Source organism: Kitasatospora sp. NPDC058170, assembly GCF_042883905.1.
Lineage (GTDB): Bacteria > Actinomycetota > Actinomycetes > Streptomycetales > Streptomycetaceae > Kitasatospora.
This window is the reverse complement of sequence record NZ_JBHVUV010000019.1, coordinates 110,837-165,419: the sequence shown is the minus strand read 5'-3', so window position 1 is coordinate 165,419 and position 54,583 is coordinate 110,837. Positions and strand designations below refer to the sequence as shown.

Genomic DNA, 54,583 nt, shown 5'->3' with positions numbered 1-54,583 from the left:
CCGGCGGACCACCCCGGGGAGCGGATCCCCCCCCCCGCCGCGGCCCGGCACGGCTGCGGCCTGCCGCACCGGGAGTCCCCGGACCGGCCGGCCGTTTCGCTGCGGGCCCCCGGTCCGGGGGGTCGGGGGTCCGCAGCGCGCAAGGGGGCCCCTCGACGGTTCCGCGGTCCTGGGCGGACCTGCTGGGGCGCCGTCGATCCGGGGCAAGTGACGCGGCCGACATGAATCGGCCAAATCAGCGGGTGGTGGGGATCGGCGGAAAATCGGACCGATCAGCAGAAAGCCCGTGCGGACCCGAGCGCACCCTCCGGGCCGGGCCGGCGGGCCGGCACGGGCCGGGCCGGTGCGAAGCGCCCGGCCGGGCCGGCCGCGAGCGCCCGGTCGAGCAGGGCGTGCGCCCGCCGTTCGGCCGCGGCCCGGTCGGGGGCCCGGACGTACAGGACCAGGCCCACCCCCTCGGGCATCGCGCGGGCGCGCACGTGCTCCAGGCCGTCGCCCGGGCCCGCGCACCCCCGCAGGGCGTCCTGGACGGCGGTGGCGTTCGCCTCACCCGGCGGCCGTGCGGAGACGTCCAGAAGGGTCAGCTGAACGGGGAACACCGGGTGGTCAGTCCCAGCCGATGCCAGGGACGCCGGCGGGCGTGATGTCCCAGCCGATGGCGCCGCCGTCCTCCGTGGCGTCGCCGGTGGCAGTGGCGACCGTGCTGACGGCGGCGGAGGCCGCGGAGCTCGGCTGTGCGGCGAAGGCGGGCCCGGCGGTCGCGGCGAGGGTGAGCGCGACAGCGGCGGCGGCGAGCAGCCGGACGGTCTTGGGCACGGCGGGTCCTGTTCTGTTCAGGGCGGTCGAGTCAGGGCGATCGAGCCGGGGCGGTGAGGCCGGACGGAGGGGCCGGGCCGGTCGAGCCGGTGCGGGATGGCTCGGGCACGGTGCATTCTCCCGGCGCCCGGCCGGCGCGGGGAGGTACCGCCCAGGGCAGCATCCGGACAGGCAGCTTGCTGCAACAGCCGGGGAGCCGGCGCCGGAGACGCCCCGGTTCGAGCGCGTGACCGGATCGCGCCTTGCCGCCGCCTCGGCGCCGCTGACAAGATCGCCGGACGGGGGCGGACTGGCTGAAATCAATTCCATGATGATCGGGGGTTGTTGAAGTGCTGGAGCTGCTGGGCCTGGACATCACCGCCGAGGCCGTCTACCGGGAGATGCTGACCGACCCCGAGGGCGGGGTCATCGAGTTGTGTGCGCGACTGCGGCTGCCCGAGGTCGCCGTCCGCGAGGCCCTGGACCGGTTGGCCGACCTGACCCTGCTGCGCGCCTCGCGCGAGCGGCCCGGCGCCCTGTGGCCGGTCAGCCCGGAGCGCGGCCTGGAGCTGCTGCTGCGCCGCCAGGAGGAGGAACTCGCCCGCCGCCAGCAGGAGTTGGTGGTCTCCAAGGCCGCCGTGGCGTGTGCCGTCGCGGAGTACGCGGCGCTGCGCTCCAGCACCCCGGTGGACGGCGGCGAGCGGCTGGTGGGCCTGGACGCGATCCAGTCCAAGCTGGAGGTGCTCACCGCCCGGCTGACCGGCGAGTGCCTGGCGGTGATGCCCGGCGGCGCGCAGTCCGCCGCGAGTCTGGCGGCCTCCCGGCCGCTGGACGAGGACGCCCTGCTGCGCGGGGTCGCCCTGCGGACGATCTACCAGGACAGCATCCGCAACGACCCGGAGAGCCTCGGCTACGCCCGGTGGATGACCGGTCTGGGCGGCAAGGTGCGCACCGCGCCGGTGCTGCCGCCCCGGATGCTGGTCTTCGACCGGCGCACGGCCGTGGTCCCGATCGATCCGGAGAACACCCGGCTCGGCGCCCTGTGCACCGAGGAGCCGGGCATCGTCGCCTCGCTGGTCGCGCTGTTCGAGCAGACCTGGGAGACGGCCGCGCCGCTCGGCGCCGACCGGACCGAGGACACCGGGACGGGCCTGAGCGCGGGGGAGCGCGAGCTGCTGCGGCTGCTCTCCACCGGGCTCACCGACGACGCGGCGGCCAAACGGCTCGGCGTCTCGGTGCGGACGGTCCGGCGGCAGATGGCGGTGCTGATGGAGCGTCTGGCGGCGGCGAGCCGTTTCGAGGCGGGTCTGAAGGCGGCTCAGCGCGGCTGGCTGTAGCGCGCGTCACAGCTTCGGGCCCCACCTGTCCGGCGGTACCAATTGTTAACCGCCGGGGTCTTGTCGCGTCATTTTCTACGCGCGTATCTTGTCCGCTGCGGGGGGCGTTTCCCGACTCCCGCGCCTGCCTTCTACGCGGGTAGTGCGCGGTGTGCGCCTGCCTGATCCACCCTCACGGTCCGGCGGCCCCACGCTGCCGGGCGATCGTGCCACCCCCGTTGCCGTGCCGCCGCGTGCCACGGCAGACCAAGGAGTCCCGCCCCGGTGACCACGCCCTCTGCTCCCCGCTCGCGTCGTGCGCTGCTCCGCGCGACCCTCCTCCCGGCCGGCCTGGCCGCCTCGCTGGTGCTCGTCCCGCTGCCGGCCGCCGTGGCCGCGCCCTCGGCCGACGCGGTGATCGCCGAGGTGTACGGCGGTGGCGGAAACTCCGGTGCCACGCTGAAGAACGACTTCATCGAGCTGGCCAACAAGGGTGGCGCGGCCTTCGGCCTGACCGGCTGGAGCGTCCAGTACATATCCGCGGCCCCCGGCCCGAACTCCCAGTGGGGCGTCACCCCGCTGACCGGCTCGATCGCCCCGGGCGGGCGCTTCCTGGTGGCCGAGGCCGCCGGTGCGGGCGGCACCGTCGAGCTGCCGACCGCGGACGCCGCCGGGTCGCTGGCGCTGTCCGGCACGGCCGGCACCGTCGCGCTGGTCCAGGGCACCGACCCGCTGACCTGCAAGACCGCCGCGGACTGCGCGGCCGACGCCCGGGTGCGCGACCTGGTGGGCTTCGGCACCGCCGTGGTCCACGAGGGCTCCGCCGCCGTCCCCGGCGCCTCCAACACCGCCTCGGTGGCCCGCCGCGCCACCCTGGCCGACAGCGACGACAACGCCGCCGACCTGGTCGCCGGCGCCCCGAGCCCGACCAACAGCAAGGGCGAGGTCGCCGAGGGCTCCACCCCGACCGGCCCGACCGAGCCGGGCAGCGTCCGGATCCACGACATCCAGGGCACCACCCGCCTGTCGGCCCGGACCGGCAAGACCATCGCGGGCGTGCCCGGCATCGTCACCGGCGTGCGCGGCTACGGCTCCAAGGGCTTCTGGATCCAGGACCCGAACCCGGACGCCGACCCGGCCACCAGCGAGGGCGTCTTCGTCTACACCGGCAGCGCCACCCCGACCGTCAAGGTCGGCGACTCGGTGCTGGTCACCGGCAAGGTGACGGAGTACTACCCGAACTACAACGGCGGCTCGCAGTCGCTCACCCAGCTCACCAACCCGGCCGTCACCGTGCTCTCCTCCGGCAACCCGCTGCCGGCCGCGGTCGTGGTCGACACCCGCAACATCCCCGGCACCTACACCCCGCAGGCCCCGGCCGGCGGCACCATCGAGGGCCTGGCGCTGAACCCGGAGAAGTACACCCTGGACTTCTACGAGTCCCTGGAGGGCATGCTCGTCGAGGTCCGGGACGTCCGGGTGATCCAGGCGACCGACAAGTACAACGAGCTCTGGGTCGCGGCCGACCGGCAGGACCAGAAGAGCCAGCGCGGCGGCGTGCTGTACGAGTCCTACGCCGAGCCGAACGTCGGCCGGCTGATGGTGCAGCAGCAGGCCCCCGTCGCGCAGAAGCCGTTCCCGGTGGCCAACGTCGGCGACGTGCTGACCGGCGCCACCTCCGGCCCGCTGGACTACAACTCCTTCGGCGGCTACACCCTGGTGGCCGGCCCGCTCGGCGCGCTGCAGGACAACCACCTCCAGCGCGAGGTCACCGCGCAGCCGGCCGACCGCGAGCTCACCATCGCGACCTACAACGTGGAGAACCTGGCGCCCGGCAACCCGGACTCCAAGTTCGCCGAGCTGGCCCAGGCCGTGGTCACCAACCTGCGCTCGCCCGACGTCGTCACCCTGGAGGAGATCCAGGACAACAACGGCGCCGTCAACGACGGCACGGTGGACGCGACGGCGACCGTCACCAAGTTCATCGCCGCGATCAAGGCGGCCGGCGGCCCGGCCTACGACTGGCGCTCGATCGACCCGCAGAACGGCACGGACGGCGGCGAGCCCGGCGGCAACATCCGCCAGGTGTTCCTGTTCAACCCGCAGCGGGTGTCCTTCACCGACATCCCCGGCGGCGCCGCCACCTCCGCGGTGGACGTGGCCGGCACCGGCGCGGCCACCGCGCTGACCGCCTCGCCCGGCCGGATCGACCCGACCAACGAGGCCTGGGCGAACAGCCGCAAGCCGCTGGTCGGCCAGTTCTCCTTCCGTGGCAAGAAGGTCTTCGTGATCGCCAACCACTTCAACAGCAAGGGTGGCGACCAGGGCATCGACAGCCGGTTCCAGGCCCCGACCCGCAGCTCCGAGGTGCAGCGGACCAAGCAGGCCCAGGTGGAGCAGGCCTTCGTGGCCAAGCTGCTGGCCGCCGACAAGGAGGCGAAGGTCGTCTCGCTCGGCGACTTCAACGACTACCAGTTCTCGCCCGCGCTGACCGCGCTCACCAAGGACGGCGTGCTGCGCGACCTGGTGAACGAGCTGCCGGAGAAGGAGCAGTACTCGTACGTCTACCAGGGCAACTCGCAGGTGCTGGACCACATCCTGGTCAGCCCCGAGGTCGGGTACGCCAAGTACGACGTGGTGCACATCAACAGCGAGTTCGCCGTCCAGGCGAGCGACCACGACCCGCAGGTGGTCCGCATCAAGCCGTGATGCCCGCGGCACGACCGAGGGGGCGGTGACCGGGTACCCGGTCACCGCCCCCTCGGGGTTGTGCGGTTACTTCAGTGCGGTTACTTCGGTGCGGCTACTTCGCTGCGGTTACCTCAGCGCGGCGAGCACCGCGTCCGCCATCACCCTCTCGCCGGTGGCGTTCGGGTGGAACGGGACGGCCGGGGAGCCGGGCAGCGCGCCCTCGATCCAGCGGTCGTCCGAGCAGACGTCGTGGCCGGCGGTCGGGGTGGCGGTGTCCACGTAGGTGGCGCCGCCCGCGGCGGCGGTGGACTTCAGCATGGCGTTCAGCTGGTCGAGCACGCCGTGCATGTACTCGACGTCGCCCGCGGTGACCGGCTGGCGCAGGAAGCAGTCCGAGCCCCTGGCGGGCAGCACGGACGGGTAGCCCACCAGCAGCACCCGGGCGTTCGGGGCCTTGGCGCGGATGCGCTTGAGCACGTCGGCGATCTGCGGCCGGGCGGCGGCGATCCGGTCGGCGAGGTCGTCGTTGCCGTACTGCCAGGACCAGCTGGACCAGTCCCAGTAGCCGTGGTGGAAGACGTCCTTGCAGGGGGTGCCGAGCGGGTTGACCACCGCGCCGGCGATACAGGTGCCGACCAGCTCGCCGAGCCCGAGGTCGGTGGCGCCGAGGTCGTTGCCGCCGATCCCGAGGGTCACCAGGTCGGTGTCGGCGGTGACGGCGTCCAGCTGCGGGTCGTTGACCCGGATGAAGGCGTCGTACTGGGCCTGCGTCATCGCCTTCACCTTGGCGGCGGCGCAGGTGACGTCGGTGTAGGCGCCGGCCTTGAGGGCGGCGGCCACCAGGTGGCCGTAGTTGCGGTCGGAGCGCAGGCACAGGCCGGCCGACTGGCCGGGGACGCCCGCGCCGGCGGCGTAGGAGTCGCCGAGCGCCACGTAGTGCCGGGGCGCGGGCGTGGCCGCCTGGGCGCTGGTGGAGGTCAGGGCGAGTGCGGCGCCCAGCGCGACGGCGCCGAGCAGGGCGGACCTCCCGGCGGTGCGGGGCTTCCGGGTGGTACGGAGTTTCCGGGCAGGGCGGAGCACGGTTCCTCCTGGGGGAGAGAAACGACGGTGGGTGGGGGTCGTGCGAGCCGGGCCACAGCTACTGCTACTCCCAGGTAAGTTACTTGCAGGTTTCGTTCACGTCCATGGACTCCGCCGAATTCGCCGAAATTCCGTCAGATCTATTTCGAATTACGCTCCACCGCGTATCGAAGGTATTTCCGAAACGCTGCGGAGCGGAATTGCCGCCACAGCTTGTTACCGGCCGGTTGACGGGCCCCGCCGCAGACCGCAGTATCGGGCGCACGCGACACTGCCGGAGCACCGTGGAGGACCCGCATGGCCCTGGACGCCGACGCCATCGTCATCGGAGCCGGACTCGCGGGCCTCGCCGCGACCGCCGAACTCGCCGACGCCGGACGGAAGGTGATCCTGCTCGACCAGGAGCCCGCGGCCTCGCTGGGCGGCCAGGCGCACTGGTCCTTCGGCGGGCTCTTCCTGGTCGACTCGCCCGAGCAGCGCCGCATGCGGATCCGCGACTCGCACGAGCTGGCCCGGCAGGACTGGCTCGGCACGGCGGGCTTCGACCGCCCCGAGGACGCCTGGCCGCGCAAGTGGGCCGAGGCGTACGTCGACTTCGCGGCCGGCGAGAAGCGGGCCTGGCTGCGGGCCCAGGGCGTGCGGTTCTTCCCGGTGGTCGGCTGGGCCGAGCGCGGCGGGCTGCTCGCCGACGGGCCCGGCAACTCCGTCCCCCGCTTCCACATCACCTGGGGCACCGGGCCCGGGCTGCTCGAACCCTTCGTCCGCCGGGTCCGCGAGGCCGCCGGGCGCGGGCTGGTCGACTACCGGCCGCGCCACCGGGTCACCGGGCTGTCCGCGCACGCCGGCGTGACCGACACCGTCAGCGGCGAGGTGCTGGTGCCCAGCGGCGCGGCGCGCGGCGAGGCCAGCTCGCGCGAGGTCGCCGGCTCCTTCGAACTGCGGGCGCAGGCCGTGATCGTCACCTCCGGCGGCATCGGCGGCAACCACGAACTCGTCCGCAAGGCCTGGCCCGCCCGGCTCGGCACCCCGCCCGCCCGACTGCTGTCCGGCGTCCCCGCACACGTCGACGGGCTGATGCTGGGGATCACCGGCGCGGCCGGCGCCAACCTGATCAACGGCGACCGGATGTGGCACTACACCGAGGGCATCGAGAACTGGGACCCGATCTGGGCCCGGCACGGCATCCGGATCCTGCCCGGCCCGTCCTCGCTCTGGCTGGACGCGCGCGGCCGCCGGCTGCCCGTCCCGCTCTTCCCCGGCTTCGACACCCTCGGCACGCTCGACCACATCATGTCCACCGGGTACGACCACACCTGGTTCGTGCTCACCCAGAAGATCATCGAGAAGGAGTTCGCGCTCTCCGGCTCCGAGCAGAACCCCGACCTCACCGGACGCTCCCTGCGCGGCGTGCTCGGCCGGGCGCTGCCCGGTGCACCCGGGCCGGTCGAGGCGTTCAAGCGCCACGGCGCCGACTTCGTGGTGGCGGGCAACCTGGCCGACCTGGCCCGCGGCATGAACGCCAAGACCCACGAGGCGCTGATTGACCCGGACGAGCTGCGCCGCGTGGTCGAGGCCCGCGACCGCCAGCTCGCCAACCCCTTCGCCAAGGACCTCCAGGTCACCGCGATCCACGGCGCCCGCCGCTACCTCGGCGACAAGCTGATCCGCACCGCCGCGCCGCACCGCATCCTGGACCCGGCGGCCGCGCCGCTGATCGCCGTCCGGCTGAACATCCTGACCCGCAAGTCGCTCGGCGGCCTGGAGACGGACCTCGCCGGCCGGGTGCTGCGCCCCGACGGAGAGGTGCTGGAGGGCGTGTACGCGGCGGGCGAGGCGGCCGGCTTCGGTGGCGGAGGGGTGCACGGCTACCGCTCGCTGGAGGGGACCTTCCTCGGCGGCTGCCTCTTCTCCGGCCGCACGGCGGGCCGGGCGGCGGCCGCCGCGACGGCCTGACAGGGGCCCGGGGCCCGGTCCGGCCGTTCGGACCAGGCCCGCGGTGATCCGACGCGGCGTCAGAAGTAGAGCTTTGTTCTAGAGAACTTCTCCAGTTCTGTTCTATGCTGGCCGAGTTGGCGGCCGAGACCGAGACCGAGACCGAGACCTAGGCCGGGGCCGGGAAGCGGGGGCGGACTGTCGGGCGGAGGTACAGGGGTCCTCCGGGCGACAGCGGGGCGGGGGTCGGGGCAGGGAATCGCGAGAGGGCGGGCATGACTGGTCGGGGGGCCGTACTCGGGGGGCGCTACACGCTGACCGAGTGGATCGGCGGCGGGGGCATGGGCGCCGTCTGGCGTGCCGACGACCGGGTGCTGGGGCGGCAGGTCGCGGTGAAGGTCCTGCACGCGGGGCTGCTGGAGGAGGGGACGTTCGCCCGGCGGTTCCGGCGCGAGGCCCAGCTGCTCGCGGCGATCAGCCACCCGGGCATCGTGGAGGTCCACGACTACGGGGAGAGCGGCGGCGCGGAGGACGGCGGCGCCGAGGGCGAGCGGATCGCCTACATCGTGATGGAGCTCGTCGAGGGGCGGCCGCTGGACAAGGTCCTCGCGGAGGACGGTCCGATGTCGCCGGAGCGGGCCCTGGGCATGCTCGCGACGGCGCTGGACGCCCTGCACGCCGCGCACCAGCAGGAGATCGTGCACCGCGACGTCAAGCCGTCCAACCTGATGCTGGGCGCGGACGGCCGGGTGACGGTCACGGACTTCGGCATCGCGCGGGCGCTCGTGAGCACCACGCTGACGGCGACCAACGTGGTGATCGGCACCGCGCTGTACATGGCCCCCGAGCAGGCCGGGGGCGGCGGCGTCACACCCGTCTCGGACCTCTACTCGCTCGGCGTGGTCGGCTACGAACTGCTCACCGGTACGCCGCCGTTCACCGGTGAGAGCGTGGTCGAGGTCGCGCTCAAGCACGTCCAGCAGCCCGCGCCCGAGCTTGCGGAGGAGTTCCCGCAGGCGGTACGGGAGTTCGTGGCGCGGGCACTGGCGAAGGCGCCCGGGGACCGGTTCGCGGACGCGGCCGCGATGGCGGCCGCGGCACGGGCCGCGGTGGGCGACCGGTCGGTGCCGGTCGCCGCGGTCGTGCGTGCCGTCCCCCCGGCCGCTCCCGTTCCACCGGGGGCGGGCGCGGCCGGCGTCGAGGTCGCCAGGGTGGAGCCCCGGACCACCCCCGAGCCCGCCGCGCGCCGGACGTGGCAGCGCTTCCTGGTGCCCGTCGTCGTCCCGGTGATCATCACCACCAGCGCCGCCACCGTCCTGCTGGTCGACCGCGGCCCGTTCCAGTCTCAGGCGCAGCCCCCCGGCGGGCAGCCCGTCGCCTCGGTGTCGGCGTCCGCTATCAGCGGCCCGTCGACGGCCACCGCGTCGCCGGGCGAGCAGCCCCCGACCACGCCGCCGGCGAGCGCGGAACCGGCGCCGGGCACCGCCCCGGCCGAGACCCCGCCCGCACCGGCCGCCGCCGGGCAGCCGCCGGTCCCGGCGCCGCAGCCCGGGACCGGTGCCGCGGCGGGCGGCACGGGCTCCTCGGGCGCCGCCGCCGGCGGAGCGTCCGGCGGCTCGGGTGGCACCCCGCCGAAGACGGGCGGGGGCGCCGCGGCCGGCGGGGGCGGCAGCGCGGGTGGCGGCGGGACGGCGAGCGGGGGAACGGCGAGCGGGGGCGGCGCCGCCCCCGCGCCCAACCAGCCCGTCCCCCCGGCGCCCGCACCCAACCAGCCCCCCGCGACCCAGGTCGTCCCGCCGGCGCCCGCACCCAACCCGTCGGCCCCGAGCCAGCCCGCCCCGCCCGCGCCCGTGACCACCCCGCCGCCACCGGCCGTGCCCGCGGGGTGCGGCGGTACGCAGTGGGGCGCCGTCGTCAACGTGGCCGACGGTCTGAAGCTCGGCCTGGCGACCGACACCCCCACCGCGGGTGCCGCGGCCGTCATGGGAGGTACGACCGCGTACGGCTGGGTGCGCTCCGACCCGGACCCGGGCGGCTGGTACCAGTTCTTCCCGTGCAACCTGACCAGCCCGGCACTCGTCCAGGACGTCTCCTGGTCGAGCAACAAGGTCATGCTGTCGCCCGGGTGGAGCTTCATGACGAAGTGGACGGTGGCCCGCGCGAGCACCTCGGGCGCCTACTACCTCCAGGACTACGCGGGGCAGAACTGCCTGACCGACAACGGCGCGGGCAAGCAGGTCACCATGGGCACCTGCACCCCGGGCAACAAGTACCAGGAGTGGCGGATCCCCTGAGCGCCCGCCGGCCGGCCGGGCGGGCCCGGTGACGGCCGGGAGGTCCGGGAGGTCCGGCGGCGTTCCGGTGGCGTTCCGGCGGCCGGGGAGCCGGCGGGTACGCTGCCGTTGCCGCCCGGTGCCGCCGGGCACGAGGGCCCCACCGTGGACCGTCGGCCGCAACGGCCCGCGGCCGCCGCGGGAACGGCCCTGGCAGCGGCCCCCGGAGCACGAGGAGAACCGAACCGATGAGCCGTCGAGCCCGCGAGCCGAAGCCGGCCGCGTCCCCGGTGACCGTCACCGTCTGCCGCGCCTGCTGCTGCGGCTCCGAGGAGAAGCACCCGGGCGTGGACCACGCCGGGCAGTACGAGCGGCTGCGCGAGGCCGTCGGCACGGCGGGCCGGGTGCGGGCGGTCAAGTGCCTGGACGCCTGCGCGCACTCCAACGTCGTGGTGGTCGGCCCGTCCGGCGAGGGCCGGCAGGCGGGCGGGCGCCCGGTCTGGCTGGGCTGGGTGCTGGCGGACGACATGATCGAGGAGATAGCCGAGTGGGTGCACGCCGGCGGCCCCGGCCTCGCCGACCCGCCGGGCCTGCTGGACCTGCAGCAGATCGCGGTCTCCCGCCGGATCCGCGAGGGCCTGCCGAACTGAGGCCGCCGCACGGTGCCCCGGGGTGCGCCGTCCAGGGAACTGCCGCTCTCCAGGGGTCCGCGAACAGCGGCCGGGGACGCCCGTCCCGCCGGGCACTACCATTTCCAGGGGCGCCCCGGCTTGGGAGGAAACGACGTGACCACGGTCTGCCGCATCTGCGCGGGCACCGGCCGCACCGCCGGCCTCAGCTGCCGCACCTGCCAGGGCACCGGCACCACCGAGGTCGGCGGCGGGGGCGGCAACTGCTTCCTCTGCGACGGCACCGGCGTCTACGTCCGCTACCGGGTCGACGCCGGAGGCGCCAAGCACGCGTACCGCGACGAGGTCTGCCGCACCTGCGACGGCACCGGCAACCGCGCGCCCAGCACCTGGGACGAACAGCCCTAGGGTCCGGGATCAGCCACCCAGGACGTGCCGCAGGCCGCCCAGCAGGTGGGTGCGGAAGGCCGGGTCGGCGTAGGCCTCCGGGGCGTGGCCGAGGGCGGTGTAGAAGGTCGGGGCGCCGTCGTGTTCGCCGCACCAGGCGAGCGGGTGGTCCGGGCCCATCGTCCCGCCCTCGTAGTCGGCCTCGTCGACGGTGAGCAGGACCCGGACGCCGTGCCCGCGCGGGTCGGAGCGGAAGTTGTACCACTCGTCGGTCCACTCCCACCGGGCCGGCAGGTGGGCGGTGGCCGGGTGGTCCGGGTCGGCGACCCGGACGGGGGCGGTCTGGATCGCCGGGTGGCCGGCGAAGCGGGCGCCGACCAGCCCCTCGAACCACGGCCAGTCGTACTCGGTGGCCGAGGCCGCGTGCACGCCCAACCAGCCGTGGCCGGCCGTCAGGTGGGCGCGCAGCGCGTCCCGGCCGGCCTCGTCGAGGATGTCGCCGCCGGTGGAGAGGAAGACCACGGCCGCGTACCGGCGCAGCGTGTCCGGCCGGAACACGGCCGGGTCCTCGGTGGCGTCGGCGGTGAAGCCGTGCCGCTCGCCGAGTTCACGCAGCGCCCGGACGCCGTCCACGACGGACGGGTGCCAGAAGCGCAGGTTGCGACTGTGAATCAGAATCCGGGTCATGCCGGATGATCCTGCCAGGTCCACCCGGGGAGGACGGCTTTGCCGAAGCATGGTCGAACATTGGCGTTCGACTGACCGGCACGCCGGGGCTCGTTCACCGCGCGTCCGCATGCGGTCAACGCGCCGCTGGAAGAGTCCCGCCCATGGATATCCCCAACATGGGCGTGCCCGCGACGCTGGCCGACCGCATGAGCATGGCCGAGCAGCACGAGTACCTGCGCGCCCGCCACTCCCGCCGCCGGATGCTGCGCGTCGGCGCCGCCACCGTCGGCGCGCTGGCGGTGGGCGGTGCGCTGGGCAGCGGCACCGCGTCCGCCGCCCCGGCCGGCCCGCAGCTGCTGACGGGCGGTACGACCGACGGCATCGACGGCGCGCTGGTCGCCCCGATCGGCCGTCACCTCGCGTTCGGCCCCGAGCCGGACACCCAGTTCCGGGTCTCCTGGCAGGTCCCGGCCCCGGTGAAGAAGCCGTTCCTGCGCTACGGCAAGCAGCCGTGGGACCTCAGCCACAAGGTCCAGGCCGAGGTGCGCGCCCTGCACACCCCCGCGCTGACCCCGACCGGCCAGCCGGTGGACCAGTACTACCTGCACGTCGCGCTGGAGGACCTGCAGCCCGACACCACGTACTACTACGGCGTCGGCCACCAGGGCTTCGACCCGGCCTCGCAGCAGGCGATCTCGACCCTGAGCACCTTCCGCACCGCGCCCTCGCGCGACCACCGCTGGGGCAAGGTGTACGAGCCGTTCACCTTCACCGCCTTCGGCGACCAGGGCGTCAGCGCGCACGCGGCGGGCAACGACCACATCATCCTGGCCCAGAACCCGGCCTTCCACCTGCACGCCGGCGACATCTGCTACGCCGACGCGGCGGGCTCCGGTACGGACGCCGACAAGGTGCGGTACGACGCCAGGACCTGGGACGCCTTCCTCGCGCAGACCGAGACGGTGGCGTCGAAGGTGCCGTGGATGGTCTCCTACGGCAACCACGACATGGAGGCCTGGTACTCGCACAACGGGTACGGCGGCGAGAACAACCGCTTCTTCCTGCCGGACAACGGCCCGGACCCGCGCACCGTGCCGGGCGTCTACTCCTTCCGCTACAAGAACGTCGGCGTCATCTCGCTGGACGCCAACGACGTCTCCTACGAGATCCCGGCCAACCTGGGCATCTCGGCGGGCAAGCAGACCAAGTGGCTGCAGCGGACCCTGAAGGACCTGCGCAACGACGAGACCATCGACTTCGTCGTGGTCTTCTTCCACCACTGCGCCTTCTCCACCACGGTCGCGCACGCCTCCGAGGGCGGGGTCCGCGAGGCGTGGGTGCCGCTGTTCGAGAAGTACCGGGTGGACCTGGTGATCAACGGTCACAACCACGTCTACGAGCGCACCGACGCGATCCTCGGCAACAAGGTCTCCAAGGCGGTGCCGAGCGGTGCCACCATCGAGCCGGCCACCGACGGCGTGGTGTACGTGACGGCGGGCGCGGCCGGCCGCAGCCTCTACAACTTCGGCGCCCCGGACACCTACGAGGGCCACGAGAACCGCGTGGACTCGGTGGACACCTACCACTTCGCCAAGGGCGGGGTGAAGGTGACCGAGAAGGTCGAGTGGTCCCGGGTGCGCTACACCGGCTACTCCTTCATCAAGGTCGACGTCACCCCGGCCCACCTGGGCCAGAAGTCGGCGATGAAGGTGACCGCGCTGGCCGAGAACGGCACGCAGGTCGACCACTACACCATCCTGCGCAAGGTCGGCGAGGGCTGGGACAGCGCCACCGACGACGACGGCGAGGGCGGCGGCTGGGGCTGGTAGCAGCCGCGGACCCGCACGGGCGGGCCGGCCGGGGAGACCCGGGCGGCCCGCCCGTCGGCGGTTCAGAGCGCGGCCAGCTGCTCCGCGAGGGTGTCGCTGTGCTGGAACGTCAGCCCGGTGAGGGCGACGTGCTTCCAGCGGACCGTGCCGTCGCCGTCCAGGACGAACACCGAGCGGCGCAGTCCGAGCCCGGGTACGGCGATCCCGTAGGCGCGGACGACGGTCCGGTCCGGGTCGGCGAGCAGCGGGAAGTTCAGGCGGTGCTTGCGGGCGAACTGCTCGTGGCTGTCCAGGCCCTGCGGGCTGATGCCCCACACGGTGGCGCCGAGGCCGCGGAAGCGGTCCAGGTCGGAGCTGTACGAGCAGAGCTGCTTGGTGCAGACGGGGGTGTCGTCACCGGGGTAGAAGACCAGGACGAGCGGGTTGCCCTTGGTCTCGGCGAGCCGGTACTCGCGGCGTTCGGCGGTGCCGGTCTGCTCGTCGAGCAGCAGGCCGGGAAGGGTGAACTCGGGGGCGGGAGCGCCCACCTCGGGGGATTTGGCCATCGTGGAGTCGTCCTTCGCGTGCGGCGGCGCGGTCGCGGCCACTGTACGTCCGGGCCCGGCACTAGTGCCGCGTCAGGCAACTTTTGCCCGTCAAGGAGCGGCGTCCGGTGCGTGCTATCGGCGTGCCGGCCGGAAGTCCTCGTACTGGACGTACTTGGGCTTTCGGCCGGTGCGGCGAGAGTGCGTGCCGGGCGTCGCGACGGGGCGAAGGTTGCCTGACGCGGCACTAGCGGCGCGGTCCCGCCATGATCACGGCCACGCCGGCCAGGCAGACCAGCGCGCCCAGCACGTCGTACCGGGTGGGCCGGAAGCCGTCGACCGCCATGCCCCAGAGCAGCGAACCGGCCACGAACACGCCGCCGTACGCGGCCAGCACCCGGCCGAAGTGACTGTCCGGCTGGAGGGCGGCGACGAAGCCGTAGCCGCCGAGCACGAGGACCCCGACCCCGGCCAGCCACCAGGGCCGCGACTCGCGCACGCTCTGCCAGATCAGCCAGCAGCCGCCGATCTCGGCGAGCGCGGCGAGGGCGAACAGGGCGGCGGAGCGAAGGGCGGTCATGGCGGACCAGCCTACGACGCACCCCGGGACCGGGGCCGGACCGGCATCGGACCCGGATCGGAGCGGATCGGGCCGCGGGGCACTGTGCGGTGGGGTGGGCCGCGGTGGGGCGCCGAGGCGGAAACCCGTTTCCTGTTGAAGAGTTGGCGCTGAGACGAAGCGGCTTCACGACTGTCGTGCGGGAATGTGTGCAGATTCTTCACTTCATAACGAATCAAGCAGTCGATGGTGAGTTTCGCCTTCAGTTATTGACGGAATCGCCGGTCGCGGATTGACTCCGTCCTCTGCCGCGACGACGCGGCGCAGTCAGGAGGCACCACCCACCATGAACAGAGTGACCCGTCGTGCGGCAGCGGGCACGGCCGCCGTGGCGCTGGCCTTCGCCCTCGCAGCCTGCGGCCAGAGCGACGGAGCGGCCCGGCCGAGCGGTGTGGGGAGCACGACCATCGGTCTGCTGCTCCCGGAGAAGACCTCCTCCACCCGGTACGAGGCCTTCGACAAGCCGCTGATCGAGTCCACGGTGCTCTCGCTCTGCACCACGTGCGTCGTCGACTACGCCAACGCGGACGGCAACGAGGGCACCCAGAAGCGGCAGTTCGACGACCTGCTGGCCAAGGGCGTCAAGGTGATCATGCTCGACCCGGTGAACGCCAAGATCACCTCGTCCTGGGTCGAGGCCGCCACCGCCAAGGGGGCGAAGGTCATCGCCTACGACCGGCTGGCCGAGGGCAACGTCGCCGCGTACATCTCCTTCGACAACCAGCGCACCGGTGAGATCCAGGGCCAGGCCCTGCTGGAGGCGCTCGGCCCGAAGGCGGCCGCCGCGCAGGTGGTGATGATCAACGGCGCCGAGTCCGACCCCAACGCGGCGATGTTCAAGGCCGGTGCGCACCGGGCGCTCGACGGCCGGGTCAAGTCGATCGCCTACGAGCAGTCCGGCGAGTGGAAGCCGGAGGTGGCGATGGTGAAGACGAACGAGGCCATCCGCAACCTCGGCAAGGACGGCATCCAGGCCGTGTACGCGGCCAACGACGGCATGGCCGCCTCCGTCATCGAGGCGCTGAAGGCGGCCGGGATCAGGAACGTCCCGGTCGGCGGGCAGGACGCCTCGATCGACGCGGTGCGCCGGGTGCTCACGGGCGAGCAGGCCTACACCATCTACAAGCCGTACAAGCCCGAGGCGGATGCCGCGGGGAGCATCGCCGTCCAGCTGCTGAAGGGCATGGACATCAGTGCGGCGGCCGGTGCGGCGGTCGACAGCAACGGGCTGCGGATCCCCTCGCTGCTGCTCACCCCGATCGTGGTGACCAAGGCGAAGGTGCAGGTCACGGTGGTCGGCGGCGGTCTGTACAAGGCGGCCGAGATCTGCACGCCGCAGTACGCGGACGCCTGCGCGGCGGCCGGCGTCAAGTAGCGCGCACGGCGATCCCGTCCAGCCGCAGGGGCCCCGGGGCAGTACCCCGGGGCCCCTGCGGCGTCAGACCTGGCGGTAGGTGGCGAGGAAGCGCCCGATCCGGTTGATCGCCGTCTCCAGGTCGTCGGCCCGGGGGAGGGTGACGAAGCGGAAGTGGTCCGGGCGCGGCCAGTTGAAGCCGGTGCCCTGGACGACGTGGATCTTCTCGCGGAGCAGCAGGTCCAGCACGAACTGCTCGTCGTCGACGATCCTGTGCACCGCCGGGTCGAGCCTGGCGAAGGCGTACAGGGCGCCCTTGGGCTTGACGCAGCTGACGCCGGGGATCTCGTTGAGCGCCTTGTGGGCGACGTCCCGCTGTTCGGCGAGCCGCCCGGTGGGCAGGACGAGGTCGTTGATCGACTGGTGCCCGCCGAGCGCGGCCTGGACGGCGTACTGGGCGGGCACGTTGGGGCACAGTCGCATGCCGGAGAGCATGGTCAGGCCCTCCAGGTAGTCGGCGGCGTGCTGCCTGGGCCCGGAGACGACCAGCCAGCCGCTGCGGAAGCCGGCCACCCGGTAGGACTTGGACAGGCCGTTGAAGGTGAGGGTGAGCACGTCGTCGGCGAGCGCGGCCAGGCAGTGGTGCTCGGTGCCGTCGTAGAGGATCTTGTCGTAGATCTCGTCGGCCAGGACCATCAGGTGGTGCCGGCGGGCCAGGTCGAGGATGCCCTCCAGCAGCTCCTTGGGGTAGACCGCGCCGGTCGGGTTGTTGGGGTTGATCACCACGATGGCCTTGGTGCGGGCGGTGATCTTGGCGGCGATGTCGTCGAGGTCGGGATACCACTCCGCCTCCTCGTCGCAGGCGTAGTGCACGGCCTTGCCGCCGGCCAGCCGGACCACGGCCGTCCAGAGCGGGTAGTCCGGCATCGGGACGAGGACCTCGTCGCCGTCGTCGACCAGGGCGGTGACGGCCATCTGGATCAGCTCGGAGACGCCGTTGCCGAGGTAGACGTCGTTGACGCCGACCCCGGTGACGCCGCGCTGCTGGTAGTACTGCACGACGGCGCGGCGGGCCGGCAGGATGCCCCGCGAGTCGCTGTAGCCGTGCGCGTTCGGCAGGTTGCGGATGATGTCCTGGATGATCTCTTCCGGCGCCTCGAAGCCGAACGTGGCCGGGTTGCCGGTGTTCAGCCGCAGCACGCTGTGCCCGGCCTCCTCCAGTGCGTTCGCCCGGTCGACCACCGGGCCGCGGATCTCGTAGCACACGCCCGTCAGCTTGCTGGACTGCCGAAACTCCACTGCGGCCTCCCGACCATCAACCGTCACCCGCCATTGCCGTACGCGCGGGCCGCGCCGTCCTGGTTGCTTTGTTCTACCAAGTAAGCACTTGGAAAGTCCAACCTTTTGGCTATGCTGATCCACATGTCACGCCGAAGCTACGACCAGTACTGCGCCGTCGCCCGCGCCCTGGACGCGGTGGGGGAGCGCTGGAGTCTCCTGATCGTCCGTGAACTCCTGGCCGGCCCGCGCCGCTACACCGACCTGCACGCCGACCTGCCCGGCGTCTCCACCGACATCCTCGCCGCGCGCCTCAAGCAGCTGGAGGGCGAGGGCCTGGTGCTCCGCCGCCGACTGGAGCGGCCCGCCAACGCCACCGTCTACGAGCTCACCGAGCGGGGCCTGACGCTCCGCGGGGTCGTCGACGCGCTGGGCGCGTGGGGCCTCGACGCGCTCGGCGAGCAGCGGCCGACGGACGCCGTCCGGGAGCACTGGTTCACGGAGCCCACCGCGCCGGACGCGGTCGCCGTGACCTGAGGTCCGTGGCAGAGGTCCGCCGGGCCGGTGGCCGACCGTAGGGTCTGCGGCGACCGGCACCCCCGCGGTCGGCCGCCGCGGCCGGCCACCGGCCCGGCGAGACGTACCGCCCACGGTGGCGGACCGACCTAAACGGCGGATCGGCGCCCGATGAGCGGCGCCGTTGATCCGACCGCGGGCGCCGCGTCGGAGACGGGGGCCGGACCGGGCGTCCGCCGTCGGGGCGCGTACGATCGTCGGGCCATGGAGAACACCGCTCACACCTCGCGCACCGGGCCCGCCGCACCCACCGGGCCCGCCGTGTACGCCAGTTACGTCGCCGTCGGGGACTCCTTCACCGAGGGCATGTGCGACGACCTGCTCCCCGACGGGCACTACCGGGGCTGGGCCGACCGGGTCGCCGCCCGGCTCGCGGCCGAGCAGCCGGCCGGGGGCTTCCGGTACGCGAACCTCGCCGTGCGCGGCAAGCTCATCGGACAGATCCACGACGAGCAGCTCCCCGCCGCCACCGCGATGCGCCCGGACCTGGTCACCCTGGCCGGCGGCCTCAACGACGTGCTGCGGCCGCGCTGCGACATCGAGCAGGTCGAGGACCTGCTCGGCCGCTCCGCCACCGCGCTGCGCGCCACCGGCGCCACCGTCGTGATGTTCACCAGCACCGACCCGACCCGCCGGATGGCGGGCAGCGCCCGGCTGCTCCCGGCCATCCTGCGGATGAAGGGCTTCGTCCACGAGCTGGGCCGCGACCCGGGCATCGCCGTGGTCGACCTGTTCTCCGCGCCCTGCTTCGACGACCGCCGGCTCTGGGCCGAGGACCGCCTGCACCTGTCGCCCGAGGGGCACCGCAGGGTCGCCGAGGCCGTCCTGGAGGCCCTCGGCCACCCCGCCTCCTTCGACTGGCGCGCCCCGCTGCCCGCCGCCGCCCCGGCCGGCCGCGGGGCCCGGCTGGCCGCCGACGCCCGCTGGCTGGGCACCCACCTCGGCCCCTGGATCGGCCGCCGGATCACCGGCCGCTCCTCCGGCGACGGCCGGCCCCCGAAGCGCGCCGAGCTCCTCCCGTACGAGGGCTGACCGGGCCGCCTGCGAGGGCTGAGCGGACTGCGAGGGTTGAGCGGACTGAGCGGACTGAGCGGACTGAGCGGACTGAGCGGGCTGCCGGGCGCGAGGTGCGCGCCCGGCAGCCCGCTCACCGGTTCACCCGGGACCGCGGATCCCCCGGGGCCGTCAGACGCACCAGTTGTTGAGGGCGGACACCTGGTTGTTCCAGGTGCCGGTGTCCCAGACGGCGGCACCGTTGGACTTGTAGATGACGAGGTTGCCGTCGTCCTGGACCGCGACCCGGCCGCCCGGCGCGGCGACGTCCCCGATGGTGCAGGCGAGGGCGTTGCCCTTGTACAGCTTGATGTAGCCGGTCGCGGACCAGCTCAGGCGGGTGAGCCCCCAGCCCGAGGTGCCACTGGCCCACAGGACCGCGCCGTCCCAGTTGCGGTAGAGGACCAGGTTGCCGTCGGACTGGAACTTCAGGTGCACCCAGTTCGACGACAGGCTCACGTAGTCGTTCGGGTACCAGTCCGGGGTGCTGAGGACCAGCGCCTTGCTCTGGTCCGCGGCGGAGGCGGACGGGCTGACCGCGAAGGTCAGGCCGGCGGCGACGATGGTGGCCGCCCCGACTGCGGCGATCCGCTTGGTGAGGTTCTTCACGCGAAGACTCCTGCAGGGTCGATTGATTCGTGGAAGGAGCAGGCAGGCCCCGCACGGCCTCCGGCTCTGTGAGGAACCTATCCCGGCCGGTGGTGCTGCGTGCACGGTAAATGAGTCAACGTCAGTTCCCTTTCATTCCACGGTCATTGGCGTTCGGCATGGCTGCTGCTCAGCCCTCGTGGAACCGTGCCTTCCGGCCGGGCGGGCGTGGGCCGGGCCGTCGCCCTGCATGGGCGGCTTCAGGCGGGGATCGGTTGCATACCTCCTGTTCGTGGGCGTACCGAGGGCGCCGGGCCGCAGGGCGGGGGCCGGAGCGCGGCCGGAGTAGGCTTGGCCGGTTCGACGCGCCGCGCAGCGGTGCCCACACATGGAGGACCGCACGCCGTGGCCGAGACCCAGACGCAGCAGGACGACACCGGGGACACCCCCGATGGCGGGGCCGCCCTGCGGGCCGACTGCGGGAGCTGCTTCGGGCTGTGCTGCGCCGCGCTGCCGTTCGCGGCCGGCGCCGACTTCGCGGTCGACAAGGCCGCCGGGACGCCCTGTCGCAACCTGCAGGCCGACTTCGGCTGCGGAATCCACGCGCGGCTGCGGGACAGCGGCTTCCAGGGCTGCACGGTGTACGACTGCTTCGGGGCCGGGCAGCGGGTCTCGCAGGTGACCTTCGGCGGCCGGAGCTGGCGCGAGGCGCCGCAGAGCGCGCCGCAGATGTTCGAGGTGTTCCCGGTGGTGCGGCAGCTGCACGAGCTGCTCTGGTACCTCACCGAGGCCCTGACCTTCGCCCCCGCCCGCCCGGTCCACGCCGAGCTGCGCCGGGCGCTGGAGGAGACCGAGCGGCTCGCCCAGGGCAGCCCGGCCGAGATCCTCGCGGTGGACGTCCCGGCCCACCGGCAGCGGGTGGCCGAGCTGCTGCTGCGGGCCGGCGAGCTGGTCCGGGCCGTCGTTCCGCGCCGCCGGGAGCACCGCGGCGGCGACCTGTTCGGGGCCCGGCTGCGCGGGGCGGACCTGCGGGGTGCCAACCTGCGCGGCGCGCTGCTGGTGGCGGCCGACCTCAGTGGTGCGGACCTCCGGCTGGCCGACCTGATCGGCGCCGACCTGCGGGACGCGAATCTGGCCGGTGCCGACCTCACCGAGGCGCTCTTCCTCACCCAGGCGCAGCTCAACGCGGCCCGCGGCGACGCCTCGACCAAGCTGCCGCCCACGCTCACCCGCCCGGGCCACTGGCCGCAGACGACCACCGCGGCCACCGCGGCCACCGCGGGCGACCGGCAGGGCCAGGGCCAGGGCCAGGGCCAGGGGCAGCGCCGGAAGCCGCGCGGGCAGCAGGGCCGGCCGCAGGGCGGCCGGTCGGGCAAGCCCCGGCGCTGACGCCCGGGGCGGGGGCTGCACAGGAAGTCGGCCGGTCCGACGTTCCGTGCAGGGTGGGGGCTGGTCCCGTGGGCTTCAGGCCAGGACGCGCAGCTCCACCGCCGGGTGGCGGCGCAGCAGGGCGAAGCCGGTGCCGGCGAGAATGGTGAGGGCCACGGCGGCCAGCGCGTACGGGGAGTCCGCCGGGTGGAGGGGCCACGCCCAGGGTTCGGGGCGGCCGTCGGGGTGCCAGCCGGCGGCCGAGCAGAGCAGCGGGGTGACGGCGATCGCGGCGGCCGCCGGGCGGTGGCCGAGCAGCGGGTGCAGCAGCAGGGCCAGGCCGAGGTAGCCGGCGGTGTTGCGGCCGAGGACGAGGGACAGCCCGCCCTGCCCGGCCGCGAAGGCGAGGGCGCCCAGGACCGCGCCCGCCGCCGCGACGGTCAGCGCGAGCGCGACGTCCAGGCCGCGCAGGAAGCGCCCGGCGACCAGCTCCGTACGCAGGTCGCCGCGGCCGAGCCCGTGCAGCAGCACCACCGCCGGGAGCAGGGTGACCACGTGCGCGACCAGGAAGTGCCCGGCCTGGCCGCGCAGCGCCGGTACCGGTAGCTCGCCGTCGCCGACCAGCAGTCCGAGGAGGAACGTCCCGACCAGTGCGGCGGTGACGGCCGGGACGGCGCGGGCCTTGCACCACCAGATCATCCGGCACCGCCCGGGCTCTGCGTGCCGTGCGGGCCTTGCAGGCCCTGCCGGTCGGCGGGGTCCGTGGCGCAGTGCCGCAGGGACTCCGCCGTCCGCCGGTACCAGTCGAGTTGGGCCTCCCGGGGGAGCCGCAGGACCTGCTCGGCGAGGGCCAGGTCCTGTTCCCCGAACCGACCGGACTCGGGCGGAGCCGCCACCCCGGGCGCCGTCCCGGTCGCGGCCCCGGCCGGGCCCGGGGCCGCCTGAGCGGTGAGCCAGGCCGTCACCGGTCCGGCCGCCGCGCCCGCCGGGTAGGGCTCGCCGCGGCGGGCGCACGCGGGTGCGGCGGGGAGCAGCCCGCTGACCACGCCCGGCGCCACGTCCTGCGGCCGGGCGGTGGTCGGGACGCCCAACTTGGCCTCCCCGGGGCCGGGTTCGGCCGCCATGGTGAGTGCGGCGGGCGCCGGGACGCCGTGCTCCGCCAGTTGGCCGACGACCCGCCGGGCCTCCTCGCGGACCAGCCCGGAGCGGGTGCCGCCGAGCTCCGGCCAGAGGCAGATCCGCGGGCGGCCGTCGTCGCAGACCAGGTCCGCGGCGGGCCGGGCGCGTACGGGCGCCGGGCCGAGGCCCTGCGCCAGCGAGCCGGCCAGTGCGATCCCGCCCGCCGTCACCGCCAGCGCGAGGGCCGATGCCGCCGCCGCGCCCCGGTACCGGATCACCAGGGCCGCCGCCGCGCAGACCGCGCCGCTGAACGCCAGGGAGCTCCACACCGCGCGCCCGTCCAGGACCTGGTCCACCGCGCAGCAGTCGGAGAGGCCGCCGCCGACCAGGTGCCGCAGCCAGAACGCGTCGAAGGAGGCCGGGTAGGCGTTCAGGACGAAGCTGCCGACCAGTGCCAGCGGCACGGCGACCACCGGTGCGAGCACCCGCCCGACGATCGACCCGACGAGTGCGTTGGCGAGCAGCAGTCCGGCCCAGACCGCGAGCACGCCCGGCTGCGGCACCCCGGACGCGGTGCCGCCGGCCAGCGCGGCGGTGCCGAGCGCGGCCGCCATGCCGAGCCCGCCCAGCACCGCCACCGGCAGCAGGACGGGGGCGGTGATCGCCAGGGGGGAGCGGACCGGCGAGCGGTCGAAGACCCGCCCCCGGTGCAGTCGGGCCCCCTCCCAGGCGCCCGTCGCGGCGCAGGCCGCGCAGACGAAGGGCAGCGCGAAGCTCGCGTGCCCGGCGGCCGAGAGCCCGTACGCGGGGGTGACCCAGGCGGTGAGGTCGTCGGCGAGCGCGACCAGCACGAAGCCGAGGACGAGGGGCAGCGCGCGGGTCGCGGCGGAGGTGCGCAGAAGGGTGCGCAGCGGCATCGGTCAGACCTCCCGCTCGACCAGGTGGGCGTACGCGGCCTCGGCGCTCGCGGTGGCGCCGTCGGTTCCGTCGGCGCGACCGGTGCCGAGGGCGTGGAACTCCGCGGCGCCGCCCTGGAACCGGACCGCGCCCCGGTCGAGCACCACCACCTGCCGGTAGATCTCGGCGAGGTCCTCGGTCTGGTGGGTGGAGACGATCAGGTTCACCTCGGCCGCCAACTCCTCGACCAGGGCGCGGAACATGCCGCGCTGGGCCGGGTCGAGCCCGGCGGTCGGCTCGTCCATCAGGATCAGCTCGCTGTGGTGGGCGAGGCAGCCGGCGATGCCCATCCGGCGCAGCTGGCCGCCGGAGAGCTGGTGGCTTCCGCGGTCGGCGAGCTCGGCGAGTCCGACCCGGTCCAGCGCGGTGGCGGAGGCGTGCCAGGCGGCGGCGCGGGACATGCCCTTCAGCCAGCCGCAGTACGCGACCTGCTCGCGCACGCTGAGCCCGGGGACGGGGGTGACCTGCTGGGGCAGCCAGGCGACCGCCCGCCGGTAGGCGGCCCGGCCGCCCCGCCCGGCGGGGCCGCGGCCCCGCCAGGAGACGGTGCCCCGGCGGGGCGCCAGCTGGGAGGCGGCGAGCGCCATCAGGGTGGACTTCCCGGCGCCGTTGGGGCCGAGCAGCACGGTGGCCGGGCTGTCGATCCGCAATTCGAAGGAGCTGAACAGATTCGACTTCCTGGAGTACCGGAAGTCGACCTGGTGGAATTCAAGGGTCATGTCGGGGTCGGCGCATTTCGCTCGGCTGGTGCGGTGCGGGAGTAATGCGGGGGGAACGGGTGGGAGCGGGAATATGCGGGAGAGCGCTGCTGGGCGCTGCTGGGTGCTGCGGGGCGTTCCGGCGGGCGGGGGTGCCCGCCGGAACGCCGGCGGGTCGGTGGTGCGGCCGGTGGTGCGGCCCGGTCAGTACCGGGTGCTCACCGTGTCGACCCAGAGCGTGCCGCCGGAGCGCACGCCCTCCAGGGTGAAGTAGTAGGCGCCGGCGCTCTGGTCGCCCCAGGTGGAGGTGTCGCACCGGTTCAGCCGGGAGCCGTAGGACTTGTCCGGACCGAAGACGTCCTTGTAGAGCGCCACGTCGGCGTTCTTGAAGTCGTTGTTCCCGGTGGTGCAGCCCTGGAAGGACACCGAGGTGGCCACGTCGTCGCGGTCGGCGTCCTGCCAGCGCCGGGACTCCGACCCGGGCACCCAGTTGCTGATGTGGGAGCTCCAGGACCCCTCGGCCAGGGCGGGCGTCACCCCGGCGAACGTGAGCAGGGCGGTCGCCACCAGAATGCCGCGGGCGACCCTGAGGTTCTTTGCGTGCATATCCGTCCGATCTTTTCGGTGACACCCCGGGGAGTGTCATGCAGGCAAAAAGAAACGAGCGGGCGATCCGGCCGGTCCTCGCCGCCGGAAATACACGTTAGCGTATACGAACGTAGCGGGGGCGTTCTTTTAGGACAATCGGCGGGAGGATGCCTCAGGATTGTTGAATCCGGGGCTGTTCGACCGATAGTGACTGATGTTGTCCGGTCTATTTCCGAAATGGCCGGGAGGAGGTCGATGCTGTCCTGGTTTGGCGGCGGGGATTGCTGTTTCCGCTCGCGTCGGGGCGAGCCACCGCCCCTCGCCGGGCGGGCTGCGGGGGGCGGTGGCCAGTGCTGGTGGCATATGACCGGGCGGGTGGGATGGCCGGTTCACGACGGCTCGGCGGGTCCGGCCCGGTCCGGCCCGGCCGGGTCGGCGTCAGCCCGCCGGGGTGAGCAGCCGTCCGCGCAGCGCGTCCACCAGGGCGTCGTCCACGCCGAGCCGGTCGGCGGCGTAGCCGCGGACGGAGCCGTGGGCGGCGGCGAGGTCGGCGAGGGTGAGCCGGATGACCGTCTCGGGGGCGCGGCCGAAGCCCGGCCAGCGCAGGGTGCGGCCCGGGTTGGCGGCGTGCCAGTCGGCGACGAGGCGCGGCGTGGCGAGCTCGGTGAGGGCGAAGTCGGCGGCGATCTCGTCCTCGTGGACACCGAGGAGGGAGAGCACGAGTGCGGCGATCAGCCCGGTGCGGTCCTTGCCGGAGGCGCAGTGGAAGACCAGCGGCGCCTCGGCGCCGGCGATCAGGTCGAGCACCTGGCGGATCTCCTGGACCCCGTCCTCGGCCACCTCGGCGAAGCGGTCGGCGAGGTAGCGCCACGGGTCCAGCTCGGGGTCGATCTCGGCCTGGTCGTAGGGGCGGTGCTCGATGGAGAGGTTGTGGTACTCCAGCCCGAGCTCCGGCACCCGCCCCTTGGCGGCGATCTCCCACGGGTAGCGGAGATCGACCACCGTCCGGACTCCGAGGGCCAGGAGGCGGTCGGCGTCCGATCCGGCCAGCTTGGCCAGGGAGTCGGACCGGAAGAGCCGTCCCCACTCCACGGTCCGCCCGTCGACACCCCGATACCCGCCCAGGTCACGGAAGTTGTGCAGGCCTTCGAACGCTATGTGTCGTGTCATGATCGCACCCTACTGAGTGCGATCATCGGCAAATCGGGGGGTGTGGGCATGGACGAGCGGATCGAGCAGGCCGGGCTGCTCTACGAACGGGCGGTCTTCGGCGGCGAGGACGGCGTGCTGGAGGTGGCCGACCGCCAGCTGGACGCGGTGGAGGCGGACCTGGCGCTGGCGCGGGGCAAGCTGCTCCACGCCCGCTTCCTGGAGCAGCGGGTGGGCGACGCCAGGGAGTTGGAGCTCTTCGAGCAGGCGGCCCGGCTGTACCGCGAGTCGGGCGACGGCCGGGGCGAGGGCGAGGCGCTGCTCTGGACCGGTATCTACCACCAGGTGGTCGGGGGCGACAACGACAGGGCGGTGCCCGCCCTGGAGCGGGCGCACGCGCTGGCGGAGCGGGCCGGTGACCGGCTGGTGGTGTCGTACATCCTGCGCCACCTGGGCATCGCGGCACACATGGCCGGCCGACTGGGTGAGGCGCGCGAGCGGCTGGAGGAATCGGTCCGGCTGCGGCGGCAGTTGGACTTCCCCGCGGGCGTGGCGGCGAACCTCGTCGGGCTGGCGTACATCGCCGCCGCCGAGGAGCGGTCGCAGGACGCCAGGGGCCTGCTGGAGGAGGCGGCCACCCTCGCGGGGGCGGCGGACGCCAAGGCCGTCCTGCGCTCGGTGGACGAGGCGCGCGGGAACCTGTGACACCGTCAGGCCGGTCGCTGCGGGGCAGCGACCGGCCCGGGGGAGCTCAGCAGCCGGGAGTGGGGAAGCTGTCGGTGCGGACGGCGTCGACGAAGGACTGCCACGCGGCGGCGGGGAAGGCGAGGACGGGGCCCTCGGGGTCCTTGGAGTCGCGGACGAGCTGGGCGGTGGTGGCTTCAGCGACCTCGATGCAGTTCCCGCCGTCGTTGTCGCTGTGACTGGCCTTGCGCCATTCGAGGTCGGGGACGTCGGCGACCTCGATGCAGTTGCCGCCGTCGTTGCCGCTGTAGCTGGATTTCCGCCACGAGGTCTTTGGTGCGCGGGCCTTGGTGGGTGACATGTTGAGAAGTCCTTCCCTCACACTGCGGATCAGGGCGGCGCTCTCCCGGGGGGACGGCGCATCCGCCTGGAGGAGATCATAGATCCGCTTCCTTTTCTGAACCTCCCTTGGATCCTCGATGAAGTGGCCGTGGCCCAGGCTCTCGGAGTAGATCAGAGTCTTGCCGTCGGGCGAGGTGACCAGTGCCACGAAAGTCTTGAACGGGATACGTTCGCCGAGGCTGAACGGTGCGACCTGAAGCACAACGTTGGGGAGCTTCATCATCTCCAGCAGATGCCCGAGCTGGTGGTACATGACCCCCGGGCCGCCGACCTCGGTGCGAATGGCAGCCTCTGAGTGAATGATCTGGATGAGGGGCGCGTCGGCGTTGGTCAGCCGGTGCTGACGTGCGAGTCGTGAGGCGACGCGCTCCTCGATCAACTCGGGATTGCCCGCAGCGTCTCCCGAGCCGAGCAGGGCCCGGGCATACGCCTCGGTCTGCATGAGGCCTGAGATGTGAGCGATCTGGAACTCGCAGATCGTGGACGCCTTCTCCTCGAAGCCGGCGTAGCGCCGGAACCAGTCCGGGTGTTCCACCCGCGCGTACCAGTCGATCTCCTTCCAGAGATCCATGAGTTGGCCGCCCGTGTCCAGCAGTCTGTCCGCTGCGAGGACGAAGTCCTCCTGCGGCGTGCGCGTGCCGGCCTCGATCCGGGAGATGTGCGGGCGGCTGCAGGGGATCAGCGAAGCCAACTCGCCCTGCGAGATGCCCTTCGTGTCGCGGAAGCGCCGCAGGACGGCGCCGAACACGGCGCCCGCGCTCGCGCGCAGGTTCGGGTTCACGGACTTCTTGCGCGTCATGGAGCAGGCCCCCTGTGTCAAGACGTTCCTTGGAACTGGCTGATCCCTCGTCACCGAATCCGGAGCCGCCGATGCTTAATCATGAAGCGGATCACGCGCCCGAGCTAGGTGGTGCACGAAGCGGCGTGCCCGCGCGCGGGATCCTCCATGCATCCAGAAGGTGGCGCAGCCATGCCCGAAGCCCTTGACAGCACGCCCAGCGACCAGCTCTGCTCGCTGCCCCGTCACCTCACTTCGGCCACGGCGGCGCGGATCGTCCTCCGGGGGTTCCTCTCCGACCTCAAGGACGGCGAACACTACGCCGAGGCCGGTGAGTTGATCGTCACCGAGCTGGTCGCCACCGCCGTCCTGACTCCCCGCACGCCCGAACACCTGCTCATCGACGTGCTGTTCGAGCACTCCGCCCCTTCCGGGCTGCGGATCGAGGTGCACGACACCGGACTGCCCGGCCGAGGGCGGTCCGCACTCGGTGCCGAGGGATCCCCCGGGTTCCGCCTGGTCCGCGAACTCTCCTCCTCCTGCGGCCACGAGTTGACCGAGGGCGAGCTCGTCACCAACCGCTTCTGGGCGTGCGTCGCCCCGCCGCGGAGACCGTCGGCGCCGTAGCGGGCGACCGTCACATCCGGGGCCCCGGGCGCGGCGGGCCGGGCCGGGGGCGGCTGTTGCGGTCGGCGAGCACCTCGCGGATCACATGGCGCGCGTTGGCGGCGAGCGACGGGTTGCTGTGGCGGTAGTAGGGGAGCTGGATCAGCGCGATCGACAGCGCCCAGGCCCGGCCGCGGGCCCAGTCGGCGTCGTCGGTCCCGAGCGCGGTGCGGAAGACGGGGCGGGCGGAGGCGGGGAGCAGGTTCCAGGCGACGATCAGGTCGACCGTCGGGTCGCCGACGCCCATCAGGCCGAAGTCGATGACGGCGGTGAGGCGTTCGCCGTCGATCAGGATGTTGCCGGGGGAGAGGTCGCCGTGCACCCAGGAGGCCGGACCGGGGTGCACGGGCAGGCGCAGGGCCTCGTCCCAGAGGGCGGTGGCGGCGGCGGTGTCGATCACGCCGGGCAGCCGGGTGAGCGCGGCCCGGGTGGCGTTGTCCCGGTCGGCGAGCGGGACGCCGCGGGAGGCCGACGGGCCGTCGGCGGGGTCGACCGCGCGGAGGGCGGTGATGAACCGGGCCAGGTCCTGGGCGAGTCGGACGGGTGCGGGGACGGTGCCGACGGCGGGGTTGTCGCCCTCCAGCCATCTGACCACCGACCACTCCCACGGATAGGCCGTGGAGGGTCTCCCCAGCGCCAGGGGGACGGGGATGGGGACGGGCAGCCGGGGCGCGAGGAGGGGCAGCCAGTGGCGCTCGCGCCCGACCCCCTCGGCGGCCCACCCGACCCGGGGCAGCCGCACGGCCAGTTCGGAGCCGAGCCGGAACATCGCGTTGTCCGTCCCGGTGGAGGCGACCCGCTGGACGGACAGCCCGGTCCACTGCGGGAACTGGGCGGCGAGCAGCCGCCGGACGAGGGCTGCGTCGATGTCCGGTTCGTCGGTGTGCAATCTCTCGGCGGCGCACATGGGCGGCAGCGTACATTGCGACCTCGTGTGACTCGGCAGGATTTCCGTTACCGGGCATGACGCTAGGGCCCGTCTTCAAGCTCCCGCCTGCTTGGCGACGCCCGGGCACGCACGCCCCCAGCCTTCGGCCGGGAGGTACCCCCACGCCGCGTTGTCGTCAGTCGCCAATGGCCCCCAGCCTTCGGCCGGGAGGTGCCCCCACCGCAGTGGCTCCCTCCTCCGCCTTGCGATGCACGCACCCGAACGCCGCCGAGCCCGCCCTCCGGGCGAACGACGGGAGCTTGAAGACGGGCCCTATGGTGTTCCGATGTCGAACACGCGTGTGAAGCCGCAGTTGAAGCGCTGGGAGCGGCGGGTCCTGCTGGGCGTGCTCGGCGGGGTGGCCGTTCTGGCGCTCGCGGGGGTGGTGGGGAGGGTCAACCGGCGTTCGGGCGGGTTGGCGCTGCTGCGGGAGTGGTTCGACCACCCGCTGCTGTTCGGCACGCTGATGCTGCCTCTGCTGTTCGCGGCGCTGGTCCTCGCCACCTGGCCGGTCTGGCTGCGCAGTGTGCTCGGCGTGGTGACGGTGCTGTTGGGGCTGGCCTCGGTGCCCTTCTGGCTCTTCTCGGACCACCGCGAGACGACCAGGGACGAGGCGGCGCCCGGGCGTCCGGACCGCCGGCTGGTCGTCGTCGAGGGCAGCGCGATGATCGACCCGCTCTACTGGGTCTACGTCGACGAGGGCACGGGCCTGGCGCGGCGGCGCTGGGACGTCGCGTTCGTCAACGGCGACTGGAGCGGTCTGGGCGAGGTCGCCTGGGACGGCCCGGACCGGCTGCGGGTGGTGGTGGACCACCGGACCCATCTGATCCGGATCGCGGAGGGCGGCCGTCCCGAGCGGACGCTTATCGGTGCCGACGCCTACTGATCTCACGTCCGCCGCGGTTCATCGGGAAATCGGTGAACCGCGGCATGCCGTTCAAACGTCTAGGCAAAATGGCGTATCGGCTTCTCCGCCGGGATCCGGCGTTTCGCGATCCGGGTCGATCCCAATACGGGGGTTGACACCGGAAGTTGGTCTAGTCCATTTTAGTGGAACAACGGATCGGCGCGGTGGAGGCCTTGGTGAGCCCCCTTGCCGGATGGACCAACTGGCCTGCCGACGGCGTGAGTCCACTGCGGATCTCCACGTCCCGTATCGGGTGCCGAGTACGTAGGAGGTAGGAATTCCAGTCCCGCCCCGGGGGAGGACCGCCGCCTCTGCGGGGCGGTCGGACGGCGTGACGATGAGCCCTTCGCAGGCCTGCCCGCCCTGTTCCCGCTGACTCCTCCTCCTGCCGTGACCTGCGGCGTTCCCCGAGCACCGACCTCCTCCGCGGTACGGGTCAACTCCCGTACGGCGGATCGGCCGTGCCCGAATCCACTCCCGGATGGCAGCTCGCCACGGCTTGAGCGGCGGCCGGTCCGTGAGCGGCGAGTGATCTGTCGACGGTCGGCGGCCGCGCACCGGCCGATGATTTGCGGCGGTCGAGTGAATTTGTTCCGTCATCGCACATGAAAGCCCGGGAGTGATTGCATGCCGATGCCCGACCGCTATCCGCACCGAGCCGCCGCGGACATTCCGTATTTCCCTGCTGACGGTGAGTCATATCCGTCTGTGAAGACCCCGCGTGACATCCGGAAGGCGCAGAAGCTTCGCGTGCCGATGATGTCGGCGCCGGACCGGCGCCGGGAGCTGCGCCCCGACAGCCGGATCCGGGGCATCGACGATGCCTGAGAACACAGCCCTGCGCGCCGCCCTGGCCGCCGCCGCCGAGGACCGGATCATCTTCGACCTGGACGGGATCGAGGGCCAGTACGCCGCGCTGGTGCGCGAACTCCCCGGTGTGTCCGTGCGGTTCGCGATGAAGGCGTGCCCGGTGGACGAGGTGCTCGCCGCCCTGGCACGGCAGGGAGCCGGCTTCGACGCGGCCAGTCCGCACGAGATCGCGCAGGCGCTGCGCACCGGCGTGCCCGTCGAGCGGATCCACTACGGCAACACCATCAAGTCCGACCGCAACATCGCCGACGCGTACCGGCTCGGCGTCAGGGACTTCGCGACCGACAGCCTCCAGGACGTCGAGGCGATCGCCGTGCACGCCCCGGGCGCCCGGGTGTTCTGCCGACTGGCCACCAGCGGGGAGGGCGCGCTCTGGGGCCTCAGCCGGAAGTTCGGCTGCTCGGCCGAGGACGCCGTCCGGGTGCTGGAGGCGGCCCGGGCCGCGGGCCTGACCCCGTCCGGCCTCTCCGTCCACGTCGGCTCGCAGCAGATGACCGCCGACGCCTGGCAGAGCGCGCTGGACTCGCTGGCCGAGGTGCTGGTGGCGCTGGAGCGGCGGGGGATCCTGCTGGACCACGTCAACCTCGGCGGCGGCCTGCCCGCCCTCGGCGTCCTCGACAAGCGGGGCCGGCCGCTGGACCCCCCGCTGGACAAGATGCTCGCGGTGATCCGGGAGGGCGTGCAGCGGCTGCGGGAGGTGTCGGCCTCCCCCCTGGAGTTCCTCCTGGAGCCGGGGCGCCACCTGGTGGCCGACCACGGCGCCATCCGGGCCCACGTGGCGCGGCTCTCCTCCCGCCGGCAGCTCGACGGCGGGCAGGAGCACTGGCTGTACCTGAGCTGCGGGAAGTTCAACGGCCTGTACGAGATGGACGAGTTGCAGTACCGGCTGGAGTTCCCCGGGCACCCCGGCGGGGAGTACCTGCCGGCCGTGGTCGCCGGACCGACCTGCGACAGCGACGACGCCTACGCGCACGAGGACGGGCCGGTCCGGGTGCCCGCCGCGGCGGCCTCGGGGGACCCGGTCTGGATCCTCTCCTGCGGCGCCTACGCCGTCGGCTACATGACCCGGGGGTTCAACGGCTTCGACCCGCTGCCGTACAGCTGCGTCCGCGGCGGGGGCGCCGGCCCGGAAGGTCCCGCGTACGCCCTCGTGGGGACGGACCGGCCTAGCCCTAACCCAGCGTGACCCGTACCCCGATGGTGCCCGCCGCCCCGCGCCGCAGCCGGTTGCTCAGCAGGGTGATCGAGCCGATCAGCCCGTACTTGCGGCGCAGCGGCGGCAGGTAGGCGGCGGTCCCGTCGGGGCCGAGGAGTTCGGCGGTGGCCGGGACCTGCTCGCCGTGCAGGTTGCCGCGGATGTCGCAGGGGCCGACCAGGACGTCCCGGCGGTTGCGGATCCGCTTGACCTTCCAGGAGTCGGCGACGGTGGTGAAGCCCAGCGCGTCCCCGTCGCGCACCACCCAGACCGGGGTGGGCACGCCGGTGCCGTCCTTGCGGTAGGTGGTGACGAGCAGGTACTTGGCGGAGGCGAGCCGCTCCAGCTGCGTGGCGTCCATACCGGGCAGTCTAGGAACTCCCGCCGGACGCCCGGGCGGAGCGGCGCTGGAGTCTCGCCGGAGCGCCCGACCCTCCCCGTGCCCTCCCCGCAGCCCCCCGCCCCGGCCGCCGCGCCACGCCCGGGCTGCGCGGGGGCGTCCCGGCGGTGTCGCCGGTCAGTGCCAGAATGCGGGGGTACGGGGAAACGCAACTCTGGAGAAGGTGGCCGGCTTCGTGAGCACGCCAGTCGAACAGGTGGCCCTGCAGGCCCAGCAGGCGATCGGACGGAAGATCGCCGAGGAGCTGGGCGTCCGCGAGGGGCAGGTGAAGGCGGCCGTCGACCTGCTCGACGGCGGCGCCACCGTGCCGTTCGTGGCCCGCTACCGCAAGGAGGTCACCGGCTCGCTGGACGACACCCAGCTGCGCACCCTGGAGGAGCGGCTGCGCTACCTGCGCGAGCTGGAGGAGCGCCGCACCGCCGTCCTGGAGTCGATCGACGCGCAGGGCAAGCTGGACGACGCGCTGCGCGCCCAGGTCCTGGCGGCCGACTCCAAGGCCCGGCTGGAGGACATCTACCTCCCGTACAAGCCCAAGCGGCGCACCAAGGCGCAGATCGCCCGCGAGGCCGGCCTGGAGCCGCTCGCCGACACCCTGCTCGCCGACCCGACGCAGGACCCGGCCGCCGTCGCCGCCGCCTACCTGAACGACTCGGTCGCCGACGGGTCCGCCGCACTGGAGGGCGCCCGCTCGATCCTGGTCGAGCGCTTCGGCGAGGACGCCGACCTGGTCGGCTCGCTGCGCGAGCGGATGTGGGGCCGGGGCCGGATCGTCGCGACCGTCCGGGCCGGCAAGGAGCAGGACGGCGCCAAGTTCGCCGACTACTTCGACTTCGCCGAGCCGTACACCAGGCTCCCCTCGCACCGGATCCTCGCGCTGCTGCGCGGCGAGAAGGAGGAGGTGCTGGACCTCGACCTGTCGCCGTACGACGGCGAGGACGGCGGCGACCTCCCGGGCGCGAACGACTACGAGCAGCGGATCTCCGCCCGCTTCGGCATCGCCGACCACGGCCGCCCGGCCGACCGGTGGCTCGGCGACACCGTCCGCTGGGCGTGGCGCACCCGGATCCTGGTCCGGCTCGGCATCGACCTGCGGTCCCGGCTGCGGCAGGAGGCCGAGGACGAGGCGGTGCGGGTCTTCGCGGCCAACCTGCGCGACCTGCTGCTCGCCGCCCCGGCCGGCACCCGCGCCACGATGGGCCTGGACCCGGGCTTCCGCACCGGCGTGAAGGTCGCCGTGGTGGACGCCACCGGCAAGGTGGTCGCCCACGAGACCATCTACCCGCACCAGCCCGCCAACAAATGGGACGCCTCGATCAACACGCTGGCCGTGCTCGCGGCCCGGCACGGGGTGGACCTGGTCGCGATCGGCAACGGCACCGCCTCGCGGGAGACCGACAAGCTCGCCGAGGACCTCATCAAGCGCCACCCCGAGCTGAAGCTGACCAAGGCGATGGTGAGCGAGGCCGGCGCCTCGGTGTACTCCGCCTCCGCGTTCGCCTCGCAGGAGCTGCCCGAGCTGGACGTCTCGATCCGCGGCGCGGTCTCCATCGCCCGCCGCCTCCAGGACCCGCTGGCCGAACTGGTCAAGATCGACCCCAAGTCGATCGGCGTCGGCCAGTACCAGCACGACCTCAGCGAGCTGAAGCTCTCCCGCTCGCTGGACGCCGTGGTCGAGGACTGCGTGAACGCGGTCGGCGTGGACGTCAACACCGCCTCGGCGCCGCTGCTCACCCGGGTCTCCGGCATCACCGGGACGCTGGCCGACAACATCGTCTCCCACCGCGACGCCAACGGCCCGTTCCGCACCCGCAAGGCGCTCAAGGACGTCGCGCGGCTCGGCCCGAAGGCCTTCGAGCAGTGCGCGGGCTTTCTGCGGATCCCCGACGGCGACGACCCGCTGGACGCCTCCAGCGTGCACCCCGAGGCGTACCCGGTGGTGCGCCGGATCCTCGCCTCCACCGGGGGCGAGCTGCGCGGGCTGATCGGCAACAGCGGTGCGCTGCGGGCGCTGCGGCCCGGGGACTTCGCCGACGACACCTTCGGCATCCCGACCGTCACCGACATCCTCGGCGAGCTGGACAAGCCGGGCCGGGACCCGCGCCCGGCCTTCCGCACCGCCACCTTCAAGGAGGGCGTCGACAAGATCGGCGACCTGGAGGTCGGCATGCTGCTGGAGGGCGTGGTCACCAACGTCGCGGCCTTCGGGGCCTTCGTGGACGTGGGTGTCCACCAGGACGGCCTGGTGCACGTCTCGGCGCTGTCGAAGAACTTCGTCAAGGACCCGCGGGAGGTGGTCAAGCCGGGCGACATCGTGACCGTCCGGGTGACCGCGGTGGACGTGCCGCGCAAGCGGATCGGGCTGACCCTGCGGCTGGACGACGAGGTCGGCCGGGCGGGCGGCGGCGAGCGGGGCGGCGGCGAGCGCGGCGGGGAGCGCGGTGGCGGCCGGGACCGGGGCGGCGACAAGGGCGCCCGGCAGGCCCGTCCGCCGCGCCAGGACCGGCGGGGTTCGGGCGGGTCCGGCGCGGGTGCCGGCTCGGGAGGTCAGGCCGCCCCGGCCAACAGCGCCATGGCGGACGCGCTGCGCCGGGCCGGGCTCTCGGGCGGCGGCCAGGGCGGGTCGGACAACCGCCGCTCCGGGCGGCGCTGAGCCCGGCGGCAGACCGGCGGCAGCAGGCCGACGGCGGCAGACGGACGGCGGGCCGGTGGACTGGGTGTCCACCGGCCCGCCGTGTCGCTGGTGCCTTCGCCACAGCCGCCGTGGCCGCCGTAGCCCGCCGTGTCGCTGTCGTCGGCTCAGGCGAGGACCTTGTCCTTGGCCCGCTGGTACTCCGCGTCGGTGATGGCGCCGCTCGCCTTCAGCTCGGCCAGCTTCGCCAGGTCGTCCGCGTGGCTGCGCCCGCCCGCCCCGGCGCCGCCCGGGGGCGCGTCGCCGGCCGCGTCCCGGACGTAGGCCTTGAACGCGGCCTCGCTCTTCCGGGCCTGCGCGACGTCCCGCTCGCTCATCGACCTGCCACGGGCGATGACGTACACGAGCACGCCGATCAGCGGGATCAGGATCACCAGGATCAGCCAGCCGGCCTTGCCCCAGCCGCCGAGGTCGTCGCTGCGGAAGATGTCCGTGATGATCTTGAAAAGCAGGAAGAACCAGAGGATCCAGAGGAACAGCTCCAGCATCGTCCAGAAAATGTTGAGCAGCGGGTAGTTGTCCATGACGCTCCCGTCGGTGCTGACGCGCTTCAAACGAGTCATATCACCGCATATCGGACAGTGCTTCGCCGTGCTCGGCCATCCCGGTGATCTTCACTGTCGAGAGGTGTGGCGAGCGGCGTGCCGGGAAGTGCGCGGCGAGCGTGCCGGAGGCCGGGGGATGCGGCAGGGGAGCGGCTCAGCCCGTGGCCCGCCGGCGCAGCTCCACCGCCAGCCCGACCAGCTCTCCCCACCAGTCCTCGTGGCCGCCCAGCAGCAGCCGCTGCGCCTCGGCCGGCTCCACCGCCCGGACCTCGACGACCTGCTCGCCGTCCTCCGGGTTGGTCGGCGCGGAGTCCACCGCGACATCGGCCCAGCCCCAGAGCCAGGCCTTCTCCGGGTGCGGCTGCCACGGCCGGTACGGCTCGGGGTTGTCCGTCACGCACCGGTGCGCGCCGAGCCAGGCCGGCGTGCCGAGCAGCCGGGCACCGGCCTCCTCGCGGAGCTCGCGGGCCAGGCAGGAGTCGACGCTCTCGCCGCTCTCCCGGGTGCCGCCCGGCAGGAACCAGTGGTCGCGGGAGTCCCGGCAGAGCACCACCAGTCCGTCGGTGAAGCCCACCAGGTGGATGTTGGTGACCAGTTCGTCCGGCGGCAGCGCAGTGGAGAACTGCGCGTCGTAGCGCCCCCACGCCCAGTACTGCGGTGCGTGCAACGCGGGGTAGCGGGCGGCCAGTTCGGCGGCTCTGCCGGAGGTGTCCGTTCGATCCGTGGTATCGGTCATTCGGTGATCGTAGTGCCGGTGGAGCGCAGCAGGGGGACGGCCGGATGGGCCAGGGTGAGTTCGGCCGTCTCGATCGCCCGCGGGCGCCGGGGGATGGTCGCCTCCAGTGGCGCACCGGCCCAAGTACCCAGCGAGATCTCGGCGGTGATGCCCGGTCCGAAGCCGGCGATCAGCCCCTGCGCCCCCTCGGCGACGGCGCCCTCCTCGAACAGCCGGGCCAGGGCGTCGAAGACCACGGCACTGGCGATGTTGCCGCGCTCGGTGAGGGTGGCGCGGCTGAACCGGAAGGCCGCGGGCTCCAGGTCGAGGTAGTGGCAGAGGTCGTCCAGGATGCGCGGGCCGCCGGCGTGCACGATGTAGAAGCCCAGGCCCGAGACGTCCCAGCTGTGGGCGGTGGCGAGTTCGCGCAGGGCCGGGGCGAGCATCTCCATCGTGCCGGGGACGCGCTTGTCGAGCTGGAAGTGGAATCCGGTGTCCTTGACCCCGTAGGAGATCCAGTCCTCGGTGCCGGGGACGAGGTGCGAGCCGTTGCGCTCGATGTGCACACCGCAGCCGCCCCGGCCGCGGACGACGGCGGCGGCGACGGCGTCCCCGAACAGGCCGTTGGAGAGCAGCGAGCCGACGCCGAGGTCGGTCGGCTGGTAGCAGAGCGAGCAGAACTCGCAGGCCACGATGAGGACGTTGGAGCCCGGGTAGGCGCGGCAGAAGTCGTGGGCCCGGTTGACGGCTGCGCCGCCGGCGGCGCAGCCGAGCTGGGCGATCGGCACCTGGCGGGTGTCGGAGCGGAAGCCCATGGTGTTGATCAGCCAGGCGGTCAGCGAGGGCATCATGAAGCCGGTGCAGGACACGTAGACGATCAGGTCGATGTCCCGGGCGGACAACTCGGCGTAGCCGAGGGCGCGTTCGACCACCTCGGGGACGCGCTGCTTGGCCTCCCGCTCGTAGACGGCGTTGCGGGTGGTGAAGCCCGGGTGCCGCAAGGTCTCCTCGATGGGCTGGACCAGGTGCCTGGTCCGCACCCCGGTGTTCTCGATCAGCCGTAGTGCCAGGGCGAGTTGCGGGTGGCCGGCGTGCAGGCCGCGGGCCAGGTCGAGGGTCTCGTCCAGGGTGATGACGTGCTCGGGTACGGCGATGGCGGGTCGGCAGAGTGTTGCCATGGATGCGGGTCTCCCCCGGGTGGCCTACGGGTGCGGCGGACTGGTGACGGGACGGCGCTGTGCTGCTGTCACCAGGCGACCGGCAGGGTGCGGGGGTAGCGCCAGATCGAGCCGGTCTGCCAGTCCAGCTCCTCGGCGGGGACGGCGAGCCGCAGGCCGGGGAAGCGGCGCAGCAGGGTGCCGATGGCGACCTGGAGCTCCATCCGGGCGAGGTGGGCGCCGGGGCAGTGGTGGGTGCCGTAGCCGAAGGTCATGTGGTTGGCGGTGCCGCGGTCGAGGTCCAGCTCGTCGGGCCGTTCGAACATCCGCCCGTCGCGGTTGGCGGCCAGGTAGGAGACGTGCACGGCCTCGCCGGCCCGGATCAGGACCCCGCCGAGCTCGACGTCCTCGGTGGCGACCCGGGCGATGCCGACGCCCTGGCGGAACGGGATGAAGCGGAGCAGCTCCTCCAGGGCGCGCGGCAGCAGCTCGGGCCCGGTGCGGAGCTTGGCCAGCTGCTCGGGGTGGGTCAGCAGGGTGTAGGTGATGTTGCTGAGCTGGTAGGTGCTGGTGTCGTGGCCGGTGACCAGCAGGACCATGGCCATCACGGCGAGCTCCTGGTCGTCCAGCAGCTCCTCGCCGTCCCGGGCGGTGGCGAGCGCGCTGATCAGGTCCTCGCCGGGATCGCGGCGGCGGGCGGCCGTCAGCTCGGAGAAGTACGCGCGCAGCGCGGCCTTGGCGTCCACCTGGCCCGCGCCGGTGCCCGGGCCCATGGACATCATCGCGACGGCGTGGCCGCGCAGTTCGGCGCGGTCCTGCTCGGGGATCTCGAGCAGCTCGCAGATGGTGGTCAGCGGGAGCCGGCTGGAGAGGTGGCGGACCAGGTCGGCGGGGGAGCCGTGCTCGGTCATCTCGTCGAGGTAGCCGTCGACGACGGCCTGGGTCTTGGGGCGCATCCGCTCGACCTGGCGGTTGGTGAAGCCCTGGGCGACCAGGCGGCGCAGCCGGTTGTGGGCGGGCGGGTCCATCAGGTTGATCGCCTCGACCTGGGCGATCGGGGCGGGTGTCATCCGGGGGAGGTCGCGCCCGATGCCGGCGGCGCGGCTGAAGCGGCGGTCGGTGGTGACCACCCGGACGTCCTCGTAGCGGGTGGCCAGCCAGGCCTCGCCCTCGCCGTGCGGCAGCCGGATCCTGGCGATCGGGTCCTCGGTGAGCAGTCGCTTCAGGAGGGGGTCGAACTCCAGGCCGTCGGTGTGGTTGAAGGGGCAGTCCCACACGGGGGCGGAGGTAGTCACGGGCTATCCAATGGCCGGAGTCGGTACCGCCCGAAGCAGAGGTCGTTCGGGCGCGGACGTGCTGATGTTCCCCCATCGGGGGGCGGAAATCCGGGCAGGCCGGATAGTTCGCTCGATCGAGGGAGATACCTGATTGTCAGGCGATATGTCGGATGTGCCGCCCCAACTGCCCTGCGCCGAAGGCCCGGAGGGACGGCGCCGCGCGAACTCCCAGGCCCCCGCCCGGAGCACCTGGGCGGGGGCCTGCCGGCGCGCAGGTGGGTGCTCTGCCGGAGGTCGAACAGCCTTGCCAGTGAGGACCGTTGTCGTCACACTCGGTGTTCCTGTGTGGTGCTCGTCCAATCGATCGGCCATCCGCGCGACCGGATGGCGTGGGGGGAATCGTGGAGATGGACAAGGAGCCGGACCGGCCCCGGCAGAAACCGCCGCCGCCGCCGGTGGCGGCGCCCGCGGTGGGGGTGCCCACGGCGGGGGTGCCGACGAGTTTCGGGCCGCCCGCCGTGCTGCCGATGGCCGTCGGGTTGCGGGTCAGCAAGCGGCTGCTCTGGGTCGGGGGCGCGGTGTATCCGCTGCACAACATCGTGCGGGTCTACAGCTTCGTGCTGAGGCCGAAACGCCGGGAGGCGCTGGGGACGTTCGCGAAGCGGATCCTGCAGGCCGGCCTGCTGGCCGCGGTCCCCTTCCTGCTCGCCACCACGGACATCCTGAACCACTCCTCCGACGAGGAGGCGCTGCGGTTCGTCGTGTACCTGGCCGGCGCGTGGCTGGTCTACGCCGTCATCGAGCTGCTGTCCGTGCTGTTCGCCCGGTCGGTGCCCGTGCTGGCGGTGGACACGGCCGGCAACGCCACCGCCATGGTGACGACCGTCGACGAGCGGGGGCTCGCCGAGCTGGTGAAGGTCCTGTCGCAGGCACTCGAGAATCCGGAGGTCGAATTCCAGATGACCGTGCAGACGTTGACCGTCAGCCCGAAGAACTACCACTTCGGGGACAACGTGAACATGTACGGCGGCATCGGCAACACCGGGAAGGCGGCGCGATGAGCGGCGACCACATCCACGGCGATGTCGTCAACATGCACGGGGGCAGCAACAACCAGGGGATCGTGCACCACCACGCGCCGGAGCCGGGCGACCGGTCCGGCTCGGCCGAACTGGCCGCGGCCGTCCGGGCGCTGGTCGTGCTGCTGACCGAACTGCGGGACGGCGTGGCCCCGCTGGACGCCGCCTCGATCGACGAGGCCCTGCCGGCGATCGCCGCCGGCCGCGGGGCCGCGCCGCAGGAACGGCACCGGGCGCTGATGGCCGTCGCCGGGATCGCCGCGACGGTCGGGGCGGTCGGAGCCCCCGTCGTCGACGCGGTGCGGCGGGTGCTGGACCTGCTCGGCGCGCAGTAGGCCGGTCCGGCGGGCGCTCCCCTCCGCAGGCCGCCGGGCCGGACGGGAGCGCCTGCCCCCGGGCGGTGTCCGAACTCCCGCCCTCCCCGCCGGGCCTGTCCGGCGCACCCCGCGCACCCCGCGCACCCCGCGCACGCCGCCGTCCCTCCTGCCCCGGCAGCCGTGCCAACTCCCCGACCGTGCACGGGAGGTCGGCCCGTCCGACTTCCCGCTCCGCACCGGAAATGGCATGCACGCCACTAGGCAACCGGCCAGTAACCGTCCTACGGTCGACTCCCCGTAGCTTCCACGGAGGAGCTGGCATGCATCGACGCCCCCACGCGCTCAGGCTCCCGGTCGCCGCACTCTCGGCGGCCCTCCTCATCACCGCGACCCTCACCACCGCCCCCGCCCCGGCCGCTCCGGCCCCCGCCGTGGCCGCCGCGCCCGGCGACTACTGCGGCGGCCGCTGCCTCGACATCCTGCCGCCCGGCGAGAACGGCAACGCCACCCTCGCCGACATCCTGGTGAACAAGGTGTTCGGCACCCGCCCCGCCCACACCGACGACCAGCTCGGCCCCTACGCGGCCCTCGCCGCCAACTACCCGGGCCTCACCGAGTCCCAGCTGCGCAGCTTCTTCAACGACGCCTCCTTCGGCGTCCCCGCCGACCAGGTGGCGAGCACCGCCCGGCCCCGCGCCGACGTCGCCATCGTCCGCGACAAGGCCACCGGCGTCCCGCACATCACCGGCACCACCCGGTACGGCACCGAGTTCGGCGCGGGCTACGCCGCCGCGCAGGACCGGCTCTGGCTGATGGACCTCTTCCGGCACGTCGGCCGCGGCCAGCTCTCCGGCTTCGCGGGCGGGGCGGCGGCCAACCGGCAGCTGGAGCAGAGCTTCTGGCAGGCCGCGCCGTACACCGAGGACGAACTCCAGCAGCAGATCGACGCCATCGCCGGCCAGGGCGACCGGGCCAGGCAGGCGCTCGACGACGCCAAGGCCTACCTCGACGGGATCAACCAGTACGTCAACGAGTCCTACAACGGCCGGTACTTCCCCGGCGAGTACGACCTGACCGGGCACATCAACCCGATCACCAACGAGGGCTCGATCGCGCCGTTCAAGCTGACCGACCTGGTGGCCCTCGCCTCCGTGGTCGGCGCCCTGTTCGGCTCCGGCGGGGGCGGCGAACTCGCCTCCGCCCAGGTCAGGTCGGCGGCCGAGGCGCGCTACGGCAAGGAGGCCGGCGACGCCGTCTGGAAGTCGCTGCGCGAGGCCGACGACGCCGAGGCGGTCCGCACCCTGCACGACGGGCAGCAGTTCCCCTACGCCCAGGTGCCGGAGAACCCGCAGGGCGCCGCCCTGCCCGACCCCGGCTCGGTGGTGCCCGAGCGGATGGTCTACGACGCCACCGGCTCCGCCAACCAGCTCACCACCCCCGCGCCGGGCGTACTGCCGGGGGCACTGCTCAGCGACCGGCACGGCATGTCCAACGCCCTGGTGGTCTCCGGGAGCCACACCGACGACGGCCACCCCGTCGCGGTCTTCGGCCCGCAGACCGGGTACTTCGCCCCGCAGCTGCTGATGCTGGAGGAGATCCAGGGCCCCGGCATCAGCGCCCGCGGCGCCGCGTTCGCCGGCCTCAGCTTCTACGTCCAGCTCGGCCGCGGCCAGGACTACGCGTGGAGTGCCACCTCCGCGGGGCAGGACATCACCGACACCTACGCCGTCCCGCTCTGCACCACCGACGGCTCCCCGGTGACCACCGCCGCCAACTCCTACCTGTGGCACGGGCAGTGCCTGCCCTTCGACCGGCTGGAGCGGAAGAACGCCTGGGCCCCGACGACGGCCGACTCCACGGCGGCCGGGTCGTACACCCTGCTGATGTACCGGTCGAAGTACGGGCTGGTGACCGCGCGCGGAACGGTCGGCGGGGCGCCGGTGGCCTTCGCCTCGCTGCGGTCCACCTACCGGCACGAGGCGGACTCCATCATCGGCTTCCAGGAGCTCAACGACCCCGGTGCGGTGCACGACGCCGCGGGCTTCCAGCGGGCCGCGCAGGACATCAACTACACGTTCAACTGGTTCTACGCGGATGCCAGGGACACCGCCTACTACAACTCCGGCAGCAACCCCGTCCGGGCGCCCGGGGTCGACGCAGGCCTGCCCGTCCGGGCCGAACCCGCCTACGAGTGGGCCGACTTCAACCCCTCGGGCAACACCGCCCGGTACACCCCGCCGGCCGAGCACCCGCAGTCGGTGAACCAGGACTACTACATCTCCTGGAACAACAAGCAGGCCGACGCCTTCACCTCGGCCGGGTTCGGCAACGGGTCGGTGCACCGCGCCAACCTGCTCGACGACCGGGTGAAGGCGCTGCTGAAGGCCGGCGGCAAGGCCGGCCGGGTCTCGCTCACCCAGGCGATGGAGAGCGCGGCCCTGGCCGACCTGCGGGCCGAGGACGTGCTGCCCGAACTGCTCAGGGTGATCCGCAGCGCCCCGGTGACCGACCCGGCCACCGCCACCGCCGTCCAGCAGCTGGAGGCCTGGCTGTCGCGCGGCGGCCAGCGGAGGGAGACCTCGGCCGGCAGCCACGCGTACACGGACGCGGTGGCGATCCGCACCATGGACGCCTGGTGGCCGCTGGTGGCGGAGGGCGTCATGCGGCCCGGGCTGGGGGACGGGCTGTTCGCCGCGCTGGCCGGTGCGCTGCAGATCAACGAGTCCCCGTCGGGCGGGCAGACCGGCCCGGGCGGCGGCTCCACGAGCGCCAACGAGTCGATCCCGCACAAGGGTTCCGCCTTCCAGTACGGCTGGTGGAGCTACCTGGACAAGGATCTGCGGTCGGTGCTCGGCGAACCGGTGGCGGGCCCGCTGGCCCGGCCGTTCTGCGGCGGGGGAGACCTCGCGGCCTGCCGGTCGGTGCTGCTGGACACCCTGAAGCGGGCGGCCGCGCAGACCCCGGCCCAGGTGTACCCGGGCGACGCGGACTGCTCCGCCGGTGACCAGTGGTGCGCCGACACCGTCATCCAGCGGCCGCTGGGCGGGGTGACCGACCCCAAGACCACCTGGCAGAACCGGCCGACCTACCAGCAGGTCGTCCAGTTCACGTCCCACCGCTGAGCCGACCGTGCGGGTGGGGCCCCGGACCCTCCGTGGCCCCACCCGCACGCACCGGGCTCGGTACCCGCACGCACCGGGCCCGGCACCCCGAGCACCCGGCTCCCGGCCGCTCCGGCGCGGGGAGCCGGTCGAGGGGCGCGGACGGTGGCCTGGCCTGCCCGTCTCCCCCGCCGTGCCGCGCGGGGACAGCGCCGAGTACGGGCACCGTGCTGATTCCGAGTAGCCTCTCCCGAAGAGAGAGGAGTGGCGCCATGAGTCAGCCCATGCCCGACCGCGTCGAGCTCATCCCGCGCCCGGACACGACCCCCGCCGGGCTGAAGGCCGCGCTCTCGATCGTCGCCGCCGACCGGCTTCCGGAGATGGTCGACGGGCAGACCCGCGCCATGGCCGAAGCCATCAGCGCAGGCAGCGTTCAGCCGATCCGCGGGTTCGTCGCCCACTGGGCCGCTGTCGTGGAGATCGAGCGGGTCCCCGCCACCGCGCAGGCCTACCACCGCGCGAACTACCTGGCCAACCACGCTGCCGACGTCGAGGACTGCCGTCGGTACGCCGTCAGGGTCGCCGAGATCTACCGAACCGCCTACGCGGCGGTGAACGCGTGACCTGGAGCTGGGAGTACCTCCCCAGTGAGCAGCACGTCACCGCGGGCGCGCCGGCCGGCTTTCTCGCCGCGGTCGAGGACAAGGCGGCCGAGCTCGTCCGGGCCGCCGAGGCGCTGTACCTCGACGGGACCTCCTACCAGGGCAGCGGCGAGCCGATGCGCTACCTAGTGCCGCGTCAGGCAACCTTCGCCCCGTCGCGACGCCCGGCACGCACTCTCGCCGTGCCGGCCGAAAGCCCAAGTACGTCCAGTACGAGGACTTCCGGCCGGCACGCCGATAGCACGCACCGGACGCCGCTCCTTGACGGGCAAAAGTTGCCTGACGCGGCACTAGACGTTGCCGACGGCCTGCTCGCCTACTACGTCGTGCCGCGCCTGGAGCTCGTCGTCGTGTGCCAGGTGACCCCGCCGCCGGCGCTCTGAGCAGCAGCGGAAGCGGCCCGGGGCTGGGGGCGCCGGCCGGCGATCAGGTCGCCGGGCGGGTCAGCGGGGTTTGGCCGGTTTGACGGCGTACCAGAGGACGACCGGCGCGTTGAGGGCCACCGAGGTGCCCTTCTCGGGGTCGGTGCGGATGGCCTGGCCCAGGGGGGTGTCCAGGACGCCCTGGCCGGAGACCGTGACATTGGTGAGGTGGGCGGCCTTCAGGGCCTTCTGGGCCTCGGCCAGGGTGAGGCCGGCGACGGCGGGGATCACCGCCCGGCCGTTCGAGATGCGCAGGAACACCGTGCTGCCCGGGGCGACCCTGGTGCCCGCCTTGGGGTCGGTGCCGATGATCTGCAACTCCGGCACGCCCCCGCTGTCGACGTAGTCGCCGTCGGCGGCGAAGCCGAGGTCGTAGAGCCGCTGCTCGGCGGACGCCTGGTCCAACCCGACCAGGTCGGGCACGGTGACCGGCTTCGCGGACGGGGAGACGGACGCGGACGGCGAGGCGGAGCGCGAAGGGGAGGGCCGCGTCGGGGAGGGGGAGCGGGGGCGGGTGGACCCGGACGGCGACGGGGAGCGCGGCACGGACGCAGACGGGGACGGGGACGGCGGCGGTGCCGGGGAGGCGGTGGGCGCCGGGGTGGTCGGCGAGCCCTGCGCGGCCGGTCCGCTCCGGCTCCGGCCGACCGCGAACACCAGGACGGCGGCGGCCAGCACGGCGATCACCACGGCGATCACCGCCGACGGGCCGCAGCCGCGGCGCCGCGGGGGCAGCCGGTACTGCGGGCCCTGTTCGGGGTGGTGGCCGGGGGCGGGGCGGCGGCCGGCGGCGGGGATGCGGGGGCGGCGGACGGCGCCCTGGTCGTTCCGGGAGGGCCGCCGGTCGGCGCGGTCGTCCTGGTCGCGGCCGTCCTGGGTGCGGTCGTCCCAGTCGAGGTCGATCCGGCCCGGGACGTCCACGGCGAACGCGGCGCAGGCCGCGCCCTGGCCCGGCGAGGCGGCCACCACCCGCAGCGCCACCCCGAAGCGGTCGCTCCGCGCGCCCTGCACCTGCCCGGCAAGGTCGGCACCGGGCACCCCGAACAGCGAGGCGAGGTCCAGCCCGGCGCCGAGCCGGTCGAACGGCGGGGTGTACCGCAGCTCCACCGTCCGGGACCGGTCGGGCGGCAGCGGCGCCGCGAGCACCGCGGGGTCGAACTCCAGCCGCCCCTCGACCTCCTCCACCGGCTCCAGCAGGTAGCCGGTGGACACCTGTCCGGCGTTGCGGACGGTCAGCCGCACCAGCACCGGGAACCCGGCCTCGCCCAGCTGCTGCGCAGGCTCGCACCACGCCTGGACGGCGGCGTTCAGCCCCGCCCGCAGATCGGTCCCGCACTGCGGGCCCGGGCAGTAGACCCCCAGCCGTTCGGCGCCGTCCGTCCGGGTGCCGCACAGGCGGCAGAACAGCCTCATGGTCCCCCCACAGGCCCACGCCCACCCCCCGAAGGGGCCGGTTCCACCCGCCCGTTACCCGGCCCTCCCGCCGAGGAACCACGGCCCCTCGAACCGTGGCCCGCCCGTGACCGATCGAGCCCGCACTCGTGACCGGGTGGTCGCGGCCAGGGCGGATCAGGGGGGTCGGCGAAGCCGGCCCCGCGCGGCCAACTCGCTTCCGGGGGAACCGTATTAGTACGTCTCTGTCATGGAATCAAGCTGTTGGGACGGAAATCATCACAGCACTTTGGAAGAAGCCCCTCCGGCTCCCCAACCAGCAGGCTGGGCGCGCGCGATGTCGCGGCCCGTACTGCCGCCCCGCGCGCCGCACGTGCTCCCCGCCTGCCCCTCGCCGTAGGAGAACCACACTGATGACGACCCAGCCCGCGCCGTCGAGAGCCGTCCCCCGGAGTCCGTTGAGCCGGCTGAACCACGGCTCGCACCGCGCCGCGTTGAACATCTTCATGGTGATCGTGCTCGGTCACTGGGCCGAGCACCTCACCCAGGCGTACCAGATCTGGGGCCTCGGCTGGACGGTCCCGAAGTCCAAGGGCCTGCTCGGGTACCAGTTCCCCTGGCTGGTGACCTCGGAGTGGATGCACTACGGCTACGCGCTGGTCATGATCATCGGGCTGTTCCTGCTGCGCCCCGGCTTCGTGGGCCGGGCCCGCACCTGGTGGACGGTGGCGCTGGTGATCCAGTTCTGGCACCACATCGAGCACCTGCTCCTGCTGCTGCAGGCGCAGACCCACCACTTCCTGTTCGGGAAGGCGGCGCCCACCTCCGTCCTGCAGCTGGTCTTCGCCCGGGTCGAACTGCACCTCTTCTACAACACGATCGTCTTCATCCCGATGGTGATCGGCATGTACTACCACCTGCGCCCCAACCGCCAGGAGCTGTCCGCGATGACGTGCAGTTGCCGCCACACCGTCCACCGGCACGAGGTCGCGGCCACCGCGTGACCGCCTCCGGATCGCTGAAGTCATTCCGGCGCACGGTCGCCGTCGGCGTCGGTGTCGTCGTGCTGCTGCTGGCCGGGCTGGCCTGGATCAGCGCCAGGGAGCCGGTCCGGCTCTCCGGCGCCACCCCGTCCGATGGCGGCGCGGTCGCCGAGGCCCCCGAGGAGGTGGCGCTGACCTTCTCGGGCGACGACTTCAGCCCCGAGTCGGTCTACCTCCAGGTCAACGGCCCGGACGGCTCGTCGGTCACCGACGGCACCGCGCGGGTGGACGGCCGCCGGGTGGTGTCGCCGGTGCGGATCGGCACCCCCGGCGACTACCTGGTCACCTACCGGCTCACGCTCGGCGGCCGCGAGGTCTCGGGCACGACCGCCTTCGCGGTCGGGCCCGCGGCGGTCGGCCGCCCCGTCGCCGCCCCGGCGGACGACGGGCTTCCGGCGCACGACCACGGGACGGAGGGCGTCTGGAACCTCCTGCTGCTGTGCGTCGACGCCGTCCTGCTGCCGGGGGCCGTCCTGCTGATGCTGCGCCGTCCGCGCCTGCGCCGCGACCGCCCGGCGGGACCGGTCGGACCCTAGGGCCCGACCGGTCCCGCCGCGCGGGCCGGGTCAGCCGCCGTACTGGGCGAAGATCTTCGCGAACTCGTACGGCTGCTGCGCGATGTTGGTGCACTTGAACAGGGCGCCGGTGCAGGCGTTGGCGTCCCGGGTGGCGTCCCAGAAGGCCAGCTCGCCGAGGTGGTGCTGCTTGGCGAAGGCCACCAACTGCTGGGCGTCGGCCTGGTTGTAGATCTGGTGGTCGTCGTTCTCCCCGATCATCGGGGTGACGCCGACCATGGCCCAGAGCTGGGCGTCGGTCTTCGCCGGGTACAGCGCCTTGAGCTGCCCGTACAGCGCCTGGGCCGCCTGGACGGCGGCGTCGCCGTAGTCGGAGCCGACGCGGTAGTAGTCCATCGCCATGATGTTCACCAGGTCGACGTTCACGCCGGCGTCCCGGGCCGAGCGGACGATGGCGACGCCCTCGGTGGTCAGGCCCTCGGGCAGCACCGGCAGGGTGAAGGAGACCCTCAGCCCCGGGTTGGCCTTCTGCAGCTTGGCGAGCGCGGCGGACCGGCGGTCGTTGGCGGCGGTGTCGGCGATCGCGGCGCCCTCGATGTCGAAGTCGACGAAGCGCAGGTTGTAGGCCTTCACCACGGCGTCGTACTCGGCGAAGAGGGAGTCCACCGTGCTGCAGGCGGCGGCGAGTTCGGTGCCGCTGGCGCCGCCGAAGGACACCTTGACGTCGCCGCCGGCCGCGCGCAGCGCGTCCACCTGGTCCTTGGCCCAGCCGGTGCGCGGGTCGTAGGCGTTGAACCAGCTGGCCTTGCAGCCGACGCCGGTCACGAAGCCCATGGTGAAGGACTTCAGGTTGCCCGCCGCGGCCATCGCGGGCATCGAGGGGGTCGGCCAGGCGCCCATGTCGATGTAGGGCGCGACCGGGACGGCGACGCCCGGGGGCGGCGTGGTCGGGGGGACGGTCGGCGTGGTGGTGGCGGTGGGGGATGCGGTGGGTGTGGCCGAAGTGGGCGGCGGGGTACTGGGGTTGCCGCCGGGGCCGGTGAGCGCGATGTCGTCGGCGAGGTAGCCGCCCTGCCCGTACCAGCCGTGCAGGTACACGGTGACGCTGGTGGTGGCCGGCCCGGTGGTGAAGGTGGTGGACAGCTGCTGCCAGCCGGTGCCGCCGGGCGTCCAGACGGCCGGGTCGGTCACCCCGCTGCCGGTCGCGCCGAGGTAGACGTACGGGCCCTGCACCCAGGCGCTCAGCGTGTACCTGGTGTTGGGCTGCACGGCGACGCTCTGGCCGCACTGCGCGGTGTCGCTGCTGCCCACGGCGCCCTTGAGCGCGTACGAGCCGCTGTGCGCACCGGTGTTGACGACGCTTCCGGTTCCGGCGGAACAGCTCCAGGGGCCGAGCGACCCGCTCTCCAGGCCGGGGTTGGCGAGCAGGTTGCCGTCGGCGGCGCCGGCGTTCCCGGCGAGGGTGGCGAGCCCGCCGGCCGCCAGGGCGGTGGCGGCGGCGAGGGTGAGCAGCTTGGTGCGCACGGCGGGGCGGCGGTGCGTGGCGGCGGGGTGGTGGTGCGCGCGTGGCATGGGGGTGCCTCTCAGGACGGTGCCCCGCCGCCTGCGGGAGGTGGGGGCGCGCGGGCGGCGGCGCGGGGGGCGTGGTGTCCGGTGCGGGGGAGGTGCGCGGTGCTGAGCATCAAACTGGACTAGACCAGCTGTGCACGTCAAGCATTCACGGGGCATCAAAAGGCGCGGCGCAGCCCGTCTTACACAGTGGTTAAGGTTCCCGGGCTGCCGTGACCTCGCCCTATGGTGGCGCGATGACCAGGGACCTGCGTATCTGTTTCATCGGCGACTCCTTCGTCCAGGGCATCGGGGATCCGGAGTTCCGGGGCTGGGTCGGCCGGGTCCTGCAGGCCGTCGGCGGGGACGTCACGGCCTTCAACCTGGGGATCCGGCGGAACACCTCCGCGGACGTGCTGCGCCGCTGCTGGCGGGAGGTCGACGCGCGGACCCTCCCCGAGGCGGACAACCGGCTCGTCGTCTCGTTCGGCAGCAACGACACCACCCTGGAGGACGGCCGGCCGCGGGTGGCGCCCGAGCGCTGCGTGGAGAACCTCGCCGCACTGCTGGACGGGGCCCGGGAGCGCGGCCTCGGGGTGCTGGTGGTCGGGCCGCCGCCGGTGGTCTTCCGGGGCGAGGAGCACCTGGGCCGGCTGCTGGAGCTCGCCGACGCGCTCGCGGCGCTCTGCGCCGAGCGCGGGGTGCCCTTCGTGCCCGTCACCGGGGAGCTCGCCGCGGACGCGGTCTGGGTGGCCGAGGCCGGCGGCGGCGACGGCGCGCACCCCGGGGCGGGCGGCTACGAGCGGCTCGCCGCGCTGGTGCTGCGGGCCGGCTGGCGGCGCTGGTCGGCGGGCGGGGAGCTCCGCGAGGAAGGCGCTTGACCTCGAGTGCACTCCAAGGGAGAGGCTGGTGCCCGTTGATCCGCGCTACGAAGGAGCACCGGAAGATGCGTACCAGCACGCTCGGCAGCAAGGGCCCGGAGATCGGTGTGGTCGGCCTCGGCTGCATGGGGATGACCTGGGCCTACGACCTGCACAACCGCGACGACGAGACCTCGGTGAAGGTGATCAGGGGGGCGCTGGACCTCGGCGTCACGCTGATCGACACCGCCGACATCTACGGCCCGTACAGCAACGAGGAGGTGGTCGGCGCGGCCCTCGCCGGCTCCTACCGGGAGCGCGCGGTGCTCGCCACCAAGGTGGGCCTGGTGCCGGGCGACGAGGGCCGCCGGGTCGGGAACGACGGCCGGCCGGAGCACGTGCGGCGCTCGATCGACGAGAGCCTGCGCCGCCTCGGCACCGACCACGTCGACCTGTACCAGCTGCACCGGGTGGACCCGCAGGTGCCGATCGAGGAGACCTGGGGCGCGCTCGCCGAGGTGGTCGCGGCGGGCAAGGCGCTGCGGATCGGCCTCTCCGAGGTGGGCGTCGAGGAGATCAGGCGGGCGCAGGCGGTGCACCCGGTGGCGTCCGTGCAGTCGGAGCTGTCGCTGTGGACCCGGGACGCGCTGGCCGAGGTGCTCCCGTACACCGAGGCGGAGGGCATCGCCTTCCTGCCGTTCTCGCCGCTCGGGCGGGGCTTCCTCACCGGCAGCATCTCCTCCGCGGACGAGCTGCCCGCCGACGACTTCCGCCGCTCGCTGCCGCGCTTCCAGCAGGACGCGCTGACGGCCAACCTGGCGCTGGTCGGGAAGGTGAAGGAGGTCGCCGCCCGGGTCGGCGCGACGCCCGCGCAGGTGGCGCTGGCCTGGGTGCTGGCCCAGGGCCGGTACGTCTTCCCGATTCCGGGCACCAAGACGCCGCGCTACCTGGCGGACAACGCGGGCGCGGCCGGCGTGGTCCTCGGCGCGGCCGACCTCGCCGAGCTGGACGCGCTGCCCGCGCCGACCGGCGAGCGGTACTGAGCCGCCGGGCGCCGAGGGGGCTGCCCGCCCCCGCGGCGCCCGGCTCAGCGCTCCTTGACCCAGATCAGCTTCCGGCCGGTCTCCCCCGGTGCCCGGACGGGCGCGTCCACCACCCGGTCGAGCCGGTAGCCGAGCTTGCGCGGGACGGCGGCGCTGGCGCCGTTCGCCTCGTCGCAGTGGATCTCCACCCGCCCGATGCCGGGCAGCGCGAGCGCCGCGGCGGTGAGCGCCCGGGCGGCGGAGGTGGCGATGCCCCGCCCGGTGTGCCGGGAGAGCACCCAGTAGCCGAGCTCCAGCGCGCCGGGGCCGAGCCGGCCGTGCAGTCCGAACGCGCCGACCACGCTGCCCGGTTGGGCGTCCAGGCCGGCCAGGTACATGAAGTCGGTGCCCGCCGCCCAGGCGGCGGCCCCGGCCCTGATCACCTCGGCGGTGGCCTCGGGGCTCGGTGCCTCGGCCGCCCACTCCATCCACGGCCGCAGATGGTCGAGGTCGGCCAGCACGGCCGCGTTGAGCGCGGCCGCGTGCCCGGAGGCGCGGCGGTGCAGCGAGACCCCGCCGGGCAGTGGCAGCAGCTCGGGCGGCCGGCCGGCGGTGACCTCGCGCGGACCGCCGGTGGCCCCGCGCCGTCCGGTGGTGCCGGGTCCGGGGGCGCCGGGTCCGGGGGCCTGCCCGGCCTGCCCGGGCTGTCCGGGCTGTCCGGGCTGTCCGGCCTCTGCGCCGGCGAGCGGCATGACGTGGCTCATGCCAGTGATTATGTCGGCCGTCAGGACCGGTCACCACCGATTACCGGACACCACCGCGGGCGCGTCAGAGGCGTACCAGGACGTCGTCGAGCTCCTTGCGCCGAAGGTCGGGGACGCGCGCCCCCTGCGCCGGGTACCCGACCGGGATCACGTACGCGGCCCGCTCCTCGGCAGGCCGCTCGCAGACCTCGTTGAGGAACTTCATCGGGCTCGGGGTGTGGGTCAGGGTGGCCAGTCCGGCCTGGTGCAGCGAGGCGAGCAGCAGCCCGACCGCGATGCCCACCGACTCCTTGGTGTAGTACGGGCGCGGCGAGTGCGGGCCCTTGTGCACCTCGAAGACGACGATCACCGCGGGCGCGTCCTCCAGGAACGGCTTGCGCCAGTCGGTGCCGATCGGGGCCAGCGCGGTCAGCCACTCCTCGGAGGCCCGGTGCGCGTAGAACTCGCGCTCCTCGGCCTCGGCGGCCTCCCGCAGCCGCCGCTTGCGCTCCGGGTCGGTGATCACCACGAACCGCCAGGGCTGGGCGTGCGCGCCGCTGGGCGCGGTGTTCGCGGTGCGGATCGCCCACTCGACCACGCCGTCCGGGATCGGGTGGGTCGCGTAGTCGCGGACGGTCCGGCGCCGGGCCATCACGTCGTGGAAGGACCTGCTGCGCGCCTCGGCCTCGTGGGCGGGCACCGTCATCGGGCTCAGCGGGACGGTCGGGTGGGACGCCCCTGCCACTGCACTGTCAACCATGGCCGACAGCACAGCACATGACGGGCGGTCGGGGAAGAGGCCGGTCCAGACCACTCCCCGACCGCCGGTGCCGGACCGGGCGGCTCAGCTCTCGTGGACGCGCCCGTCCCTGACCTCGATCCGCCGGTTCACCGACACGGTATCCAGCATCCGCCGGTCGTGCGTGACCAGCAGCAGCGTGCCGGTGTACGAGGCCAGCGCCGACTCCAACTGCTCGATGGCGGGCAGGTCCAGGTGGTTGGTGGGCTCGTCCAGCACCAGCAGGTTGACCCCGCGCGCCTGGAGCAGCGCCAGCGCGGCCCGGGTGCGCTCGCCGGGGGAGAGGGTGCCGGCCGGGCGCAGCACGTGCGCCGCCTTCAGCCCGAACTTGGCGAGCAGGGTGCGTACCTCCTCCGGCGAGAGCTCCGGCACGGCGGCGGCGAAGGCGTCCGAGAGCGGCTCCCCGCCGAGGAACAGGCCGCGCGCCTGGTCGACCTCGCCGACCACCACGCCCGAGCCCAGCACGGCGCTGCCGCCGTCGAGTTCGAGCCGGCCGAGCAGTGCGGCGAGCAGCGTGGACTTGCCCGCGCCGTTGGCGCCGGTGATCGCGACCCGGTCGGCCCAGTCGATCTGCAGGTCCACCGGACCGAAGGCGAAGTCGCCGCGCCGCACGCCCGCCCCGCGCAGGGTCGCCACCACCGAGCCGGAGCGCGGCGCGGTGGCGATCTCCATCCGCAGCTCCCACTCCTTGCGCGGCTCCTCGACCACGTCCAGGCGCTCGATCATCCGCTGGGTCTGCCGGGCCTTGGAGGCCTGCTTCTCGGTGGACTCGGAGCGCATCGCGCGGCCGATCTTGTCGTTGTCGCTGGACTTGCGGCGCGCGTTGCGCACCCCGTGTTCCATCCAGCCGCGCTGCATCCGGGCCCGGGCCTCCAGGCCGGCCTTGGTGTCGGCGTACTCCTCGTAGTCCTCGCGGGCGTGCCGACGGGCCACCGCGCGCTCCTCCAGGTACGCCTCGTAGCCGCCGCCGTACACGTTGACCTGCTGCTGGGCGAGGTCCAGCTCCAGCACCTTGGTCACCGTCCGGGCCAGGAACTCGCGGTCGTGGCTGATCAGCACGGTGCCCGCGCGCAGGCCCTTGACGAAGGACTCCAGGCGCTCCAGGCCGTCCAGGTCGAGGTCGTTGGTCGGCTCGTCGAGGAGGAAGACGTCGTAGCGGGAGAGCAGCAGCGAGGCCAGTCCGGCGCGGGCGGCCTGGCCGCCGGAGAGCGCGGTCATCGGCAGGTCGAGCGAGACCTTCAGGCCGAGCGAGCCGGCCACCTCCTCGGCCCGCTCCTCCAGGTCGGCGCCGCCGAGCTCCAGCCAGCGGTCCAGGCTCTCCGCGTACGCGTCGTCGGCGCCGGGACGGCCGTCGACCAGGCCCTCGGTGGCCTCGTCCAGCGCGGCCTGCGCGGCCGCGACGCCGGTGCGGCGGGCCAGGAACGCGCGGACGGACTCGCCCTCGTTGCGCTCCGGCTCCTGCGGCAGGTGGCCGACGTTGGCGCTCGCCGGGCTGAGCCGCAGCGAGCCGCCCTCGGGGGTGTCCAGTCCGGCCAGCAGCCGCAGCAGCGTCGACTTGCCGGCGCCGTTCGCGCCGACCAGCCCGATCACGTCGCCGGGGGCGACGACCAGGTCCAGGCCGGAGAAGAGGGTGCGGTCGCCGTGTCCGGCGCTGAGGTCCTTGACTACGAGTGTGGCGCTCATGATGCCCCGATTCTATGAGAGCCCGGGGTGTCGCGGGACGGCGCAGGGGCCGCGGCAGGATCGCCGCGGCCCCTGCGGGGTCAGGATGTGCCCGAGGTCACTTGGACTTCTTGGCGAAGTAGTCCAGCATGTGCGCGGCCACGTCCTCCAGGTACGGGCCCGCCTCGTAGGTGTTGGCGGCGTTGCCGACGGAGGTGTCGCTGACCAGGACCTGCTTGCCGTCCTTGGTGGCGAACCAGCCGCCGCCGCTGCTGCCGCCGGTCATGTTGCAGCCGATCATCAGCATCGCCGGGCGGCTCGGGTCGCCGCCGGGCTTGCGGACCGGCGGCTTGGCGCTGTCGCAGTGGTCCAGCTCGGTGCCGTCGAAGGGCTTGCCGGCCGGGTAGCCGTAGCTGTTCACGGCGGTCAGCTGCTCGCGCGGGGCGTTGAACCAGATCGGGACGGAGCCGCCGACGGTCTCCTCCAGCGACTTCCCGCCGGACGGGTTGGCCACCCTGATGATGCCGAAGTCGTACTGGCTCCACGGGCCGCCGTGCTCCGGGTCGGCCTCGCCCGCCCACTGCGGGGAGACCATGCCGCCGACCGCGCCCCACTCGCCGTACGGCTCGGCGGCGGCCTCGTCGCCCTTCTTGCCGCCGCTCAGCGCGCCGTTGCTGTTGTACGCCGGGGCGAAGCTGATGTTGGTGTAGTACTTGCCGCCCTTGCCGCCGTG

General features: G+C 73.4%; 50 protein-coding genes and 2 pseudogenes (1 of these 52 only partly in view). 26 read left to right on the top strand and 26 right to left on the bottom strand.

The genetic code is table 11. The annotated features are described in order from the left end of the window. Positions 1-272: 272 nt before the first annotated feature. On the bottom strand, positions 273-599 hold the full coding sequence (locus ACFVVX_RS22420) for a hypothetical protein (RefSeq protein WP_387948208.1): 327 nt from the start codon (positions 597-599) through the stop codon (positions 273-275). A gap of 7 nt (positions 600-606) precedes the next feature. Continuing rightward, a complete protein-coding gene (locus ACFVVX_RS22415) occupies positions 607-816 on the bottom strand; it encodes a hypothetical protein (protein ID WP_387948206.1) in 210 nt (69 codons plus the stop codon). 329 nt (positions 817-1,145) lie between these two features. Here ACFVVX_RS22415 and ACFVVX_RS22410 point away from each other — a divergent pair, with 329 nt between their 5' ends. Both ACFVVX_RS22410 and ACFVVX_RS22405 read left to right on the top strand, forming a co-directional pair. Next, positions 1,146-2,132, top strand: a complete 987-nt coding sequence (locus ACFVVX_RS22410) for a LuxR C-terminal-related transcriptional regulator (RefSeq protein WP_387948204.1) — start codon at positions 1,146-1,148, stop codon at positions 2,130-2,132. Positions 2,133-2,396: 264 nt separating this feature from the next. Beyond that, a complete protein-coding gene (locus ACFVVX_RS22405; protein WP_387948202.1) occupies positions 2,397-4,820 on the top strand; it encodes a lamin tail domain-containing protein in 2,424 nt (807 codons plus the stop codon). A gap of 108 nt (positions 4,821-4,928) precedes the next feature. Here the strand turns inward: ACFVVX_RS22405 and ACFVVX_RS22400 are convergent, their stop codons facing one another. Continuing rightward, a complete protein-coding gene (locus tag ACFVVX_RS22400; RefSeq protein ID WP_387948200.1) occupies positions 4,929-5,882 on the bottom strand; it encodes an SGNH/GDSL hydrolase family protein in 954 nt (317 codons plus the stop codon). A 297-nt stretch (positions 5,883-6,179) separates the two neighbouring features. On the opposite strand from ACFVVX_RS22400, the gene ACFVVX_RS22395 reads away from it, so the two are divergent. The 4 genes from ACFVVX_RS22395 (at position 6,180) to ACFVVX_RS22380 (ending at position 11,124) form a co-directional block, all read left to right on the top strand. Further along, positions 6,180-7,835, top strand: coding sequence for an FAD-binding dehydrogenase (locus tag ACFVVX_RS22395; protein WP_387948198.1), 1,656 nt, complete (start codon positions 6,180-6,182; stop codon positions 7,833-7,835). Between the two features lie 254 nt (positions 7,836-8,089). Continuing rightward, the gene (locus tag ACFVVX_RS22390; RefSeq protein ID WP_387948196.1) at positions 8,090-10,108 is read left to right on the top strand and encodes a protein kinase; all 2,019 of its coding nucleotides are present in this window, start codon (positions 8,090-8,092) and stop codon (positions 10,106-10,108) included. A gap of 227 nt (positions 10,109-10,335) precedes the next feature. Then, positions 10,336-10,737, top strand: a complete 402-nt coding sequence (locus tag ACFVVX_RS22385; protein ID WP_387948194.1) for a (2Fe-2S) ferredoxin domain-containing protein — start codon at positions 10,336-10,338, stop codon at positions 10,735-10,737. 135 nt (positions 10,738-10,872) lie between these two features. Beyond that, positions 10,873-11,124 (top strand): hypothetical protein, encoded by a 252-nt coding sequence (locus tag ACFVVX_RS22380; protein ID WP_387948192.1) that lies wholly within the window; start codon positions 10,873-10,875, stop codon positions 11,122-11,124. Between the two features lie 9 nt (positions 11,125-11,133). Here ACFVVX_RS22380 and ACFVVX_RS22375 read toward each other — a convergent pair whose 3' ends face one another. Beyond that, positions 11,134-11,790, bottom strand: a complete 657-nt coding sequence (locus ACFVVX_RS22375; RefSeq protein ID WP_387948190.1) for a ThuA domain-containing protein — start codon at positions 11,788-11,790, stop codon at positions 11,134-11,136. Positions 11,791-11,933: 143 nt separating this feature from the next. Here ACFVVX_RS22375 and ACFVVX_RS22370 point away from each other — a divergent pair, with 143 nt between their 5' ends. Then, entirely contained in the window at positions 11,934-13,601 is a 1,668-nt protein-coding gene (locus ACFVVX_RS22370) for a purple acid phosphatase family protein (protein WP_387948188.1), read from the top strand. Between the two features lie 62 nt (positions 13,602-13,663). Here the strand turns inward: ACFVVX_RS22370 and ACFVVX_RS22365 are convergent, their stop codons facing one another. Next, entirely contained in the window at positions 13,664-14,146 is a 483-nt protein-coding gene (locus ACFVVX_RS22365) for a peroxiredoxin (protein ID WP_387948186.1), read from the bottom strand. Between the two features lie 226 nt (positions 14,147-14,372). Continuing rightward, on the bottom strand, positions 14,373-14,705 hold the full coding sequence (locus ACFVVX_RS22360; RefSeq protein WP_387948184.1) for a YnfA family protein: 333 nt from the start codon (positions 14,703-14,705) through the stop codon (positions 14,373-14,375). Between the two features lie 325 nt (positions 14,706-15,030). Here ACFVVX_RS22360 and ACFVVX_RS22355 point away from each other — a divergent pair, with 325 nt between their 5' ends. Continuing rightward, on the top strand, positions 15,031-16,119 hold the full coding sequence (locus ACFVVX_RS22355; protein ID WP_387948182.1) for a sugar ABC transporter substrate-binding protein: 1,089 nt from the start codon (positions 15,031-15,033) through the stop codon (positions 16,117-16,119). A 63-nt stretch (positions 16,120-16,182) separates the two neighbouring features. On the opposite strand, the gene ACFVVX_RS22350 is transcribed toward ACFVVX_RS22355, so the two are convergent. Further along, entirely contained in the window at positions 16,183-17,397 is a 1,215-nt protein-coding gene (locus tag ACFVVX_RS22350) for a pyridoxal phosphate-dependent aminotransferase (protein ID WP_387948180.1), read from the bottom strand. 123 nt (positions 17,398-17,520) lie between these two features. On the opposite strand from ACFVVX_RS22350, the pseudogene ACFVVX_RS22345 reads away from it, so the two are divergent. Both ACFVVX_RS22345 and ACFVVX_RS22340 read left to right on the top strand, forming a co-directional pair. Continuing rightward, positions 17,521-17,883 (top strand): annotated as a pseudogene (locus ACFVVX_RS22345) (winged helix-turn-helix transcriptional regulator); the annotation flags it as partial. Between the two features lie 273 nt (positions 17,884-18,156). Continuing rightward, positions 18,157-18,984 (top strand): SGNH/GDSL hydrolase family protein, encoded by an 828-nt coding sequence (locus ACFVVX_RS22340; protein WP_387948178.1) that lies wholly within the window; start codon positions 18,157-18,159, stop codon positions 18,982-18,984. A 153-nt stretch (positions 18,985-19,137) separates the two neighbouring features. On the opposite strand, the gene ACFVVX_RS22335 is transcribed toward ACFVVX_RS22340, so the two are convergent. Beyond that, entirely contained in the window at positions 19,138-19,614 is a 477-nt protein-coding gene (locus tag ACFVVX_RS22335) for a hypothetical protein (RefSeq protein ID WP_387948176.1), read from the bottom strand. A 384-nt stretch (positions 19,615-19,998) separates the two neighbouring features. On the opposite strand from ACFVVX_RS22335, the pseudogene ACFVVX_RS22330 reads away from it, so the two are divergent. After that, a pseudogene (locus ACFVVX_RS22330) lies at positions 19,999-20,838 on the top strand (pentapeptide repeat-containing protein); the annotation flags it as partial. 219 nt (positions 20,839-21,057) lie between these two features. Here ACFVVX_RS22330 and ACFVVX_RS22325 read toward each other — a convergent pair. The 5 genes from ACFVVX_RS22325 to ACFVVX_RS22305 all read right to left on the bottom strand — a co-directional run bounded on the left by ACFVVX_RS22325 (position 21,058) and on the right by ACFVVX_RS22305 (position 25,493). Next, positions 21,058-21,660, bottom strand: coding sequence for a hypothetical protein (locus ACFVVX_RS22325; protein WP_387948174.1), 603 nt, complete (start codon positions 21,658-21,660; stop codon positions 21,058-21,060). Then, a complete protein-coding gene (locus ACFVVX_RS22320; RefSeq protein WP_387948172.1) occupies positions 21,657-22,997 on the bottom strand; it encodes a hypothetical protein in 1,341 nt (446 codons plus the stop codon). Before ACFVVX_RS22320 ends, ACFVVX_RS22325 begins: the two co-directional genes overlap by 4 nt. Before the next feature lie 3 nt (positions 22,998-23,000). After that, the gene (locus tag ACFVVX_RS22315; RefSeq protein WP_387948170.1) at positions 23,001-23,756 is read right to left on the bottom strand and encodes an ATP-binding cassette domain-containing protein; all 756 of its coding nucleotides are present in this window, start codon (positions 23,754-23,756) and stop codon (positions 23,001-23,003) included. Positions 23,757-23,939: 183 nt separating this feature from the next. Next, positions 23,940-24,341: a hypothetical protein gene (locus ACFVVX_RS22310; RefSeq protein ID WP_387948168.1), complete on the bottom strand. Its 402-nt coding sequence runs from the start codon at positions 24,339-24,341 to the stop codon at positions 23,940-23,942. Between the two features lie 420 nt (positions 24,342-24,761). After that, the gene (locus ACFVVX_RS22305) at positions 24,762-25,493 is read right to left on the bottom strand and encodes a tyrosine-protein phosphatase (protein WP_387948166.1); all 732 of its coding nucleotides are present in this window, start codon (positions 25,491-25,493) and stop codon (positions 24,762-24,764) included. Positions 25,494-25,541: 48 nt separating this feature from the next. Between ACFVVX_RS22305 and ACFVVX_RS22300 the strand changes: the two genes are divergently transcribed. Beyond that, positions 25,542-26,177 carry a tetratricopeptide repeat protein gene (locus ACFVVX_RS22300; protein WP_387948164.1) on the top strand — a complete coding sequence of 212 codons (636 nt, stop codon included), beginning with the start codon at positions 25,542-25,544 and terminating at the stop codon, positions 26,175-26,177. A 46-nt stretch (positions 26,178-26,223) separates the two neighbouring features. On the opposite strand, the gene ACFVVX_RS22295 is transcribed toward ACFVVX_RS22300, so the two are convergent. Continuing rightward, complete coding sequence (locus tag ACFVVX_RS22295; protein WP_387948162.1) at positions 26,224-27,357, bottom strand: Scr1 family TA system antitoxin-like transcriptional regulator; 1,134 nt, start codon at positions 27,355-27,357, stop codon at positions 26,224-26,226. A 171-nt stretch (positions 27,358-27,528) separates the two neighbouring features. Here ACFVVX_RS22295 and ACFVVX_RS22290 point away from each other — a divergent pair, with 171 nt between their 5' ends. After that, positions 27,529-27,963 (top strand): hypothetical protein, encoded by a 435-nt coding sequence (locus tag ACFVVX_RS22290; protein WP_387948160.1) that lies wholly within the window; start codon positions 27,529-27,531, stop codon positions 27,961-27,963. Between the two features lie 10 nt (positions 27,964-27,973). On the opposite strand, the gene ACFVVX_RS22285 is transcribed toward ACFVVX_RS22290, so the two are convergent. Then, on the bottom strand, positions 27,974-28,909 hold the full coding sequence (locus ACFVVX_RS22285) for an aminoglycoside phosphotransferase family protein (RefSeq protein ID WP_387948158.1): 936 nt from the start codon (positions 28,907-28,909) through the stop codon (positions 27,974-27,976). 307 nt (positions 28,910-29,216) lie between these two features. Here ACFVVX_RS22285 and ACFVVX_RS22280 point away from each other — a divergent pair, with 307 nt between their 5' ends. The 3 genes from ACFVVX_RS22280 to ACFVVX_RS22270 all read left to right on the top strand — a co-directional run bounded on the left by ACFVVX_RS22280 (position 29,217) and on the right by ACFVVX_RS22270 (position 31,893). Next, on the top strand, positions 29,217-29,816 hold the full coding sequence (locus ACFVVX_RS22280; RefSeq protein ID WP_387948156.1) for a hypothetical protein: 600 nt from the start codon (positions 29,217-29,219) through the stop codon (positions 29,814-29,816). Positions 29,817-30,464: 648 nt separating this feature from the next. Next, positions 30,465-30,665, top strand: coding sequence for a hypothetical protein (locus ACFVVX_RS22275; protein WP_387948154.1), 201 nt, complete (start codon positions 30,465-30,467; stop codon positions 30,663-30,665). Continuing rightward, positions 30,658-31,893, top strand: a complete 1,236-nt coding sequence (locus tag ACFVVX_RS22270; RefSeq protein WP_387948152.1) for a type III PLP-dependent enzyme — start codon at positions 30,658-30,660, stop codon at positions 31,891-31,893. Before ACFVVX_RS22275 ends, ACFVVX_RS22270 begins: the two co-directional genes overlap by 8 nt. Here the strand turns inward: ACFVVX_RS22270 and ACFVVX_RS22265 are convergent. Further along, complete coding sequence (locus ACFVVX_RS22265; RefSeq protein ID WP_387948150.1) at positions 31,880-32,263, bottom strand: PPOX class F420-dependent oxidoreductase; 384 nt, start codon at positions 32,261-32,263, stop codon at positions 31,880-31,882. The genes ACFVVX_RS22270 and ACFVVX_RS22265 overlap by 14 nt on opposite strands. 214 nt (positions 32,264-32,477) lie before the next feature. Between ACFVVX_RS22265 and ACFVVX_RS22260 the strand changes: the two genes are divergently transcribed. Then, entirely contained in the window at positions 32,478-34,952 is a 2,475-nt protein-coding gene (locus ACFVVX_RS22260) for a Tex family protein (protein WP_387948148.1), read from the top strand. Between the two features lie 146 nt (positions 34,953-35,098). Here ACFVVX_RS22260 and ACFVVX_RS22255 read toward each other — a convergent pair whose 3' ends face one another. From ACFVVX_RS22255 to ACFVVX_RS22240, 4 genes are all read right to left on the bottom strand, one after another. Further along, positions 35,099-35,515, bottom strand: coding sequence for an SHOCT domain-containing protein (locus ACFVVX_RS22255; protein WP_387948276.1), 417 nt, complete (start codon positions 35,513-35,515; stop codon positions 35,099-35,101). Between the two features lie 175 nt (positions 35,516-35,690). Beyond that, positions 35,691-36,272, bottom strand: coding sequence for an NUDIX hydrolase (locus tag ACFVVX_RS22250; protein WP_387948146.1), 582 nt, complete (start codon positions 36,270-36,272; stop codon positions 35,691-35,693). Beyond that, positions 36,269-37,429, bottom strand: a complete 1,161-nt coding sequence (locus ACFVVX_RS22245) for a type III polyketide synthase (protein ID WP_387948144.1) — start codon at positions 37,427-37,429, stop codon at positions 36,269-36,271. The genes ACFVVX_RS22250 and ACFVVX_RS22245 overlap by 4 nt, the downstream gene beginning before the upstream one ends. 68 nt (positions 37,430-37,497) lie before the next feature. Beyond that, on the bottom strand, positions 37,498-38,703 hold the full coding sequence (locus ACFVVX_RS22240; RefSeq protein WP_387948142.1) for a cytochrome P450: 1,206 nt from the start codon (positions 38,701-38,703) through the stop codon (positions 37,498-37,500). A 389-nt stretch (positions 38,704-39,092) separates the two neighbouring features. Here ACFVVX_RS22240 and ACFVVX_RS22235 point away from each other — a divergent pair, with 389 nt between their 5' ends. The 5 genes from ACFVVX_RS22235 (at position 39,093) to ACFVVX_RS22215 (ending at position 44,227) form a co-directional block, all read left to right on the top strand. Next, complete coding sequence (locus ACFVVX_RS22235) at positions 39,093-39,746, top strand: DUF6232 family protein (protein WP_387948140.1); 654 nt, start codon at positions 39,093-39,095, stop codon at positions 39,744-39,746. After that, on the top strand, positions 39,743-40,099 hold the full coding sequence (locus ACFVVX_RS22230; RefSeq protein ID WP_387948138.1) for a hypothetical protein: 357 nt from the start codon (positions 39,743-39,745) through the stop codon (positions 40,097-40,099). The genes ACFVVX_RS22235 and ACFVVX_RS22230 overlap by 4 nt, the downstream gene beginning before the upstream one ends. Before the next feature lie 302 nt (positions 40,100-40,401). Further along, positions 40,402-43,203, top strand: coding sequence for a penicillin acylase family protein (locus ACFVVX_RS22225; protein WP_387948137.1), 2,802 nt, complete (start codon positions 40,402-40,404; stop codon positions 43,201-43,203). A gap of 251 nt (positions 43,204-43,454) precedes the next feature. After that, complete coding sequence (locus ACFVVX_RS22220; RefSeq protein WP_387948135.1) at positions 43,455-43,805, top strand: hypothetical protein; 351 nt, start codon at positions 43,455-43,457, stop codon at positions 43,803-43,805. After that, a complete protein-coding gene (locus ACFVVX_RS22215) occupies positions 43,802-44,227 on the top strand; it encodes a hypothetical protein (protein ID WP_387948133.1) in 426 nt (141 codons plus the stop codon). The genes ACFVVX_RS22220 and ACFVVX_RS22215 overlap by 4 nt, the downstream gene beginning before the upstream one ends. Before the next feature lie 60 nt (positions 44,228-44,287). On the opposite strand, the gene ACFVVX_RS22210 is transcribed toward ACFVVX_RS22215, so the two are convergent. After that, positions 44,288-45,679 (bottom strand): PASTA domain-containing protein, encoded by a 1,392-nt coding sequence (locus tag ACFVVX_RS22210; RefSeq protein ID WP_387948131.1) that lies wholly within the window; start codon positions 45,677-45,679, stop codon positions 44,288-44,290. Positions 45,680-46,071: 392 nt separating this feature from the next. Here ACFVVX_RS22210 and ACFVVX_RS22205 point away from each other — a divergent pair, with 392 nt between their 5' ends. After that, positions 46,072-46,662 carry a hypothetical protein gene (locus ACFVVX_RS22205; RefSeq protein ID WP_387948129.1) on the top strand — a complete coding sequence of 197 codons (591 nt, stop codon included), beginning with the start codon at positions 46,072-46,074 and terminating at the stop codon, positions 46,660-46,662. Then, entirely contained in the window at positions 46,659-47,237 is a 579-nt protein-coding gene (locus ACFVVX_RS22200) for a copper resistance protein CopC (protein WP_387948127.1), read from the top strand. Before ACFVVX_RS22205 ends, ACFVVX_RS22200 begins: the two co-directional genes overlap by 4 nt. A 30-nt stretch (positions 47,238-47,267) precedes the next feature. On the opposite strand, the gene ACFVVX_RS22195 is transcribed toward ACFVVX_RS22200, so the two are convergent. Further along, the gene (locus tag ACFVVX_RS22195) at positions 47,268-48,788 is read right to left on the bottom strand and encodes a carbohydrate binding domain-containing protein (protein WP_387948125.1); all 1,521 of its coding nucleotides are present in this window, start codon (positions 48,786-48,788) and stop codon (positions 47,268-47,270) included. A 233-nt stretch (positions 48,789-49,021) separates the two neighbouring features. Here ACFVVX_RS22195 and ACFVVX_RS22190 point away from each other — a divergent pair, with 233 nt between their 5' ends. Continuing rightward, the gene (locus ACFVVX_RS22190; protein ID WP_387948123.1) at positions 49,022-49,645 is read left to right on the top strand and encodes a GDSL-type esterase/lipase family protein; all 624 of its coding nucleotides are present in this window, start codon (positions 49,022-49,024) and stop codon (positions 49,643-49,645) included. Positions 49,646-49,710: 65 nt separating this feature from the next. After that, complete coding sequence (locus ACFVVX_RS22185; protein WP_387948121.1) at positions 49,711-50,667, top strand: aldo/keto reductase; 957 nt, start codon at positions 49,711-49,713, stop codon at positions 50,665-50,667. A 44-nt stretch (positions 50,668-50,711) separates the two neighbouring features. On the opposite strand, the gene ACFVVX_RS22180 is transcribed toward ACFVVX_RS22185, so the two are convergent. The 4 genes from ACFVVX_RS22180 to ACFVVX_RS22165 all read right to left on the bottom strand — a co-directional run. Further along, positions 50,712-51,410, bottom strand: a complete 699-nt coding sequence (locus tag ACFVVX_RS22180; protein ID WP_387948119.1) for a GNAT family N-acetyltransferase — start codon at positions 51,408-51,410, stop codon at positions 50,712-50,714. Positions 51,411-51,474: 64 nt separating this feature from the next. Continuing rightward, entirely contained in the window at positions 51,475-52,149 is a 675-nt protein-coding gene (locus ACFVVX_RS22175; RefSeq protein WP_387948117.1) for a nitroreductase family protein, read from the bottom strand. An 84-nt stretch (positions 52,150-52,233) separates the two neighbouring features. Beyond that, a complete protein-coding gene (locus tag ACFVVX_RS22170) occupies positions 52,234-53,871 on the bottom strand; it encodes an ABC-F family ATP-binding cassette domain-containing protein (protein WP_387948115.1) in 1,638 nt (545 codons plus the stop codon). Positions 53,872-53,968: 97 nt separating this feature from the next. Then, a protein-coding gene (locus ACFVVX_RS22165; RefSeq protein WP_387948113.1) for a trypsin-like serine peptidase crosses the window boundary here: on the bottom strand, positions 53,969-54,583 show its 3' portion. 606 nt of this gene lie beyond the right edge of the window; 615 of the gene's 1,221 nt are visible here — the last part of the coding sequence; its start codon lies off the right edge, out of view; the stop codon is at positions 53,969-53,971.

Excerpts from the sequence above, each read along its gene's own strand:
- ACFVVX_RS22205 (WP_387948129.1), top strand. The coding sequence starts at position 46,072 with ATGACGACCCAGCCCGCGCCGTCGAGAGCCGTCCCCCGGAGTCCGTTG.
- ACFVVX_RS22310 (WP_387948168.1), bottom strand. The coding sequence starts at position 24,341 with ATGCACGCAAAGAACCTCAGGGTCGCCCGCGGCATTCTGGTGGCGACC.
- ACFVVX_RS22340 (WP_387948178.1), top strand. The coding sequence starts at position 18,157 with ATGGAGAACACCGCTCACACCTCGCGCACCGGGCCCGCCGCACCCACC.
- ACFVVX_RS22250 (WP_387948146.1), bottom strand. The coding sequence starts at position 36,272 with ATGACCGATACCACGGATCGAACGGACACCTCCGGCAGAGCCGCCGAA.
- ACFVVX_RS22175 (WP_387948117.1), bottom strand. The coding sequence starts at position 52,149 with ATGGTTGACAGTGCAGTGGCAGGGGCGTCCCACCCGACCGTCCCGCTG.
- ACFVVX_RS22245 (WP_387948144.1), bottom strand. The coding sequence starts at position 37,429 with ATGGCAACACTCTGCCGACCCGCCATCGCCGTACCCGAGCACGTCATC.
- ACFVVX_RS22370 (WP_387948188.1), top strand. The coding sequence starts at position 11,934 with ATGGATATCCCCAACATGGGCGTGCCCGCGACGCTGGCCGACCGCATG.
- ACFVVX_RS22235 (WP_387948140.1), top strand. The coding sequence starts at position 39,093 with ATGGACAAGGAGCCGGACCGGCCCCGGCAGAAACCGCCGCCGCCGCCG.
- ACFVVX_RS22180 (WP_387948119.1), bottom strand. The coding sequence starts at position 51,410 with ATGAGCCACGTCATGCCGCTCGCCGGCGCAGAGGCCGGACAGCCCGGA.
- ACFVVX_RS22320 (WP_387948172.1), bottom strand. The coding sequence starts at position 22,997 with ATGCCGCTGCGCACCCTTCTGCGCACCTCCGCCGCGACCCGCGCGCTG.
- ACFVVX_RS22270 (WP_387948152.1), top strand. The coding sequence starts at position 30,658 with ATGCCTGAGAACACAGCCCTGCGCGCCGCCCTGGCCGCCGCCGCCGAG.
- ACFVVX_RS22315 (WP_387948170.1), bottom strand. The coding sequence starts at position 23,756 with ATGACCCTTGAATTCCACCAGGTCGACTTCCGGTACTCCAGGAAGTCG.
- ACFVVX_RS22275 (WP_387948154.1), top strand. The coding sequence starts at position 30,465 with ATGCCGATGCCCGACCGCTATCCGCACCGAGCCGCCGCGGACATTCCG.
- ACFVVX_RS22365 (WP_387948186.1), bottom strand. The coding sequence starts at position 14,146 with ATGGCCAAATCCCCCGAGGTGGGCGCTCCCGCCCCCGAGTTCACCCTT.
- ACFVVX_RS22170 (WP_387948115.1), bottom strand. The coding sequence starts at position 53,871 with ATGAGCGCCACACTCGTAGTCAAGGACCTCAGCGCCGGACACGGCGAC.
- ACFVVX_RS22195 (WP_387948125.1), bottom strand. The coding sequence starts at position 48,788 with ATGCCACGCGCGCACCACCACCCCGCCGCCACGCACCGCCGCCCCGCC.
- ACFVVX_RS22360 (WP_387948184.1), bottom strand. The coding sequence starts at position 14,705 with ATGACCGCCCTTCGCTCCGCCGCCCTGTTCGCCCTCGCCGCGCTCGCC.
- ACFVVX_RS22210 (WP_387948131.1), bottom strand. The coding sequence starts at position 45,679 with ATGAGGCTGTTCTGCCGCCTGTGCGGCACCCGGACGGACGGCGCCGAA.
- ACFVVX_RS22265 (WP_387948150.1), bottom strand. The coding sequence starts at position 32,263 with ATGGACGCCACGCAGCTGGAGCGGCTCGCCTCCGCCAAGTACCTGCTC.
- ACFVVX_RS22280 (WP_387948156.1), top strand. The coding sequence starts at position 29,217 with ATGTCGAACACGCGTGTGAAGCCGCAGTTGAAGCGCTGGGAGCGGCGG.
- ACFVVX_RS22325 (WP_387948174.1), bottom strand. The coding sequence starts at position 21,660 with ATGATCTGGTGGTGCAAGGCCCGCGCCGTCCCGGCCGTCACCGCCGCA.
- ACFVVX_RS22225 (WP_387948137.1), top strand. The coding sequence starts at position 40,402 with ATGCATCGACGCCCCCACGCGCTCAGGCTCCCGGTCGCCGCACTCTCG.
- ACFVVX_RS22230 (WP_387948138.1), top strand. The coding sequence starts at position 39,743 with ATGAGCGGCGACCACATCCACGGCGATGTCGTCAACATGCACGGGGGC.
- ACFVVX_RS22295 (WP_387948162.1), bottom strand. The coding sequence starts at position 27,357 with ATGACGCGCAAGAAGTCCGTGAACCCGAACCTGCGCGCGAGCGCGGGC.
- ACFVVX_RS22285 (WP_387948158.1), bottom strand. The coding sequence starts at position 28,909 with ATGTGCGCCGCCGAGAGATTGCACACCGACGAACCGGACATCGACGCA.
- ACFVVX_RS22255 (WP_387948276.1), bottom strand. The coding sequence starts at position 35,515 with ATGGACAACTACCCGCTGCTCAACATTTTCTGGACGATGCTGGAGCTG.
- ACFVVX_RS22395 (WP_387948198.1), top strand. The coding sequence starts at position 6,180 with ATGGCCCTGGACGCCGACGCCATCGTCATCGGAGCCGGACTCGCGGGC.
- ACFVVX_RS22185 (WP_387948121.1), top strand. The coding sequence starts at position 49,711 with ATGCGTACCAGCACGCTCGGCAGCAAGGGCCCGGAGATCGGTGTGGTC.
- ACFVVX_RS22290 (WP_387948160.1), top strand. The coding sequence starts at position 27,529 with ATGCCCGAAGCCCTTGACAGCACGCCCAGCGACCAGCTCTGCTCGCTG.
- ACFVVX_RS22220 (WP_387948135.1), top strand. The coding sequence starts at position 43,455 with ATGAGTCAGCCCATGCCCGACCGCGTCGAGCTCATCCCGCGCCCGGAC.
- ACFVVX_RS22300 (WP_387948164.1), top strand. The coding sequence starts at position 25,542 with ATGGACGAGCGGATCGAGCAGGCCGGGCTGCTCTACGAACGGGCGGTC.
- ACFVVX_RS22190 (WP_387948123.1), top strand. The coding sequence starts at position 49,022 with ATGACCAGGGACCTGCGTATCTGTTTCATCGGCGACTCCTTCGTCCAG.
- ACFVVX_RS22355 (WP_387948182.1), top strand. The coding sequence starts at position 15,031 with ATGAACAGAGTGACCCGTCGTGCGGCAGCGGGCACGGCCGCCGTGGCG.
- ACFVVX_RS22305 (WP_387948166.1), bottom strand. The coding sequence starts at position 25,493 with ATGACACGACACATAGCGTTCGAAGGCCTGCACAACTTCCGTGACCTG.
- ACFVVX_RS22375 (WP_387948190.1), bottom strand. The coding sequence starts at position 11,790 with ATGACCCGGATTCTGATTCACAGTCGCAACCTGCGCTTCTGGCACCCG.
- ACFVVX_RS22390 (WP_387948196.1), top strand. The coding sequence starts at position 8,090 with ATGACTGGTCGGGGGGCCGTACTCGGGGGGCGCTACACGCTGACCGAG.
- ACFVVX_RS22385 (WP_387948194.1), top strand. The coding sequence starts at position 10,336 with ATGAGCCGTCGAGCCCGCGAGCCGAAGCCGGCCGCGTCCCCGGTGACC.